Here is a 50,228-nt window from a genome sequence, read left to right as displayed (position 1 = left end):
CGACGACGAGCGCGTGAACGCCTGGGGCGGCGCCATTGCGCTGGGCCACCCGCTGGGTGCCAGCGGTGCGCGCCTGGCCACCACGGCGGTCAACCGCCTGCACGCCACCGGCGGGCGCTACGCCTTGTGCACCATGTGCATCGGCGTGGGGCAGGGCATTGCGCTGATCATCGAGCGGGTTTAAGCGGTGTATAGGAGCGAATAAAAATGGCCATCGATCAAGAAACCTTCAATATTGTGCAAAGCACGGTGCATCGGTTCGTGATGGACCGACTGGTGCCGTCCGAAGATCAGGTTGAAGAGACGGATGAGGTTCCTGCTGACAATCGTTCAAGATATGAAAGCTGTTGGGTTGTTTGGGTTCTTCGTCATTCCGTGTGGAATTTGACAAACAAGGTGGAGAGGTTTTATCGAGAGGTTCGCTGGCTTCGGCTGTACAAGGGAACCCGTCAGATACAGCAGCGCTTGATCGGCCGGCAACTCATGAAAGACTGACTCATGACAGGGAACGCAGTCAAAACCAGAAAAATACACAGAATGCCCTACGGATTTGGGCCAACCCCTGGGCCCCGGCAAGGGCCGAACGGGGACGCTGTTGATGGGGCCCATACAGCTCAGAAGTTCACCGTTGCAACGGGTTTTCTGACAAAGGCGGAGCATCTTGCTCGTTTACTGCCCCCCGGATTTGTGCTGGCAGGAGAGCCTGTCGTCACCGTCGAGTTTCATGTCCTTTCTGGGCTGAACTGGCTTGCTGGACGTGGTTATTCCATGCTGCAAGTTCGCTTCCCCGCGAAGTTCCAAGGCGTCGCTGACGAGGTGACCGGCAGCTTTCTCCCAGTGCTTTGGGAAAACCTGGCGGATCCCATCTTGAGCGGTCGAGAAGAGTTGGGTTTTGCCAAGCTTTGGTGCGATTTGCCACCACCGCGGATTTACCAGAATCGAATCTCATGCATCGCTTCGTGGCTCTCCCATCAGTTTTTTGAGCTGGAAGTATGCGACCTCCAGGACGCTGACAACGAGGTCCCTGTGTACCCCGGGCTTGGAGTGGGCAAGAGTCAGGGTACTTTGCATTACAAATACATTCCGGACACCCAGAACTGGGGCTCTGCAGCTCTTGCCCACGCCTGTCTTTCCCCTTCGGGTACCCAGGTTCATGTTGAGCGCCTGCGGCTTGGGCATGGTCGCGTTCGTTTCCTTGAAACGAATTGGGAGCAAATGCCTACCCAGTTCCATATCGTTTCTGCGCTGGCCGCGTTGCCTCAGCTGGAGCGACGAGGGGCCTGGGTGCTGGAAACCAGCGGTGGGTCCGATCTTGCTGAGCAAAGAAAATTGAGTTGAACCTAGCAGCCTGTCGGACCTGTAGCGCACCCGCCCACAAGGTGGGCTTGCTTGTGGGCAAAATTCTCAGCATGCTTTCATCCCCCGGGCCGCCCGTCCCGCGTGTTCACCGCCGCGGGCGCTTGCGGCTCGGTCAGCAGCTTCACGGTAAAGGCCGCGCCGGGGCCGTCGCTGCGGTTGCTGGCTTCTAACCGGCCGCCGTAGCGCTCCAGCAGGCCTTGGCTGATCCACAGGCCCAGGCCGTTGCCGTCGTTTTTGGTGGTGAAAAACGGGCGGAACAGGCGCTCTTGCACGCCAGGGGCCAGGCCGGTGCCGCTGTCGAGCACGCAGAGCAGGGCGCCGGGCTTGGGCGTGTCGTCTTCCGAAAACACCCAGTCGCGCGTTTCCAGCCGCAACACCCCGCCTTGCGGCATGGCCTGCAAAGCGTTGATCAGCAGGTTGATGATGACCTGCTGCAGTTCCTGGCGGTTGAAGCCCACGCGCTGGGTCGCTTGCAGGCATCGCTGCACCTCAATGCGGGTTTGCGCCAGCAGGTGCGCCACCAGCACCAGGCAGTCGTCCACGGTGCGGTTCAGGTCCAGCGTTTCCACGTAGCCCGCGTATTCGGTGGGGCGGGCGTATTGCAGCAGTTGCGTGACGATCAGGCGCATGCGCTCCACTTGTTCGTCCAGCAGCCGCAGTTCGGCGCGCACCGGTTGGCTGTGCTCGCCCAGCGTTTCGCGGATCAGGTCCAGGTTGCCTTGCATCACGGCAATCGGGTTGTTGATTTCGTGGGCGATGCTGGCGGTGAGCTGACCGATGGCCGCGAGTTTTTCGCTTTTCACCAATTGCTGTTGCGCCAGTTGCAACGAGGCGTTGCTGGCTTCGAGTTCGCGGGTGCGTTCGGCCACTTTGTGGTCCAACTCCTCGCCCCAGCGTTGCAGGGTGCGGGTTTTGTCGTCGATCACGTCGAGCAACTGGTCCAGATGGGCGGCGAGCGCGCCGAGTTCGTCGCGGGCGGGCAGGGCGCCCACGCGGGCGTTGGACTGGCCGTCTTCCACCCGCTGCATGGTGCCGTTCATGCGTTCCACCGGCTGGAAAATGCTGCGCGCCCAACGCACCGAGAACCAGGCCGAGAGCGCCATGACGGCCAGGAATATGAGGCCCATGACGCCGATCATGGCCAACCGCACCAGCCGAAACGGCGACTCCAGATAGCCCACATACAGCATGCCAATGCGCTGTCCGGCGGCGTCCAGCAGCGGGTCGTAGGCCGACACGTACCAATCGTTCAACACAAAGGCGCGGTCCAGCCAGGTCTGGCCTTGCTCCAGCACGCGTTCGCGCACGGTTTGCGAGACGCGCGTGCCGATGGCGCGCTGGTCCTGGAACAGGCGCACGTTGGTGGTGATGCGCACATCGTCCAGAAACAGCGTGGCCGTGCCTTCGCTGCCAAAGGGCAGCGAGCCTTCGGGGTAGACGATGCGGTTGATGTGGTCAATAAAGTCCAGGTTCTGGTTCAGCAGCAGTCCCCCAGCCAGCAGAGCCACCACCTGCCCGGAGGCGTCGCGCACGGCTTGCATCGACACCACCACCATGGCCCGGTCTTCCTGGCGGCGGGTGTCGGGTGCCGCGTTGCGGGTGGACACCAGGGGAATGCGCAGGCGCGGCAGCAGCTGGGGCGCCATGCCGGCGATGCTGGCAGCGTCCAGCCGCATGAGCCGCGCGGCGCGCGCGGCACCGGCTTGCGTGGCTTCGGGGACCAGACCGCGCAGGTCGGCGGGCAGGGCGGCGTGTGGTGGAACACCGTCGGCGCTGGCCAGCACCCGGCCGTCGGTGCCGTAAATCAGCAAGAAGTCCAGCCGCAGTTCCTGGCGCGCTTCGTCCAGCCGCTGGCGCAGGGTGTCTTGCGCCGGGGTGGCTGGTGCGTTGCGGCCTGCCGTGGGCAGGGCGCCCAGCAAGCGCTGCGAGCCGGCCACCCCTCGGGTGCCGCTGCCCACTTCAATCAGCACCTGGTCAAAGTAGCCGCGCGCCACCGCCAGGTCGCTGCGCACTTTGGTGATGAGCAGCCGGTCGTAGGTGATGTGGCTCCACACCGCCATGGCCAGCACCAGCAGCGGAAACACCACCAGCAGCGGCAGCAGCGCCATGGCCAGCAGCTTGTTGCGCACCGACGCGGCCAGCCAGCGGGGCGTGTAGCGTTTCATGCCGTTGACCAACAACCGCCACCGGCTTGGCCGGGGCCCCCTTGGCAGGGTTGCGTACAGCGCGGCGGCGGTGTCACAGCCCAGCCCATTCGGCCACGCGGCGCTCCAGCGTGCGCCGTGACACGCCCAGCAGCAGCGCGGCCCGGGTTTTGTCACCCTGCACCGATTCCAGCACCGACAAAATGTGCTGCTTTTCCAGTGTGTGCAGGTCGGTGGGTTTGGTGTTCGCCTGGGGGCTGCGCTGTGCACCGCCGCCGGGGTAGAGCGCCGACACGTTGACGGCGCCCAGAATCAGCGAGCGTTCAATCAGGTTGCGCAGCTCGCGCACATTGCCCGGCCAGTCGTATTGCTGCAAGTAGTCCATCTCTGGTGCGCTGATCTGCAGCGGTTCGACGCCCAGCGAGGGAGCCAGCTGGGCCATGAAGTGCGCCACCAGTTCGGCAATGTCTTCTTTGTGCTCGCGCAACGGCGGCAGGCTCAGGTCCACCACCTGCAGGCGAAAGTACAGGTCTTTGCGGAAGCGGCCCGCGCTCACCTCGTCGGCCAGGCGGCGGTTGGTGGCGGCCATGATGCGCAGGTTCACCGGCATCAGTTGCTCACTGCCGACCGGGCGGATTTTCAGGTCTTCAATGGCGCGCAGCAGCGTGGCCTGAATGGGCAGCGGCAGCTCGGCGATTTCGTCCAGAAACAGCGTGCCGCCTTGCGCGTAATGGAACAGGCCATCGCGCGCCCGCGTGGCGCCGGTGAAGGCGCCTTTGGCGTGGCCAAACAACTCGCTTTCAATCAGCTCGGGCGACACCGCTGCGCAGTTCACCGGCACAAACGGGCCGGTGGCGCGGGCGCTCTGGGCGTGCAGTTCGCGCGCGACCAGTTCTTTGCCGGTGCCCGACTCGCCCTGCAGCAGCACCGTGCTGTTGACCAGTGCGACCCGCCCGATGGACCCGCGCAGCTGCTGCATGACCGGCGACGAACCCACCAGCGACAGGCCGCGCCCCACCGGGCAGGCCGCGGCGCGGCGCAGCACAAAGTTTTCTCGCCTCAGGCGCGAGCGTTCAAAGCAGTGTTTGATGGCGTTCAGAATCTGCGGCACCCGAAACGGCTTCAGGATGAAGTCGGAGGCGCCCGCGCGCAGCGCCTCGATGGCGGTATCGAGGTCGGCAAACGCGGTGATCAGAATCACCTCGCCACTGAACCCCTGCTCGCGCAGTTCTTTGAGCCAGGCCACGCCGTTTTTGCCGGGCAGCGAAATGTCCAGGATCACCAGGTCCACATGGTGCGTCCGCAGCCATTGCGCCCCTTCTTCGGCACTGGCCGCGCTCATCACGAATTGGCAGCGCGGCGCCAGCGTTTTCACCAGAAAGTTGAGCATGCCTTGCTCATCGTCCACGATCAGGATCGACCAGTCGGGCCAGCCTTCGAGGGGTTTTTCGGGGGAAGAGGGAGAAAAGGTGGGTTCCACCCGGCGGCATTCTACGGACGAAGCCTACAAAATCACTTGGGTATTGCCGCAATTCCGACACGTTCGGCGGTTTTTGCCGGGTGCGACAAACCGCGCAGGTTGCGACAAGTTGTCGCAACCTGGGCGCCCGGATGGGGCTGAACCACGGGGGGTCGAGCGCCAGTGCCAGGCTTGTCCCGCAACACCATCGGCATGCACACGGGGCTGTGCCCCTGCCCGTGGGTGAGTGCACGATTTTGGTGCTTCGATCATGGTCTGAGTTGCATAAGTCGGTGCTTATGGCACGCTTCTGGCTATGAAAAACGCAGCGCGCCCAGCCGCGCCGCCGCCAGCGCGCTGCGCAGGCGGGCCATTGGTACAAACCCCCATCCCTGCCGCCCGGCACGCCTTGCACTGAGTCGGTGCGGCGGTTAGATTTGCCGTATGCAAAAAGCCCATAGGCGCCGCCGTTTGGCGCGCGAAGGGTGTTTGTTCAACCAGGAGACACGCATGCGCAAGCCCCTTTCCGAGCCGACCGAAGGCCGCACCCGCCTGAGCCGCCGCACCTTGTTTGCCGGTGCCAGCACCGTGGGCGCACTGGCCGCCGCCGCCGTTCTCATCCCCCGTGCGACAACCGAAGAAGCGGCCGCTGTGGCGCCGCGCCCGAAGCCCGAAAAAGGCGGTGGCTACAGCCTGTCGGACCACGTCAAGCAGTACTACAAAACCACCCTGATCTGAGCAGGCAGGAGACCCCCATGTTGCTGACCAAAAAAACGTCTGGCACCGGCGCCACCAGCGCCCGCGCCCACACCTCCTTTGTCCACAGCCTGCAGCGCGGCCTGTCTGCGGCCCTGCCCACCATGGACCGCCGCGGCTTTCTGCGCCGCTCGGGTCTGGGTGTGGGCGTTGGCCTGGCCGCCACCCAGTTGACGCTGGTGAAAAAAGCCAAGGCCGCCACCGGTGGTTCCATCGACGGCACCGGCAAGATCGAAGTCAAGCGCACCGTGTGCACCCACTGCTCGGTGGGCTGTGCCACCGACGCCATCGTCGAAAACGGCGTCTGGGTGCGCCAGGAGCCGGTGTTCGACTCGCCCATCAACCTGGGTGCGCATTGCGCCAAGGGTGCTGCCCTGCGCGAACACGGCCACGGTGAATACCGCCTGCGCTACCCCATGAAGCTGGTCAACGGCAAGTACCAGCGCATCAGCTGGGACACCGCGCTGACCGAGATCACCGCCAAAATGAAGGAGCTGCGCGAGGCCAGCGGCCCCGATTCGGTGTACTTCGTCGGCTCCTCCAAGCACAACAACGAGCAGGCCTACCTGCTGCGCAAGTTCGTGAGCTTCTGGGGCACCAACAACTGCGACCACCAGGCGCGCATCTGCCACTCCACCACGGTGGCCGGCGTGGCGAACACCTGGGGTTACGGGGCAATGACCAACTCGTACAACGACATGCAGAACAGCAAGTGCGCGTTGTACATCGGCTCGAACGCGGCAGAAGCACACCCGGTGTCCATGCTGCACATGCTGCACGCCAAGGAAAACGGCTGCAAGATGATCGTGGTCGATCCGCGCTTCACGCGCACGGCCGCCAAGGCCGACGAATACGTGCGCATCCGCTCCGGCACCGACATCCCCTTCCTGTTTGGTCTGCTGCACCACATCTTCAAGAACGGCTGGGATGACAAGCAGTACGTGAACGACCGTGTTTACGGCATGGACAAGGTGCGTGAAGACGTGCTGGCCAAGTGGACGCCCGACAAGGTGGAAGAAGCCTGCGGCGTGCCCGAAGCGCAAATGTTCAAAGTGGCGAAGATGCTGGCCGAAGCCAAGCCCGCCACCATCGTGTGGTGCATGGGCCAGACGCAGCACACCATTGGCAACGCCATGGTGCGCGCCTCGTGCATCTTGCAGCTGGCGCTGGGCAACATCGGCAAGAGCGGTGGTGGCACCAACATCTTCCGCGGCCACGACAACGTGCAGGGCGCCACCGACGTGGGCCCCAACCCCGACTCGCTGCCCGGTTACTACGGCCTGGCCGCCGGTTCGTGGAAGCACTTTGCCAAGGTCTGGGGCGTGGAATACGACTGGATCAAGGCCCAGTACGCCGACGGCATGATGGAAAAGCCCGGCATCACCGTGTCGCGCTGGATCGACGGTGTGCTGGAGAACAACGAACTCATCGACCAGGATCCGAACCTGCGCGGCGTGTTCTTCTGGGGCCACGCGCCCAACTCGCAGACCCGCGGTCTGGAGATGAAGCGGGCCATGGACAAGCTCGACCTGCTGGTGGTGGTGGACCCGTACCCCTCGGCCACCGCGTCGATGGCGGCCATGCCCGGCAAGCCGGAAGACCAGAACCCCAACCGCGCGGTGTACCTGCTGCCGGCGGCCACGCAGTTTGAAACCAGTGGTTCCTGCACCGCGTCGAACCGCTCCATTCAGTGGCGCGAGAAGGTCATCGAGCCGCTGTGGGAGAGCCGCAGCGACCACATGATCATGCACCAGTTCGCCGAAAAACTGGGCTTTGCGGCCGAGCTGTCGAAGAACTACAAGATGCAGAAGGTCAAGGGCCTGGACGAGCCCGTGCCCGAGGACATCCTGCGCGAAATCAACGCCTCGGTCTGGACCATTGGTTACACCGGCCAGACGCCTGAGCGCCTGAAGGCCCACATGCGCAACATGGACGCCTTTGATGTGAAGACGCTCAAGTGCAAGGGCAAGGTGGTGGACAAGGACACCGGCTACGACATGAGCGGTGACTATTTTGGCCTGCCCTGGCCGTGCTACGGCACCGCCGCCATCAAGCACCCTGGCTCGCCCAACCTGTACGACACCTCCAAGCACGTCATGGAAGGCGGCGGCAACTTCCGCGCCAACTTCGGCGTGGAGCGCGAGGGTGCCACCCTGTTGGCCGAAGACGGCTCGCACTCGGTGGGCGCCGAAATCACCACCGGTTACCCCGAGTTTGATCACGTGTTGTTGAAGAAACTCGGCTGGTGGGACGACCTCACCGACGCCGAGAAAACCGCCGCCGAGGGCAAGAACTGGAAGACCGACCTGTCGGGCGGCATTCAGCGCGTGACCATGGCGCACGGTTGCCACCCGTTTGGCAACGCCAAGGCCCGCGCCGTGGTGTGGAACTTCCCCGACGCGATTCCGCAGCACCGCGAGCCGATTTACGGCACGCGCCCCGATCTGGTGGCCAAGTACCCCAGCCACGACGACCAGAAGACCCGCTGGCGCCTGCCGGTGCTCTACAAGTCGCTGCAGCAGAAGAACGTGGACGACAAGGTCTACGAGAAATTCCCGCTGATCATGACCTCTGGCCGTCTGGTGGAGTACGAGGGCGGCGGCGAGGAAACCCGCTCCAACCCTTGGCTGGCCGAGTTGCAGCAAGAGATGTTTGTCGAGCTCAACCCGAAAGCAGCGGCCGAGCGCGGCATTCGCAACGGCGAGCGCGTGTGGGTGAGCAGCCCCACCGGCGCACGCATCAACGTGCAGGCCCTGGTGACCGAGCGCGTGGCGCCCGACACCGTGTTCCTGCCGTTCCACTTCTCGGGCCGCTGGCAAGGGGAAGACATGAAGCCCTACTACCCGGACGGCGCCATGCCGGTGGTGCGTGGCGAGGCGGTCAACACCGCCACCACCTATGGTTACGACATCGTGACCATGATGCAGGAAACCAAGACCACGGTCTGTAACGTAGAACGCGCTTGAGGAGCGGACACATGGCACGAATGAAATTTATCTGCGACGCTGAGCGTTGCATCGAATGCAACGGCTGCGTCACCGCTTGCAAAAACGAACACGAAGTCCCGTGGGGCGTGAATCGCCGGCGCGTGGTCACCCTCAACGACGGCGTGCCGGGCGAAAAATCCATCTCGGTGGCCTGCATGCACTGCAGCGATGCACCCTGCATGGCGGTCTGCCCGGTCAACTGCTTCTACCGCACCGACGAGGGCGTGGTGCTGCACGACAAGGATGTCTGCATCGGTTGCGGCTACTGCTCGTACGCCTGCCCGTTTGGAGCGCCGCAGTTCCCGTCGCAAGGCACCTTCGGCGTGCGCGGCAAGATGGACAAGTGCACCTTCTGCGCCGGTGGCCCCGAGGCCCACGGCAGCCAGGACGAGTTCGAGAAATACGGCCGCAACCGCCTGGCCGAGGGCAAGCTGCCCGCTTGCGCCGAAATGTGCTCGACCAAGGCCCTGCTCGCTGGCGACGGCGACGTGGTGGCCGACATTTTCCGCAGCCGCGTGCTGCGCCGCGGCAAAGGTGCCGAAGTCTGGGGCTGGGGCACCGCCTACGGCACGGCACAAGGAGCGAAATCATGATCCAGCGCACCCTGACCATCGCTGCCCTGGCGGCAGCTGCCATGACGCTGTCGGCCTGCGGCGACCAGCCGCAGGAACTCAGCGGCTCGGGCGTCAAGCAGGACGGCGCGCCCTACACCGGCGTGGGCTCCAGCCAGTACGCCCAGGGCGGCTGGAAAGCGGGCGATCGCAACAGCTGGGAGCAGCAGTTGAAGACCCGTGCCCAGTACGGTCAAAACGACTACACCCGCATGACCAACCAATAAAGGGAGCGCCTCATGCAATGGTTCCCGAATTCCATGATCGGCCGTCTCACGGCCCTGCGCACGTGGGCACCCGTGTTGCTGGCACTCAGCAGCACCTGGGCCAGCGCACAAGCCCTCAAGGTGGAGTCTGTGCCCGACGACCCGGCACCGCCTGCGGCGGTGGCCGCGCCGGCCGAGACGGGCGGTATTCGCAGTGCCAACATCTTTGAGATTGCACCCGACGCCAGCACCGACCCGAATTACGCCAGCCAGACCAACGCCGAACGCAAGCAGGTGCAGCCCGGCAACAACGCGCCCCTGTGGCGCGATGTGGGCAAAGGCGTGACCGGCTACAGCAGCTTGCCGTACGCTGAATCGGGCAACCTGATTCAGGGTTTTGTGCAGTACCCCGGCTCGCGCCTGACCAACGCCGGTGAAGCCTGGCGGCAGGTGCGCAATCACTGGCTGATCCCCTATGGCGGATCGTTGCTGATCATCGTCGCGGTGGCCATTGGCCTGTTTTACAAGGCCAAGGGCACCATCCCGCTGCACGGCAAGGAAACCGGCCGCGTGATCGAGCGTTTCACCTATGTGGAGCGCGCCGCCCACTGGGTCAACGCCATTGCCTTCGTGGTGCTGGCCGTGTCCGGCATCGTCATGGCGTTCGGCAAGTTCTTTTTGCTGCCCGTCATCGGCACCACGCTGTTTGGCTGGCTCGCCTACGCGCTCAAGAACGCGCACAACTTCGTCGGGCCGCTGTTTGCCGTGTCGCTGGTGGTGGTCATCATCACCTTTGCCCGGGACAACCTGCCGAGCAAGGAAGACATCACCTGGCTGCTCAAGGGTGGTGGTCTGTTCGGCGGACACGAGGTGCCTTCGCACCGCTTCAACGCCGGTGAAAAGGTGCTGTTCTGGACCGGCGTGTTCCTGTTTGGTCTGCTGGTGGTGGGGTCGGGCGTGTTCCTGGACAAGATCGTTCCAGCGGTCGAGTACACCCGCGCCAACATGCAGGTGGCGCACATGATCCATGCCGCTTCAGCGGTGTTGATGATGGCCATGTTCATGGGCCACATCTACATGGGCACCCTGGGCATGGACGGCGCCTACAAGGCCATGAAGACCGGTTATGTGGACGAAACCTGGGCCAAGGAACACCACGAGCTGTGGTACGACGACATCAAGGCCGGCAAGATTCCTGCCCAGCGCAGCGCCAACAACCCGGCCAGTTCCGTCGCCAACCAGCCCGTCAAGGTCTGAACGCCACCCTTCGCCAAGGACGATCATGAAACGCCTGCTTATTTGTACCTCTCTGTTGCTGGCTTTTGCCGCCCACGCCAAGCTGCCCGCGCCCGTGTTGACCGACGAAGCCAAGGCCAAGGCCGCAGAAGCCAAAGCGAAAACCGCCTGGGCCGGCAAGGTGGACAGCTACAAGCTGTGTCTTTCCATGGACCGTGCAGCGGGCCACTACTTCAAGACCGCAGCTGCCACGGGCAAGTCGGTGAAGCCTGCTTTGGCGGGTGCTCCGGCCTGCGCCGATCCGGGACCCTTCACCTACGTGGCCCCCGTGGAGACCGCGGCCAAGTGATCCGCGTGAAGCGTTGACTTTGACGCGTGCAGGTCAGAAAGGGCCGCGCCTTCGGGTGCCGGCCCTTTGACTTTGAATGTCCAGCCTTCGATTTTTTTGTAACCGTCCTTATGCCATTGCCCCAACTCACCCAGGCCCGCGCGCCGCTGACCCGCGAAGTGGAGGTCATGAACCAGCTGGGTGAACGCGAGTCGATCTCGATCCCCGCCGAGCGCGACCTCACCGTGTACGTGGACAAGCGCGAGCTGGTGACGTTGATGACCCTGGGCGCCCAGCCTGAGTGGCTGGTGTTGGGCTACTTGCTGAACCAGCGACTGATTGCCTCGGTGGACGACATCGAGTCCATCACCGTGGACTGGGACGTGGGTGCGGCTTCGGTCAAGACGCGCCACGGCATTGACCGCATCGAAGAACGCACCGCCAAGCGCGTGGTCACCACCGGCTGTGGTCAGGGCAGCGTGTTTGGCAACCTGATGGACGAGGTGGACAGCATCCGCTTGCCCGACGCGGCGGTGCTGCGGCAGTCGCAGCTGTACGGCATGTTGCATGCGATCCGTCTGAAGGAAAGCACCTACAAATCGGCCGGTTCGGTGCACGCCTGCGCCTTGTTTCGCGGCGATGCCTTGCTGCTGTTTGTGGAAGACGTGGGCCGCCACAACGCGGTGGACACCATTGCCGGCTGGATGGCGCTGCAGCAGCGGCCCGTGGCTGAGCGGGTGGACCATGTTTTCTACACCACCGGGCGGCTCACCAGCGAGATGGTGATCAAGTCGGCGCAAATGGGTGTGGCGGTGGTCGTGTCGCGCAGCGGCATCACGCAGATGGGGCTCGAAGTGGCCCAGCGCGTGGGCTTGTGCGCCGTGGGCCGGGCCACCAACAAGCGCTTTCTGTGTTACTCGCATGCCCAGCGTTTGGTGCTCGATGCCGTGCCGTCCGCCACACCGGCCGCCGCTGCACTGGACCACAGCGCGGCTTGAGCGCGCCTGCTGCGGGTGGGGTGCCGCACCCAGCGCCGCTGGGTGGCGAGTTGGCCCGGGTTCGGGCATAAACTTCACACGACCTCCTTTTGAGCGCCAACCGTGCACGGGCTGTGCCTGCCGGTGGCGTTTGTCCTACCGTTTCTTGAAAGCCACCCATGAGCCGAGAACTGCATGTCATCAACCATCCGCTGGTGCAACACAAGCTGACGCTGATGCGCCGCAAAGACACCAGCACCAAGGGCTTTCGCGAGCTGGCGCACGAAATCAGCATCTTGCTGGCCTATGAGCTGACGCGCGACATGCCGATGCAGGAGATTGAGATTGAGACGCCGCTGGAAAAGATGAGCTCGCGCATCATCGACGGCAAAAAGGTGGTGCTGGCGTCCATTTTGCGGGCGGGCAACGGTTTTCTGGACGGCATGCTGCAGGTGCTGCCCGCCGCGCGCGTGGGCCACATTGGCCTGTACCGCGACCCGGTCACGCTCAAGGCGGTGGAGTACTACTTCAAGATGCCCAGCGGCATGGAAGAGCGCGACGTGATCGTGCTCGACCCGATGCTGGCCACCGGCAACTCGGCGGTGGCGGCGGTGGACCGGCTCAAGCAGACGAACCCGCGCTCGATCCGCTTTGTGTGTCTGGTGTCGTGCCCCGAGGGCATCCAGAACTTCCACGACCACCACCCCGATGTGCCGATCTACACCCCGGCGGTGGACCGTGGCCTGAACGAGCACGGCTACATCGTGCCGGGGCTGGGCGACGCGGGCGACCGGATTTTTGGAACCAAATGAGCCCACCCCCGTCGCTGGCTCACTGCGTGTAGCCAGCTCCGCCCCTCAAGGGGCAACGCGTGCGGATCGGCGGAGCCGAACCCGCCGCGTTCTGGGTTTTGAGGCATCTCGCGCCGGATGTGTAGCCGGGCTACCAAGTCAAGCTGAGAACCGTTGGCCGAGCGGGCCTGGGCTGCATTTTCAGGTCGCTTGCTGCGGGAATGTTCGCCAGCGCTGATGGCGCTGCCGCCGATGCGTTAAGGTTGCCGCATGGACCATTCACCCCCTTCCTTTGTTCAATTGGGCTGGCGCTCGCTGTGGCGCGACTGGCGCGCGGGCGAGCTGCGGCTGTTGGTGCTGGCGGTGACGCTGGCGGTGGCGGCTTTGACGGCGGTGGGGTTTTTCGCCGACCGGCTGCAAAACGGTCTGGCGCGGGACGCCCGGGCGCTGATCGGTGGCGATGCCGTCATCAGCAGCGACAACCTGCCGCCCGCCAGCATCGAGCAGCAGGCGCTGGCGCTGGGCTTGCAAACCATCCAGACGCTGGGTTTCCCCACCATGGGCCGAGCGCCCGACGAAGCCGGTGGCGCTGCGCGGCTGGTGGCCTTGAAGGCGGTGGGCGAGGGCTATCCGCTGCGCGGCACGCTGCGGGTGGCGCCCACGCCGCAAGCCGCCGACGAGGCCACGCGCGACATTCCGGCACCCGGCACCGCCTGGGTGGACGCCGCCTTGCTGGTGGCGCTGGACCTGCAAATGGGCCAGCCGCTGCTGCTGGGGGACGCGTCATTCACCTTGGCGCGTGTGATCGTGGTCGAGCCCGACCGGGGCGCCGGTTTCATGAGCTTTGCGCCGCGCGTCATGATCAACAGCGCCGACCTGCCGGCCACCGGCCTGGTGCAACCGGCCAGCCGCCTGACCTACCGGCTGGCGGTGGCGGGGCCGGACGCGGCGGTGAAGCGCTTTGTGCAGTGGGCCGAAGCCGAGGTTGAAAAACCCGGCGTGCGTGGGCTGCGGCTGGAGTCGCTGGAGGGCGGACGCCCCGAAATGCAGCAAACCCTGGCCCGGGCCGAGAAATTCCTGAACCTGGTGGCCCTGCTGGCCGCCCTCTTGTGTGCGGTGGCTGTGGCCATTGCCGCGCGTGGTTTTGCCCAGCGGCATCTGGACGACTGCGCCATGCTGCGCGTGCTGGGCCTGTCGCAAGCCACCATGGCGCGCGCCTACACGCTGGAGTTTGCGCTGGTGGGGTTGATGGCCAGCGCGGTCGGCGTGGCGCTGGGTTACGGCGTGCACCATGCGTTCGTGCTGTTGCTGGCGGGGCTGGTCGATGCGGCCTTGCCCGCGCCCAGCCTGAACCCGGTGTTTCTGGGCCTGGGCATGGGTCTCACGCTGATGATGGCCTTTGGCCTGCCGCCGGTGTTGCAGCTGGCGCAGGTGCCGCCGCTGCGCGTGATCCGGCGCGACGTGGGCCAGCTCAAGCCCGCCACGCTGGCGGTGCTGGGGCTGGGCGTGGCCGGTTTTGCGCTGCTGTTGCTGGCGGCCAGCCGCGACCTGCTGCTCGGCGGCATTGCGGTGGGCGGCTTTGCGGCGGCGGTGCTGCTGTTTGCGGCGGTCAGTTACGCGGCGGTGCGCCTGCTGCGCGCCAGCGTGAACGAAGCCACTGCGCCCCGCGCACTGGTCATGGCCACGCGCCAACTGTCGGCCCGGCCCGCGTTTGCGGTGGTGCAAATCAGTGCGCTGGCGGTGGGCCTGCTGGCGCTGGTGCTGCTGGTGCTGCTGCGCACCGACCTGATTGCCAGCTGGCGCAACGCCACGCCGCCCGACGCGCCCAACCGCTTCGTCATCAACGTCCAGCCCGAGCAGGGCGAAGCCTTTCAGCAGGCGCTGCGCCAGGCCGGGGTGGCGCGTTACGACTGGTACCCCATGATCCGCGGCCGCCTGGTGCGCATCAACGGCGAGCCGGTGAACCCCGAGAGCTTTGTGGGCGACCGCGCCCAGCGGCTGGTGGACCGCGAGTTCAACCTCTCCAACACCGCCACGCTGCCACCCCACAACCCGGTGGTGGCCGGGCGCTGGACCGACAACGAAGCCGACGGCCTGAGCGTGGAAGAGGGTCTGGCCGAAACGCTGGGCCTCAAACTCGGCGACCGGCTGGGTTTTGACATCGCCGGGCAGGTGAGCGAGGGCACCATCACCAGCCTGCGCAAGGTGGACTGGGGTTCCATGCGGGTCAATTTCTTCGTCGTGTTTCCCGTGGCCGAGGTGCCCAATGTGCCCGTGACCTACATCAGCGCCTACCAAGCGCCCACGGACAACGTGCAATTTGACAACGCGCTGGTGCGGCAGTTTCCCAACATCACCAACGTGGACATGAGCCAGACCATTGCCCAGGTGCAGCGCGTGCTGGGGCAGGTGATTGGCGCGGTGGAATTTTTGTTTGCCTTCACCCTGGCCGCCGGGCTGGTGGTGCTGGTGGCGGCCATCACCGCCACGCGCGGCGAGCGCGAACGCGAGTTCGCCATTCTGCGGGCGGTGGGCGCGGGCTCGGCCCTGCTGCGCCAGGTGCAGCGCATCGAACTGCTGGGCGTGGGCCTGCTGGCCGGTTTTCTGGCTTCGGTGGTGGCGGTGATCGTGGGCTGGGCCTTGGCCCGCTTCGTGTTTGAGTTCGCCTGGACCGCCTCGCTCTGGGTGCCTGTGGCCGGCAGCCTGGCGGGCGCGCTGCTGGCGCTGGCGGCGGGCTGGTGGGGTTTGCGCAGCGTGTTGCGCACGCCGGTGGTGGAAACGCTGCGCAAGGCGTCGGCCTGAAGCCAACCGCACCGCGCGACAATACCGCCATGCCCACGCCCCCCACCGAATCAACCCCCGCACCCGCCGCGCCAGCCACCCCGTTTGAATGGATCGGCGGCGAAGCGCGCGTTCGCGCGCTGGTGGACCGCTTTTACGACCTGATGGACATCGAAACCGGTTACCGCGAGCTGCGTGTGGCCCACGGCAACACGCTGGACGATGCGCGGCAAAAACTGTTCTGGTTTTTGTGCGGCTGGCTGGGCGGCCCCCAGCACTACACCGAGCGTTTTGGCCACCCGCGCTTGCGCATGCGCCACATGCCGTTTTCCATCGGCATTCTGGAGCGCGACCAGTGGCTGGCCTGCATGCACCAGGCCATGGCTGAAACCGGGGTGGACCCGGTGCTGCGCGAGCGCCTGAACACCAGCTTTTTCCAGACCGCTGACTGGATGCGCAACACGCCTTGAGGGGGCTCCGTCTGGCCGCTGATGGGCCTTTTTTAGCCTTGGGTCTTGCACCCACTGTCACACCGCTTTTTATGATCATCCTGCTCCCTGGCATTCTGGCCATGGCCGCCATCGTGCTGGCCTCCAACATCTTGGTGCAGTTCCTGTTCGGCTCCTGGCTGACCTGGGGCGCCTTCACCTACCCGCTGGCTTTTTTGGTGACCGACTTGGTCAACCACGCCCACGGCCCCAAGGCGGCGCGCACCGTGGTGCTGATCGGTTTTGTCGTGGGCCTGCTGTGCTCCTTGGTGGGCAGCCAAATCGTGGGCGAGGCCGGTCCGCTGGTCACGCTGCGCATTGCGCTGGCCTCGGGCGTGGCGTTCCTGGTGGCGCAGTTGCTCGATGTGTCGATTTTTCACCGCCTGCGCGCAGGCAGTTGGTGGCGTGCGCCACTGGTGTCCACGCTGGTGGGCGCTTCGGTGGACACGGCGCTGTTCTTCTCGCTGGCGTTTTCGTCTGCCTGGCTGTGGCTGGAGCCCAGCAACGACGTGGCCTGGGCCAACGAAGTCTTGCCCATGTTGGGCCTGGGGCCGTTGGCACCGCTGTGGGTGTCGCTGGCCGCTGCCGACTGGATGGTCAAGCTCTCGCTGGCGCTGCTGGCGCTGGTGCCGTTTCGTCTGCTGGCGCAGCGCCTGCGCGTTCAAGTGGGTTGACAGCCGCCGCTCCGGCCACACGCGGTGGCAGGTGTGCTTGGCGCACCGGCTGCAGCAACACCACCAGCGCCCCGGCGCCGCCCTCGGCCGGGCGGGCTTGCACAAACGCCATCACCTCCGACTTTTGCACCAGCCAGCGCAGCACGCGGCCCTTGAGCACCGGCGCGCGTCCCGGCGAACCCAGCCCCTTGCCGTGTACCACGCGCACGCAGCGCACACCCAACTGGTGCGACTCGCGCACAAAGCCGCCCAGCGCCTCGCGTGCTTCGTCGATGCGCAGGCCGTGCAGGTCGATCTGGCGCTGAATGCTCCAGCGGCCTTCGCGCAGCTTGCGCACCACGTCCGCGCCCAGACCGGGCCGGCGGTAGCTCAGCAGGTCGTCGGTGTGCAGCAGGGTTTCCACGTCAAAGTCGTCGGACAGCGCTTCGCGCATCACCGACGCCTCGTCGCGCAGACGCTGCACCGGCAGCGGCGCCACCGGCACGGGGCGTGGCGCAATGCGCCCGCTGCAGGCAAGGGGTTGCACCGGCCCCACCGCCAGTTCAAACAAGCGGTGTTCGCGCTCCCGCTGCAACTGGGCCGCACGCGCTGCCTCGCGCTCGGCCGCTTCCTGGGCGGCGCGCGCAGCCATCGCACGCTGCAGCGTTTTGAGGTCGGCCAAGGCATGCACTTTCATGCGCGGCATTGTCGCGCAGCCCAGCGTTCCAAGCTCAGATCAGGCCCATTTCGGCCATCGACGCGGCCTGCTCCCGGGTCACGATGAAGTGGTCCAGCACCCGCACGTCCACCAGCGACAGCGCCGCCTTCAGGGTCTGGGTCAGGGCCTCATCGGCGCGCGACGGCTGGGCCGTGCCGCTGGGGTGGTTGTGCGCCAGCACCACGGCCGCGGCGTGGTGGTGCAGGGCGCGCAACACCACCTCGCGCGGGTACACGCTGGTCTGCGTCAGCGTGCCGCGAAACAGCTCTTCCAGCTCAATCAGCCGGTTCTGGCTGTCCAGAAACATCACCGCAAACACCTCGTGCGCCCGGGCCCCCAGCTGCAGTTGCAGGTACTCGCGCACCGCCTTGGGGCTGTCAAACAGCGGTTTGAGTTTCAGTTCTTGCGCCAGCGCACGCCGCGCCAGTTCCAGCACCGCCACCACCTCGGCGCGTTTGGCCGGCCCCAGGCCTTTGATGATCTTCAGGGCTTCAGCCCCGGTGTGCAGCAGGCCGCCCACGCCACCAAAGCGGTCCAGCAGTTCCTGCGCCAGTTGCACCACGTGTTTGCCCGGTATGCCGGTGCGCAGCAGCAGCGCCAGCAATTCGGCGTCGCTGAGCGCGCCGGGGCCTCGAATCAGCAGTTTTTCGCGCGGACGCGCGTCGCTGGGCAGGCTCTTCAGCCCGGTCGTCGAAAGGCCATTCATCGTTTTTTCTCCCTGAATCAGCCTGCTTTTTACAATAGGGGCCGATTTCTGTCGCGCTTTATCGGTGCCCTGGGTGGCGCTGGAGCGGCGATGCCCTGAATCCTCCACATTGGTTCCCCATGTCCCACGTCCAAGAAGGCTCTTTTCTCACCCTGCACTACCGCATGTCGGGGCCCGGAGGGCAGGTCATCATCGACACGTTTGATGGCCAGCCCGCCACGCTCAGCCTGGGCTCCGGGCAGCTCTCGCCCGCCATCGAGCAGCGCCTGATCGGCCTGGAAGAGGGCAGCCGGCATGAGATTGAGCTTGAGGACGGCGAAGCCTTTGGCGAGCGCCAGCCCGAGATGGTGCAGTGGGTGGCACGCCGGCTGCTCAACGAACTGGGCGACCCGCACGAACAGTACGTGGCGGGCGACGTGGTGCAGTTCCCCACGCCCGACGGCCTGGGCAGCTACGCCGGCTCCGTGGTGGAGGTGCGCGAAGACGGCGCGGTGCTGTTCGACTTCAACCACCCGCTGGCCGGCCAGCCGGTGCGGTTTGAAGTGCAACTGATCGGGGTGCTGTGATGAGCGATGTACCCAACGCCGTGTCGGGCGAAACCCTGGGCGTCGAAATTGTGCTGGCCGAGCCACGCGGTTTTTGTGCCGGTGTCGATCGGGCCATTGAAATCGTCGAACGCGCGCTGGCCAAGTTTGGCCGGCCCATTTATGTGCGCCACGAAATCGTGCACAACACCTACGTGGTCAACGACCTGAAGGCCAAGGGTGCCATCTTCATCGAGGAACTGTCGGATGTACCGCCCGGTGCCACCCTGGTGTTTTCGGCCCACGGCGTGAGCAAAGCGGTGCAGCAAGAAGCGCAGCAGCGCGGGTTTCACGTGTTCGATGCCACCTGCCCACTGGTCACCAAGGTGCATGTGGAAGTGGCCAAGCTGCACCGCGAAGGCTTTGAATTCATCATGATCGGCCACAAGGGCCACCCCGAGGTGGAGGGCACCATGGGCCAGCTCGACAGCGGCATCCACCTGGTGGAAGACGCGGCCGATGTGGCGCGTGTGGTGCCCGCGCAAGAGGCCAAGCTGGCGGTGGTCACGCAGACCACGCTGTCGGTGGACGACGCGGCGGTGATTCTGGCGGCGGTGAAAGCGCGTTTTCCGCAGGTGCGCGAGCCCAAGCAGCAAGACATTTGCTACGCCACACAAAACCGGCAAGACGCCGTCAAGCTGCTCAGCCCGCAGGTGGACATCGTCGTCGTGGTCGGCAGCCCCACCAGCTCCAACAGCAACCGCCTGCGCGAAGTGGCCATCAAACTCGGCACCCCCAGCCACATGGTGGACAGCGCCGACGAGTTGCGCCCCGAATGGTTTGAGGGCAAAACCCGCGTCGGCCTGACCGCCGGCGCCTCGGCCCCTGAAATTCTGGTGCGCCAGGTGATCGACCGCATCAAGGCGCTGGGGGCCATTTCGGTGCGCACCATGGACGGACTGACCGAGACCGTCAAGTTCCCGCTGCCCAAGGGCCTCAAGATCGACGGCGAAGAGGGTGCCGCGCTCGAACACCTGCGTTAGACGCCTCCCCCCGCGCCGCTTGCGCGGCATCCTGGGGTGGAGGCGGGGATGCACCACCCCCAAAACTACAATGCCACCATGCTAGACATCGTTCAACTCAGAAAAGACCTCGACGCCGTGATTGCCCGGCTTGAGACCCGCAAACAACCCCAGGCCTTTCTGGATGTGACCGCCTTTCGCGCGCTGGAGGCCGAGCGCAAAACGCTGCAGACCCGCACCGAAGCGCTGCAAAGCCAGCGCAACAGCCTGTCCAAGCAGATCGGCATGTTCAAAGGCAAGGGCCAACACGCCGAGGCCGACGCGGTGATGGCCCAGGTGGGCGAGATCAAAACCGAGCTGGAAACGTCGGCTGCGCGCTTGGACGTGCTGCAAGCCGAGTTGCAAAGCCTGTTGCTGGCCGTGCCCAACCTGCCGCACGAAAGCGTGCCCGTGGGCGCGGGCGAAGAGGGCAACGTGGAAGTGCGCCGCTGGGGCAGCCCGCGCGCCTTTGACTTTCCGGTGCGCGACCATGTGGACTTGGGTGAAACATTGGGCCTGGACTTCGACACCGGCGCCAAACTGGCCGGTTCGCGTTTCACCTTCATGCGCGGCCCCATTGCCCGCCTGCACCGTGCGCTGGCCCAGTTCATGCTGGACGTGCAAACCCAGGAGCACGGCTACACCGAGTGCTACACGCCCTACATCGTCAACGCCGACACCCTGCGCGGCACCGGGCAACTGCCCAAATTTGAGGCCGACCTGTTCGCCGTCAAAAAAGGCGGGCAAGACGGCGAAGCCGTGCCCGACACCCAGGCGCTGTATTTGATTCCCACGTCCGAAGTCACCCTGACCAACGTGGTGCGCGACACGGTGCTGGCCGAGGCCGACCTGCCCATCCAGATGACCGCGCACACCCCGTGCTTCCGCTCCGAAGCCGGCAGCGCGGGGCGCGACACGCGCGGCATGATCCGCCAGCACCAGTTCGACAAGGTGGAAATGGTGCAGATCGTGCACCCGGACACCAGTTACGAAGCGCTGGAAGCCATGACCGGCCACGCCGAAGCGGTGCTGCAAAAACTCGGCCTGCCCTACCGGGTGATGAGCCTGTGCACCGGCGACATGGGTTTTGGCGCCAGCAAAACCTACGACCTGGAAGTCTGGGTGCCCGCCCAGGGCACCTACCGCGAGATCAGCTCGGTGTCCAACTGCGAAGCCTTTCAGGCCCGCCGCCTGCAGGCCCGCTTCAAAAACGCCCAGGGCAAAAACGAGCTGGTGCACACCCTCAACGGCTCGGGCCTGGCGGTGGGCCGCGCCCTCGTGGCGGTGCTGGAAAACCACCAGAACGCCGACGGCAGCATCACCGTGCCCGAAGCGCTGCGGCCCTACATGGGCGGGCTGGAGCGCCTGACACCGGCCGCCTGATCCGCCTGGCCTGTACCGGCCACGCACCCCAGCAAAAAGCCCCGCATTGCGGGGCTTTTTGCTGGGCAAAACATACCTGGGCCCGAAGTTCGTCCGTTTCGACGATGCCAAGCCGTGCCACCCTGCGCACCATCGATGCCATCGTGCACCGATGTGTGCACCGCAAGGAGCACACCATGTCGGGGCCGTTGAAGGGATTGCGCGTTGTTGAAATGGCCGGTATCGGACCCGGTCCGTTTTGTGCCATGGTGCTGGCCGATCTCGGCGCCGAGGTGGTTCGGGTGGCGCGTCCGGGGGCGGTCCCCGACCCGCACGATGTGCTCGCGCGCAGCCGCACCGTGCTGCCGCTCGACCTGCGCGACCCGGTTTCGGTGCAGCAGGTGCTGGACCTGGTGGCGCACGCCGACGCCCTGATCGAGGGTTACCGGCCGGGCGTCATGGAGCGCCTGGGCCTGGGGCCCGATGTGTGCCTGGCGCGCCAGCCCAAGCTCATTTATGGCCGCATGACCGGCTGGGGCCAGCACGGGCCGCTGTCGCACGCGGCGGGTCACGACATCAACTACATCGCCATCAGCGGCGCGCTGCACGCCATCGGGCGCTCGGGTGCGGCACCCGTGCCGCCGCTGAACTACGTGGGCGACTTCGGCGGTGGCGCCATGCTGCTGGCGGTGGGTGTGCTCAGCGCCTTGTTCGAGGCGGGGCGCTCCGGCCGTGGCCAGGTGGTGGACGCCGCCATGACCGACGGTGCCGCGCTCATGTCGGCCATGATGTACGGCATGAAGGCCGCCGGGCAGTGGAGCAACCAGCGCGGCGAGAACCTGCTCGACGGTGGCGCGTTTTTCTACGACACCTACGCCTGCGCCGACGGCCGCTTTGTGGCCGTGGGCGCGATCGAACCCCAGTTCTACGCGCTGCTGCGCGAGCGCTGCGGCATTGCCGACGACCCGGCCTTCAATGCCCAACGGGACCGCGCCGCCTGGCCGCTGCTCAAGCTGCGACTGGCCGAGGTGTTCCGCACCCGCACGCGCGATGCGTGGTGCGCGCTGCTGGAAGGCAGCGACGCCTGCTTTGCCCCGGTGCTCGACTGGGACGAAGCCCCCGGGCACGCGCACAACCAGGCGCGCCAGACGTTTTGCACGCTCGACGGCGTGGTGCAGCCCGCGCCCGCGCCGCGTTTTGCACGCACACCCGCAGCGGCGCCCATTCGCAGCACCACCGCCACCGCCGACGAGGTGCTGGCGCGCTGGGCCCCAGCCGCGTCGAAGGCCGCCACGGCCTGAGCTTTCCCCCACCCTTTCACACAGAGAAGCCCCATGGCCCTGACATTTCGCCGCTCCTGGAGCGATCCCGACCTGGACCAGTACCGCGACACCGTGGTGCGTTTCATCGAAGAACACATGTTGCCCGGCGACGAGGCCGCGCGCCACCGCGGCCATGTGGGCCACGACCTGTGGCGCCAGGCGGGCCAGACCGGTTTGCTGTGCACCGACATCCCCGAACCATGGGGCGGCGCCGGTGGCGACTTCCGCCACGAGGCGGTGTTCTACGAAGAAATGGCGCGGCGCAGCCTCACCGGCCTGAATGCGTCGGTGCACACCATCGTGGCGCACTACCTGCTCAACCACGGCACCGACGCGCAGCGCCAGCGCTACCTGCCGCGCCTGGCCAGCGGCGAATGCGTGGGCGCAATCGCCATGACCGAGCCCGGCACCGGCTCCGACCTGCAGGGCATCCGCACCCGCGCCGAGCGTTCGGGCGCGGGCTACGTCATCCACGGCTCCAAGACCTTCATTTCCAACGGTTTTCTGGCGGGCCTGGTGCTGGTGGTGGCCAAGACCGACCCGACCCAAGGCGCGCGTGGCCTCTCCATCTTCATCGTGGACACCGCCGATTGCCCCGGCTACCACGTGGGCCGCGTGCTCGACAAGATGGGCCTGAAGGCGCAGGACACCTCCGAGCTGTTTTTTGACGGCGTGGCCGTGGGCCCCGAGCAGTTGCTGGGCGGGCGCGAAGGGCAGGGCTTCTTTCAGCTCATGGCCGACCTGCCCTACGAGCGCCTGATCATCGGCGTGACCGCGCTCGCCGCCATGGAAGGCGCCTACCAGGCCACGCTGGACTACGTGCGCGAGCGCAAGGCCTTTGGTCAGCCGATTGCCGACTTCCAGAACACCCGCTTCAAGTTGGCCGAAATCGCCACCGAGATCACGGTGGGCCGCGCCTTCATCGACCGCTGCGTGGAGGACCTGGTGGCCGGCCGGCTCGACACCGCCACCGCCTCCATGGCCAAGCTCTGGGGCTCGGAAGCGCAGGGCCGGGTGGTGGACGCCTGCGTGCAGCTGTTCGGCGGCTACGGCTACATGAACGAATACCTGGTGGCCCGCATGTACACCGACGCGCGCATCCAGCGCATCTACGGCGGCACCAGCGAGATCATGAAAGAAGTGATTGCGCGCGCCCTCTGAGTTCAGCCCACGGAGACACCATGTCAGAAGACAACATCTTGCAGATTGAGGAAGCCGGCGGCATCGCGCGCGTCACGCTCAACCGCCCGCACCGGCTCAACGCCCTCAACCCCGCGCTGGCCACCGCGCTGCGAACCTATTTCCAGGGTCTGCAGCGCCGGCTGGCCGTGCGCGTGGTGATTCTGCAGGCCGCGGGTGCGCAGTTCTGCGCCGGGCTCGACCTGAAGGAGCAGGAACCCGGCGAAGACATCGGCACTGAAGCCATGATGGCCGTGCAGCACAGCATCCGCGACATCATGATCGCCATGCGGCGCTGCCCGCAGCCGGTCATCGGTGTCATCCAGGGCGCGGCCAGCGGCGGCGGTTTTGCGCTGGCGCTGGCCTGCGACGTGCGCCTGGCCACGCCCGACGCGCGCCTGAACGCCAGCTTCATCCGCATCGGTCTGACCGGTTGCGACATGGGCGTGAGCTACTTTCTGCCGCGCATGGTGGGCAGCTCGGTGGCGGCCGAATACCTGCTCACTGGGCGCTTCATGAACGCGCAGCGTGCGCTCGCCCTGGGCCTGTTCAGCCAGGTCGCACCGCTGGCCGATCTGCAACGGGAAGCGCAGTCGCTGGCCGACGACATGCTGCGCAACACGCCGCTGGGCCTGCGCCTGACCAAGGAAGGCCTGGGCCACGCCATCGACGCCGGCAGCCTGGACGCCGTGATCGCCCTGGAAGACCGCCAGCAGGTGCTGTGCAGCCAGAGCGGCGACTTCCGCGAAGGCCTGGCCGCCTTTCTGGAGAAGCGCACACCCCAGTACCGCAACACCTGACCACCACACGAAGGAGACACCCCATGACGCTCGACGACCTGATCTACAAACCCGGCCTGCTGCGCGGCGGCCGCATCCTCGTCACCGGGGGTGGCACCGGCCTGGGCCGCGTCATGAGCGAAGCCCTGCTCATGCTCGGCGCCACGGTCTACATCTGCGGGCGCCGCGGTCCGGTGGTGGAGCAGACCGCCGAGGAGCTGATGACCGCGCACGCACAGCACGGTGGCCGGGTGGTGCCGCTGGTGTGCGACATCCGCAACGACGCGTCCATCACGGCCATGCTCGACGCCATCTGGGCCGACGGCGGCGCGCTCACCGGGCTCATCAACAACGCCGCGGGCAACTTCGTGAGCCGCACCGAAGACCTGTCGCCGCGCGCCTTCGACGCCATCGCCAACACCGTGTTCCGCGGCAGCTTCTACACCACGCTGGAGTGCGGCAAGCGCTGGCTGGCCGAGGGGCGCAAGGCCTCGGTGGTGTCCATCCTCACCACCTGGGTCTGGAACGGCTCGCCCTACACCGTGCCCTCGGCCATGTCCAAAGCGGGCTTGCACGCCATGACGCAGTCGCTCGCGGTGGAGTGGGGCGGGCGCGGCATCCGCTTCAACGCCATCGCACCCGGCCTGTTTCCCACCGAGGGCATGAGCGCGCGGCTCAACCCGCAAGGCGGCGAACACAAGGTGGAGGGCAATCCCATGGGCCGCAACGGCCGGATGCCCGAGCTGGCCAACCTGGCGGTGTTTCTCATGGGGCCGGGCTCCGAATACCTCACCGGCCAGACGATAGCCATCGATGGCGCCCAGTTCCAGGCCACCGGTGGCAACTTCGCCAACCTGGCCCGCATGACCGACGCCGACTGGCAGGCCGCACGCGCCCACATCCAACGCACCAACGCGGCCGACAAGCAGCAACGCGGTGCGTGATCAGGCCACCAGGCCCAGGCGGCGCGCAATCGCCACCGCCTGGGTGCGGCTGTGCGCGCCCAGCTTCATGTTGATGTTGCGCAGGTGGGTGCGCACCGTGCTGTCTGAGACGTAGAGCTTTTCGGCCATCGCGCTGTTGGAATAGCCCTCCACCAGCAATTGCAGCACGCGCATTTCCTTGCGTGTGAGCGGCTCCAGCGCGCCGCCGGGCAGGTCGCCCACGGCTTCGGCTTCTGAGGGCAGGGGGCCAAAAGCCTGCAGCAGCCGCTGCAGGTAGTCGCTCATGAGCGGGTCGCGCACCTGGCCGCTGTCGTGCAGGGCCTGGTAGCGCTGCACCAGCGCGCCCAGGGCCGGTCCTTCGTCGAGCACCAGCCGCATGAAGCCCTCCTGGCTGGCAAATTGCAGCGCGCTGCCCACCTGCACCACGGCCGCGGGCGTGTCCCCGGTGCGCTGCAAGGCCAGTGCGCGCAACAGGCGCAGCGTGAGCAGGCGGCGCTGGCGCGCCGCGCTGGCGGTGGTCTGGATGTGCGCCTCCAGGGTGGGCAGGCAGGCGGCGGCATCGCCAAACGCGATGTCCCAGCGAAACCGGGCCAGCGCCATGTACTCGATGTCGTGCGCCAGCATGCGCAGTTGCTGTTCGCGCGCCCACAGCGTGGGGTCGTTGGCGCGCACCAGTTCGTCGTGCGCCGCTGCGCTGTGGCCTTGCAGCAGCAACAGCCGCGCGCGCTCCAGCTTGGCCGCCGCCACCACGCGCGGCAGCTTGCGCTGGTGGCCCAGGTACTCCAGCTCGGCCAGCGCCAGCGAGGCGGCGTCCACATCGCCGTTGATGAACGCGATGCGCGCGCGCATGGCGTGGCTCAGGATCATGTGGTCGGGCAGGCCCACGTCGCGCGCCAGCGGCAGGTAGACGTTGAGCAGGTGGTCGGCCTGTGCGATCTGGTTGGCCTCGTAGACCACGCTGGTGTAGAGCACGCCGGCCCAGGCGTTGCCGTGCGTGTGGTGGTAGTTGACCGCGTGGGTCGCGTCCACCGCCAGCCGAAAGCGCGCCGTGGCCTGGCGCAGGCGCCCTTGCTGCAGGTCCAGCAGACCCTCGGTGGACTCGGTGTACATGCGGTTGAAGGTGCTGTCGCCGCTGTGCTCGCGCCGCGCCGCGTCCAGCAGGTGCTGGGCCTCGCGCGGTTCGCCGGCCACCGAGGTGATGTGCGCCATGGCGTTGAGCAAGGTGCTGTCGGCGAAATGGTTGCCGCTGGGCAGGCGCTGCAGCGACACGCGGCCCACCGCCAGCGCCTCCTCGTTCTGGTCCTGCATGGCCAGCAGCAGCGGGCGCAAGCTGGCGGCGTGGGCGCGCAGGTAGGCGTCGTCGCTGGTGTTCGCGCCGCTGCGCTCCAGCATGTCCATGGCTTCCCAGGGGCCGCGGGTGAAGCACGCGGCCCACACGGCGCTCATCTGCAGCCGGGGGTGCTCGCGCAGCGGGGCCGCTGCCAGCGTGGTGAACCAGCGCCACAGCAGGCGCATGCGCCCCTGCTCCAGAAAGGCCTCGGCGTGGGTTTCCAGCAGCCCCATGGCGTGTGGGAAGTCGCCGCCTTCAATGGCGTGGTCGATCGCTGGCACCGGCCGGCCTTGCGACTCGTACCAGCCCGAGGCCGCCAGGTGCAGCCGCGCCACCTCGTCGGGGCGCTCGCGTTCGAGCTGCGCGCGCAGGTAGTCGGCAAACAGGCTGTGGTAGCGCCAAGTGCGCTGCTCGCCCGCCACCGGCGTCAGAAACAGGTGCTCGGCGTCCAGCTGTTCGAGCAGCGTGGCGCAGTCCAGGCGCGGGTTGAGCGCGGCGCAGACCGAGGCGTCGAGCTGGCGCAGCAGGCTGGTGCGCAGCAAAAACTGGCGAACGGGCGGCGGCTGGCGCGCCAGCACCTCCTCGGCCAGGTAGTCGGCCACGGCGCGGTTCGAGCCCGAGAACCGTTCCACAAAATCGGCCGCGTCCACATCGCGGTTCAAGGCCATCGAAGCCAGCCACAGCGCGGCGATCCAGCCCTCGGTTTTCTGGTGCAGGCGAAACAGCTGGTCGGCGCTGAGCACCTGCGCGCGGCGCTGGTCAAAGAAAGTGGTGGCGTCGGCCAGCGTGAAGCGCAGCCGGTCGGCGTCGATCTCGGTCAGTTGGCCGCGCACGCGCAGCCGCGCCAGCCCCAGCGGCGGCAGGCTGCGCGAACCCACCACCAGCCGGCCCCGGCGCGGCAGGTGTTCGGCAATTTCGCGCACCAGGCCCAGCACCGCGGCTTCGTGCACCGTTTCAAATTCGTCGAGAAACAGCGCAAACGGGATGTCGGCCTGCGCGAGCGACTGCACCGCGTCGCGACCGCTGCGTTCCGGGCTCTCCAGTCCCATGCGGGTCACGGCCTCGTCAAGGCCGCTCAGAAAACGCGAGGCGTCGTTGTCGGCGCGGTCCAGCGTCAGCCACACCGTGGCCACACCCTCGCGCTCCAGCCGCTCCCGCGCCTGCACCATGGCCGTGGTCTTGCCAAAGCCGGCCGGCGCACGCACCAGCACCAGCTGGCCCGCGCTGTTGCAAATGGCGTCGCACAGGCGCTCGCGCAGCACCTGCGAGGCCACCGGCGCGGGTGCCTGGAACTTGGTTTCCAGGGCCACGGCGCTGCGCGCACGGGGCGGTGCGGTGGGGTCGGGCGGCGTGGGCGGGTCGGCTTGGAACATGGGTGGCTGCGGCGGGCGGGCGGGGGTGGCGGTCGCAGGCTGCAATGTGCCACCGAACGCGCCACCCGAACCCGTCCATTCGGACGATTCGGAGCTGCATTCTGCTCCGTACACTGCCCCAGCCCTGTGTCACCGCCCGCCCAGCTGTCGCCCCCTTGTCAGCCGTCCCTGTCCTGTTTTTGTACCTGCACACCATGAACCCTGAACCCGACGCCCTCCACCTTGACCGCCGGGCCGCCCTGGCCGTACTCGTGGCGCACCTGCGCCTGGAGCGCCTGGAGCACAACCTGTTTCGCGGTGGCCATGTGGACATTGGCAGCCCGTCGGTGTTCGGCGGTCAGGTGCTGGGGCAGGCCCTGATGGCCGCCGCGCGCACCGTGCCCGAGCACAGCGTGCATTCGCTGCACGGCTACTTTTTGCGCGCCGGCGACAAGGCGGTGCCCATCGTCTACGAGGTGGACCGCGTGCGCGATGGCGCCAGCTTCACCATGCGCCGGGTGGTGGCCGTGCAGCACGGCCAGCCGATCTTTCACCTCTCGGCCTCGTTTCACCGGCACGAACCCGGCGTGACGCACCAGCGCGCCATGCCCGAGGCGCCGCCGCCCGAAGGCCTGCGCGACGAGAGCGAGGGCCGGCGCGCGCTGCGCCAGCACCTGCCCGCCGCCGCCCTGGCCGTGGTGGACCAGGCGCGTGCCGTGGACATCCGCCCGGTGGACCCGCAGCACCTGCTGCACCCCACCATCACGCCGCCGTATGCGCAAACCTGGCTGCGCGCGCCCGAGCGCCTGCCCGACGACCCGCTCATCCACCAGGCGCTGCTGGCCTATGCGTCCGACTTCAGCCTGCTCGGTGTGGCCATGCGTCCGCACGGGCTGAACTTCATGCAGCCCCAGGTGCAGGGCGTGAGCCTGGACCACGCCCTGTGGTTTCACCGCCCCTTTCGTTTCGACGACTGGCTGCTCTACGAAACCGATTCGCCCTCGGCGGCGGGTGCGCGGGGTTTTTGCCGGGGCAGCGTGTTCACCCGCGACGGGGCGCTGGTGGCCTCGGTGGCGCAAGAGGGCTTGATCCGCGTCAAGCCGTGACACCGCCCCGCGCAGCGCCTGGGCCGGGCGGTTTTCGTCGCTTCGGACGATGCGCCCGCCCGGTGCCCTGCCTAGACTGAACCCCGATTCGGCGCGGTGCCGAAGTGTGGGAGTTTCTCTGTGTACCAAGGCCAAAGTGTGTGGGTGCGTGCGCTGGACGACGCCGGCGTGTGCGAGCTGTGTTTCGACCGGCAAGGCGATGCGATCAACAAGTTCGACGACCGCACCGTCGATGAACTGCGCCAGGCGGTGGCCGTGCTGGCCGGGCACGCGGGGCTGCGCGGTGTGCTCATCAGCAGCGCCAAAGAGGTGTTCATCGTCGGTGCCGACATCACCGAATTCGGCGCCAAGTTCAGCCAGCCGGCCGAGCTGATCGCCGCCGGCGTGGCGCAGAGCAACACCGTGTTCGTGGCCCTGGAAGACCTGCCCGTGCCCACGGTGGTGGCCATCAACGGTTTTGCGCTGGGCGGCGGGCTCGAACTGGCGCTGGCGGGCAGCTTGCGCGCCATGTCCCACACCGCGCAGGTCGGCGTGCCCGAGGTCAAGCTCGGCCTGTTCCCCGGCTTTGGCGGCACGGTGCGGCTCTCGCGCCTGGCGGGGCCGGCCGTGGCCTGCGACTGGGTCACCACCGGGCAGCCCCAGTCGGCCGACGCCGCGCTGGCCGCCGGTGTGGTCCACGCCGTGGTGGCGCCCGACGCCTTGCGCGGCGCGGCCCTGGACCTGCTGCACCAGGCCATGAACGGCGCGGTGGACTGGGCCGCGCAACAGCAGCGCAAACGCGACCCGGTGCCGCTGTCGGCCGCCGAGCGGGCCGCAGTTTTTGACGCCGCGCTGGCCCAGACCGCGCCGCTGAGCGCACGCCAGCAACCTGCCGCCCAGCGCGCCGTGCAGATGATGGCCGAAGCCGCCGGCCTGGACCGCAGCGGCGCCCTGGCGCTGGAAGCGCAGGTGTTTGGCGAAGTGGCCAGCACCCAGGCGGCGCGCTCGCTGGTGCAAGCGTTTTTGAACGAACAGGCCATCAAACGGCTGTCCCGGCGCCACGCCCAGGCCGGTGCACCGGTGCGCAGCGCGGCCGTGCTCGGCGCCGGCATCATGGGCGGCGGCATTGCCTACACCAGCGCGCTGCGCGGCGTGCCGGTGCGCATGAAAGACATCGCCCAGCCCGCGCTGGACCTGGGCATGGGCGAGGCCGCCAAGCAGCTCGCGCGGCGCGTGAAAACCGGCAGGCTCGCGCAAGCGCGCGCCAACGGCGTGCTGGCCGCCATCACGCCGCAGACCGACCACAGCGGCTTTGACGCGGTGGACTGCGTGATCGAAGCCATCGTGGAAAACCTCGGCATCAAACAACAGGTGCTGGCCGACCTGGAAAACCGCGTCGCGCCGGGCACGCTGATCGCGTCCAACACCTCAAGCCTGCGCATCGACGACCTGGCACCCGCGCTGCAGCGCCCCGAAAATTTTGTGGGCATGCACTTCTTCAACCCGGTGCACATGATGCCGCTGGTGGAGGTGGTGCGCGGCAGCCGCAGCAGCGACGCGGCCGTGTCCACCGCCGTGGGGTACGCCGTGGCCATGGGCAAAACCCCCATCGTGGTGCGCGACTGCCCCGGCTTCCTGGTCAACCGCGTGCTCACCGCCTACATGCGCGGCTTCCTGCTGCTGGTGGCCGACGGTGCCGACTTTGTGCAGGTGGACCGCACCATGGAAGCCTTTGGCTGGCCCATGGGCCCGGCCTACCTGGAAGACGTGGTGGGCATGGACACCGGCAGCCACGTGAGCGACGTGATCTCGGCCGGCTACCCCGAGCGCATGCCGCGCATCGAACACGACGCGCTGCGCCTGATGGCCCGCGAAGGCCGCTATGGCCAGAAAAACGGCATCGGCTTCTACCGCTACGAGACCGACGCCCAGGGCAAACCGCGCCGCTCGCCCGCGCCCGACACGCCCGCGCTGCTGGCGCGCCTGCAGCCGCACGGCCCGCGCGCCTTCACCGACGCCGAGATCGTGGACCGCATGATGCTGCCCATGGTCGTGGAGGCCGCCCACGCGCTGGAAGAGGGCGTGGTCGGCACCGCCGCCGAACTGGACACCGCCCTGCAACTCGGCCTGGGCTTCCCGGCCTACGCCGGCGGCCCGCTCCAGTACGCCGACTGGCTCGGCCTGGCCGAGGTGGTGGCCCGCTGCGACCGCCTGGCCCCCACGCTGGGCGCAGCCCTGCAGCCCACCGCCCGCATGCGCGCCATGGCCGCACGCGGCGAACGTTTTCACACCGCCTAAGCCACACCGACCGGAGCCCCCACCATGCAACTCAATTCCACCGTCGCCGCCGTCATCACCGGAGGCGCCTCCGGCCTGGGCGCCGCCACCGCCCGCCGCCTCGCCGCCCACGGCGTCAAGGTCGCCTTGTTCGACCTCAACGCCGAACAGGGCGAGGCCCTGGCCCGAGAACTCGGCGGCGTTTTTTGCCCAGTGGACGTGACCAGCGAAGCGCAGGTGGACGCCGGTTTCGCCCAGGCCCGCGCCGCGCACGGGCAGGAGCGCATCCTGGTCAACTGCGCCGGCACCGGCAATGCGGTGAAGACCGCCAGCCGCGACAAAACCACCGGCGAGATCAAGCACTACCCCACCGCCAATTTCGACCGCATCATCCAGATCAACCTGGTGGGCACCTTCCGCTGCATCGCCAAGTCCGCCGCCGGCATGCTCACGCTGGAGCCGCTCCAGGACGGCGAGCGCGGCGCCATCGTCAACACCGCGTCCGTGGCCGCGCAAGACGGCCAGATGGGCCAGGCCAGCTACGCCGCCAGCAAGGCCGCCATCGTCGGCATGACGCTGCCGATTGCCCGCGACCTCATGGGCGAAGGCATCCGCGTCAACACCATCCTGCCCGGCATCTTCAACACCCCGCTGCTGCAAGGCGCGCCCGACCATGTGAAAGCCGCACTCGCCGCCTCGGTGCCGTTCCCCAAGCGCCTGGGCGAGCCCGACGAATACGCCCACGTGGTCGAAACCATGCTCACCAACGGCTATTTCAACGGCGAGAGCGTGCGGCTGGACGGGGCGATCCGGATGGCGCCGCGTTGAGCGGGCGTGAATCGTGCCCGTCTCAGCCTCTCAGGCGTGGCGCCTCAAGCGGCCTCGCTCATCACCGGTTGCGCGTGCGTGCGCTCGTGTTCCTGCGCCTTGAGCAGGTCCAGCGCCACGTCCACGATCATGTCTTCCTGCCCGCCGACCATGCGGCGTCGCCCCAGCTCGACCAGGATGTCCACCGCCTTCAGGCCGTACTTCTTCGCCGCCACTTCCGAGTGGCGCAGAAAGCTGCTGTAGACGCCGGCATAGCCCAGCGCCAGCGTCTCGCGGTCCACGCGCACCGGCCGGTCCTGCAGCGGGCGCACGATGTCGTCGGCCGCGTCCATCAGCTGGTACAGGTCGCAGCCGTGGTTCCAGCCCAGGCGTGCCGCGGCGGCGATGAACACCTCCAGCGGCGCGTTGCCCGCGCCCGCGCCCATGCCGGCCAGGCTGGCGTCCACGCGGTCGCAACCTTCCTCCACCGCCACGATGCTGTTGGCCACACCCAGGCTCAGGTTGTGGTGCGCGTGCATGCCGGTTTGTGTTTCGGGCTTGAGCACGTCCTTGAAGGCGCGGAAGCGGTCGCGCACATCGTTCATGCTGAGCGCGCCGCCGGAGTCCACCACATAGCAGCAGGTGGCCCCATAGCTCTCCATCAGCTGGGCCTGCTGGGCCAGGCCTTCAGGCGTCTGCATGTGGCTCATCATCAAAAAGCCCACGGCTTCCATGCCGAGATGGCGCGCGTATTCGATGTGCTGGCGCGAGATGTCGGCCTCGGTGCAGTGCGTGGCCACGCGCACGATGCGGGCGCCCGCATCAAAGGCGGCCTTGAGGTCGTGCACGGTACCGATGCCCGGCAGCAGCAGCGTGGCGATCTTGGCGTGTTTGACCACGCTGGCCACGGCCTCGATCCACTCCACATCGGTGTGCGCGCCAAAGCCGTAGTTGAAGCTGCCGCCCTGCAGGCCGTCGCCGTGCGCCACTTCGATGGAGTCGACCTTGGCGTCGTCGAGTGCCTGGGCAATCTGCATGGCCTGCGCCACGCTGTACTGGTGGCGGATGGCGTGGCTGCCGTCGCGCAGCGTGACGTCGGAGATGTAAATCTTCTTGCTGGTCATGTGTTGTTCCTTCAGGCGGCCACGGCGGCGGCCAGCATGCGCGCGGCCATGTGTTCGGCGGTGCGCAGCGCGGCGCTGGTCATGATGTCGAGGTTGCCGGCGTAGGCCGGCAGGTAGTGGGCCGCACCTTCGACCTCCAGGAACACCGAGGTCTTCAGGCCGTTCAGGTGCTTGCCGACGCCCGGGATGTTCAGGCCTTCGATGCGGTCGAACTGCACTTTCTGCTTGAGGCGGTAGCCCGGCACATAGGCCTGAACGTCGGCGGCCATGCGCTGAATCGAATCGGCAATGGCCGCTTCATCGGCGAAGTCGCTCAGCGTGTAGACCGTGTCGCGCATGATCAGCGGCGGCTCGGCCGGGTTCAGCACGATGATGGCCTTGCCCTTGGCGGCACCGCCCACCACCTCGATGGCCTTGGACGTGGTCTCGGTGAACTCGTCGATGTTGGCGCGGGTGCCGGGGCCGGCGCTCTTGCTGGAGATGCTGGCGACGATCTCGCCGTAGTGCACCTTGGCCACGCGCGAGACGGCGGCGACCATGGGGATGGTGGCCTGGCCGCCGCAGGTGACCATGTTTACATTGAGCGCGTCGAGGTGGTCCTCGCCGTTGACCACCGGGATGCAATACGGGCCGATGGCCGCGGGCGTCAGGTCGATCAGGCGGATGCCGGGCTTCAGGCTGCGCAGGAAGGCGTCGTTCTGGACATGGGCGCTGGCGCTGGTGGCGTCGAACACGATGTCGATGTTGGCGAATTCGGGCATGCGGGTCAGGCCGGCCACGCCGTCGTGCGTGGTGGCCACGCCCAGGCGGGCGGCGCGGGCCAGGCCGTCGGACGCGGCGTCGATGCCGACCATGGCACCCATTTCGATGTGCTGGCCGTGGCGCAGGATCTTGATCATCAGGTCCGTGCCGATGTTGCCGCTGCCGATGATGGCGGCTTTGAGTTTTCGGGTCATAAGAATTCTGGGTAAAGAGAGTCAGACCATGCGGCAGCTCACGCTGCCCAGCGCACCGATCTGGGCGTGGATGTGGTCGCCTGCAGCGACGGGCACCATGGGGCCAAGTGCGCCGGAGAGAATCACCTGGCCGGCCTTGAGCCCTTGACCACGCGCAGCCATGGTGCAGGCCAGCCAATACGCCGCACGCAGCGGATGCCCCAGGCAGGCGGAGCCGGTTCCGACGGACGCCGTTGTGCCATTTTTGGTCAAGCACATGCCCAGGTCGCCCAGCGAGAGCTCTCCCAGCAACACCGGTTGGTTGCCCAACACGTACACCCCACAGGAGGCGTTGTCTGCCACCGTGTCGACCAGGCGGATCTTCCAGTCGGCGATGGCGCTGTCGACGATTTCCAGCGCGGGCAGCGCATAGACAAGGCAGGCCAGGAATTCGGCGTAGCTTGGCGTGGTGCCGGCCAGATCGCTCCCGACGACGAAGGCGATTTCGGCCTCGATCTTGGGCTGCATGAGCCGGTTGGTGGGCACGTCTTGGCCACTGAGGTATTCCATGTCGTCGAACAGCACGCCGAAATCGGGCTGATCGACCCCCAGTTGCTCTTGCACGGCCTTGGAGGTCAACCCGACCTTGAGCCCGACGATGCGCTGCCCTTCGGCCAGACGCGCCTGGGTGTTGAGGTCGGCCACGGCATAGGCGGCCTCCAGGCCCTCGATGCCGTGCGTCGAAGAAACCGGGGCAACGGGCGTGCGCGCCGCCCGGGCTGTTCGCAAGACCGCTGCCACCACCGCATGGGAATCTGCATCCATAGGGATCACTTTCACGTTAAGAAAAAAAGAAAAGGGTTCATGCCGATGCGCTTGTCAATGCGCCCCCGACGGCACGGCCACGTCCCCAGGCTGGAACAGCTTGAACACACGCGCGTCGTCCGGGATCGGGGGCAGGCTGGCGTTCCAGGCTTGCCAGGCGTCGCGCAGCTCCGCGAGTTTTTCCGGGTATCGCCGGGCGACGTTGGCCCGCTCGCGCGCGTCTGCCGCGAGGTTGAACAGAAAGTCGTGCCCGTCCTGGTGGAGGTACTTCCAGTCGCCCCGGATCAGGGCGCGCTGGCTTCGGTGCTTCATGCGCCAGCACAGGTCGCCCGGGCGGGTCCACGAAGCGTCGGCAAACAGCGGCAACAGGTCCACGCCGTCGAGCGGGTGGTCCGCATCGGCTGCGACGCCAGCGGCCGCCAGCAGGGTCGCGGTCCAGTCCATCGTCAGGTTGGGGCAGTCGCTCACCAGACCGGCCGGAATCCGCTCGGGCCAGCGCGCCAGCAGCGGCACACGGATGCCGCCCTCCAGCAGGTCCATCTTCTCGCCACACAGCGGCCAGTTGTTGGAGAAGCGCTCGCCGCCGTTGTCGCTGGTGAAGACGACCAGCGTGTTCTGCGCCAGCCCTTTCTTCTCCAACGCGTCCAGCAGCCAGCCGATGCCTTCGTCCATGTGGTGGATCATCTTTTGGTAAACCTCCACCGAACCGCCGTCCGGGTGCCAGCCCAGTTCCCGCGTGTGCCGGCTCTCCTCGGCGTCGTCGCGCGTCAGCCAGGGCCAGTGCGGCGCGCTGTAGTGCAGGCTCAACAGAAAGGGCTGGTCGGGCGTCTGCGCCTCCACGAATTCGACGGCCTGGCGGCTGAGCAGATCGGTGAGGTAGCCCTCGCGTTCGATGGGCGTCTCGTTCTCCCACAGGTCGGCCCCGCCGCGCGGGCCGGTGTGCGCGAAGTAGTCCACGCCGCCACCGTGGTAGCCGAAGTAGGTCTGGTAGCCCGACTGGCGGGGACCGAAGTGTGGGGGGTAGCCCAGGTGCCACTTGCCCATCAGGGCGGTGCGATAGCCGGCCGCCCCCAGCAGCGAGGGCAGCGTCGGATGGCTGGGCGGGAGCCCGAGAACCTTGTCACCGTAGGCCGGGCCCAGCGGCTCCTCGGCCGCGCCGCGCAGCCGGTACTGCCAGCGCCCGGTGATGAGGGCGAAACGGGTCGGGGAACAGACGGCGGAATTGGCGTAGCCGCGCGTGAAGCGCATGCCTTGCGCCGCCATGCGATCCAGGTTGGGGGACACGTCGGTCGGCCGGCTGTAGGCATCTCTCGCGCCGCAACAGCCCAGGTCCGCGTAACCCAGGTCGTCCGCCAGGATGTAGATGAAATTCGGTTGTCCCATGGTCAGTCCAGCTTCAGGTGGATGCGCTGGACGACAGATGCCCAGCGAGCGGACGTCTCGTTCAGCAACTGACGGGCTTGCGCTGGGGTGGTGGACTCGGGCTGGGTGTCAGAGGCCAGCATGGCCGCCTGAACGGGCTCGCTGCGCACCGTCTCGGCCAATGCCTGGTGGAATTTCCGCGTGATGTCCGGGTCCACGCCGGTGGGTCCAAAGATGCCCAGCCAGAAGGTTGCGTTGACGTCGCGGTAGCCGGCATCGGAGAGGTTGGGCAGGTCGCCGAGCGAGGCCGAGGGTTTCGTCCCCGATCCGGCCAGCCCCACCAACCGCTTGTTCTTGACGTATTCCGCCACGATGGACGCCACGAGGAAGCCGCAATCGACGTGGCCACCGAGCAAATCCTGAACAGCCGGCATGGGTCCCCGGTAGGGAATGTGGACCATATCGATCTTGGCCGCCGAGGTGAACATCTCCATGGCCAGATGCCCCGGTGAACCGGGTCCGCTGCTGGCGTAGCGGATGCTGCCGGGCTTGGCCTTCGCCTTCTCCACCAGTTCGGCCACCGACCGCACACCGACCGCCGGATGGCACGTCAGCACGTTCACGAAACTGCCGAACAATGCCACTGGAACCAACTTGTCGGGCTCGTAGCCGAGGCGCTTGAAGATGTGCGGGTTGACGGTGACGATCGACTCCTGTGCCAGCAGCCACGTGTACCCGTCAGCGGCCGAGCGGGCCGTTTCGGCCGCGCCGATGTTGCCCGAGGCACCGGGCTTGTAGTCCACCACGACCGGCTGCCCGAGTCTTTGACCCAGCCCCTCCGCGACGGCGCGAATGGTGCGTTCGGGACCACCCCCCGCCGGGAACGGAATCACCAGACGAATGGGCTTGGCAGGCCAGTCGGCAGACTGCGCGTTCGCCGCCGATGCGGTGAGCCACGTCGCCACGGCCAGGGCCGCGGCCCTCAGCGCCGGATGGGCCGTACGGATCTTCGTATTCATGGTCTTGTCTCCTGTTGTGGATTTCGTGCGGGCGTGGTGAGGCCGGCTTAAGGGGTGCCGGCCTCGGGCAGGGCCATGCCAGAACGGTCGGCCGCCGCCACGAACCGGTCCGGGCGCACCGCCATGACCCGGGTGCCGTGGCGGCGCATCCAGGCCAGCAGGGTCCCGTCGAGATCGACCATGTCGTCGCTGCCATGGCCCTGTTGCTCGGGCGCCAACACGCAGAGGTGGCGCGCACCCAGGGCGTCCCAGGCGGCCTGTTCTTCGGCCGTGAGTTCGGTGCGCGGGTTCACCCCGTCACCCAGCAACACAAAGCCGTCGCCCAGCAGCTCGTCGAGCCAGCACAGCCTGCCGCGTGCGTCGGCCACGCGGGGCTGCGGGATCATCTTGCCGACCGCGCTGTCCGGCGCCGTGGTGCCGCGGAACCAGCCCGCGTCGTACCAGGGGTTCCACAGCAAGGGCGGCTCCGGTGGCGGCTCGCCCGGCTTGGGCGCCATGGCCGCCATTTCTTCGTCGCTGAGCTGCTGCTGGATGATGCGGCCCAGCTGAATCGCCACGCCGGTGTAGAAGGCCACGTTCGGCTCGCGCTCGGCCTGGTAGGTGTCGAGCAGCGTTTCGGGCAGCCGGCCGCGCAGCACCTCGCGCAGTTTCCAAGCGATGTTGAACGCGTCGCGCACGCCGGACTGCATGCCCGACCCGGCCCACGGCGGCATCAGGTGGCCGGCGTCACCCACCAGGAACACGCGCCCTTCGCGCCAGCGCTCGGCATGGCGGATGTGGTGGCGGTAGAACGCGTGCTGGTGGATCTCGACGTCGTCCTGCGTCACGCCCAGCGAGCTCAGCAGCTTCCACAACTGCTCGTGCGTCTTGAAGTCGTCTTCCGACTCGTGCGGCGCCAGCGGGAACTCCCAGCGGTGGTTGCCCTGCGCCAGCGCAATGTCCACCACCGGCCGCTGCTTGTCAGACCAGAAGGTCAGGATGTGCCGATCGGGCCACCAGCGTTTCACCCGCGCGTCGATCACCACCCACTTCACCTCGCGCGTCTCACCGATGAGCTGGATGCCCAGCCGCTCGCGCGTGGTGCTGCCGCCGCCGTCGCAGGCCAGCACGTAGCGTGCGCGCACCGTCCGGGTTGCGCCGGTGCCGAGGTCGCGCGATGTCACCGTCACGCCCTCGCTGTCCTGCACCACGTCGGTCACTTCCACGCCGTAGCGCACGTCAACGTGCTCGGCATGGCGCTCGTTCGCGCGGCGCAACACCTCCTCCATCGCGGGCTGGTAGATGGCGTAGGACGTGGGGTGCCGCCCCAACCGCGAAGGCGGAAAGTCCATGCGCGTGATCTGGTGCCCCTCGTGGGTGATCCAGCGCAGCGCCACGGTCGGGTCCATGGTGCGCGCCAGTTCTTCGTCCAGTCCCAGCGACTGGAAACAGCGCATCGTCCAGTCGTTCACCGTGACCGCGCGGGCGCGGGGATAGATCGCCTGGTCGCGCTCCAGCGCGATGGTGCGGATGCCGTAGTGGCCCAGGCACAGGGCGGCGGCCAGACCGCTGGGGCCATAGCCGATGATGGCCACGTCGGCGTCAAAGTGCTGTGTGGTGTTCATGTGGGTGCTCATGTCAGGCCACCTCCACCGCAGCGGCCGGCATGGCCGGGCCTTCACCGGGCATGGCGCCATACGGGCGGTGCCCCCAGTTGCTCACGCGGTCGTAGGCCTCGGCCTTCCACGTCGCGTCGTCCACCTTCACGCCGCCCCAGCCGAACTCGAACAGAAAGCCCGACGGTGAGTGGGCGTAGAACGAGATCATCTGGTCGTTCGGGTGCTGGCCGATGTCCATCACCACCGGCAGGCCGAAGGCCAGGCAGCGGTCGCGGGCCCGCCCCACGTCGGCCACCTGTGCCGCCTCGACCATGAAATGGTGGATGCGCTTTTTCGGCCCGGGCATGGGAGCGCGCGGGGCAACGGCCACCGAATGGTGCCGCTCGTTGGCGTGGAAGAACGACACCTCGATCTTCACACCCGGCGCTGGCTCCAGGTAGATGTGGTCGCTGAGCTTGACCCCCAGCACGTTGCGGGCGAACGCTATCGTGTCCGGGTAGTGGTCGGCCTCGAACACCACGTGACCCGCGCCACCGGCGCCCGTGACGAAGCCGGACGCCACCACGTCGGAGCGGAAGGCCGCGTCCTGCGACGGCGCCGCGGCGTAGACCTCGTGGCGGTTGCCCTCGGGGTCGGTGAAGTGCAGCATGCGCTCGGCATGGCGAACGTCCAGCTCGTCGGCGGTGCCCAGGGTGCTTTTCAGGCCCTGGCTGTCCAGGTGGCGCGCAAAGGCATCCACCTCGGCGGCGGAGCCCACTTTCCAGCCGGCAAACGCCAGGTCATCGGCAGGGCCTTCGCTCAGGATGAAGCGTGCGGGCGCCGCGTCCATGCGCAGGCGCCGGGTGTTCTGCGGGCCGCTGCTCACGCCCAGGCCCAGGACCTCGGCGGCGAAGCGCTCCCAGCGCGGCAGGTTGGACACCTCGAAGCCGAGGTAGCCCAGTTCTTGGATGGTGGGGGTCATATTTGTCTCCTGTTGGGGTAAAGGAAGCCCCACACCGGGTCCGCAAAGACTCGGTGCAAGGACGGGGGGGGGGAAGTTGGTGGACGGCTTCGAGGCCGTCCCTGCGTCAGTCGTCGTGCAGCAGGAAGCTGGTCACCACGTCGTTGAAGCGCTGCGGGTGTTCCCACTGCGCCCAGTGGCCGCAGTTGGTCAACAGCAGGTGGTCGGCGTTGGGCATCACCTTGAACGGCTCCAGCCCGGCCACCGGGTTCACCCGGTCCTGCAGGCCCCAGATGAACAGCGCGCGGTGCATCGTCGAGGCCAGGCGCGGGTCCAGGCTGATGAAGGTTTCCTGGCCCGGGCCGCCGGGCGGCGGCACCAGCGGCGGGTTGGCCCGAATCTCGGGGTCGTTGCTGGCCTCGAACCGCTGGCGGATCAGCTCGGGCGTGAGCAGGCGCTGGTCGTGCACCAGGTTGCCGATGAAGGCCTGCAGCTTGCCGAGCGAGGGGCCGTCGCCCAGGTAGTAGGTCAGCAACTGTTTGATGCCCTCGGTCGGACCGGTGGCGCCGGCCACCACGCCACCGCCCGGCCCCATCAGCACCAGCTTGCCCACCCGGTCGGGCGCGTCCATGGCCAGGCACAGCGCCGACGAGCCGCCAAATGAATTGCCCACCAGGTGCGCCCGCGGAATGCCCACCGCGTCCATGAAGGCCAGCACCGCCCGGCCGCCGTTGTGAAACGGGCCGAGCCCGCCGAAGGCATCCAGATTCTTGGAGCTGCTGCCCCAGCCCGGGAAGTCGATCACCCAGCAGCGGAAGTGTCGCGACAGGGCGTCGATGTTCTTGCTGTAGTTGCTCGCGCCGGTGGCGCCCGGTCCGCCGCCGTGCAGCAGCACCACGTCTTCACCCGCGCCGGACACCCGGTAACCGATGCGCCACGCCGCGCCGGTGCGGGTGGTCCCCTCAACAAACTGGGCTTGCGCCATCTTCACTTCCTGGTTGCCTCGCCGCGCCCGTGGGCCGTACCCGGTGTACATGGAACAGGGCCCCAAGCCGGGCACCGTTTCAGCGACGATGGCGGAAGTTTATTTACATTGACACATTCGTCAATGACAAAAACGTCAATATAGGTGTAAACACCTGCTAGGGATTACCCGGGGGTGTGGGGGGTGGCAAGGGCACCTGCATGGCCTGATCGATCAGCCCGGGGTTTGCGCCCAGGGCGTTGAGAATGGCGCGAACCACCTCGCGGGCCCGCTCCGGCCCGCCGGTCTCCACGTTGGAGGAGCGCAGGGCAAACACCATCAGCCCGATGGAGATCGCCTCGGCCAGCTCGATGTCCTTCACCTTGATCAGGTCCTTTGCAATCGCTTCCTCCAGGTCGACGTGCATGCGCGTGACGGCCAGATGCCCCACCCCGGACACCGAGCCCAGGAACGCGCGGAACACCGGGTCGAGCCGTGCCTTTCTGTAAAACAGCCGGGCCGCCGTCGCCAGTCGGATCACCGGGTTGGTTTCGTCGGCCACCGCCGGGATGATGGTCTCGATCAGGTCGTTGGAGATTTGCTCCATCGCCGCGTCCAGCAGGTCGCGCGTGGTCTGGAAGTAGTTGTAGAAGGTGCCGCGCGACACCCCGGCGGCCTTCACGAAATCGTCGATCACCGGAATGTCTGGCCCATGGTGGGCAAACACCGGAATGGCCGCCCGAACGATCGCAGCGCGCGTCCGGGTCTTCTGGGCTTGCCCGCTGGTTGTTCTCGGGTGAATCTCCCGGGAGGGTTTGGGCTTGGGCTGGTAAGGCATGTGTGGAGAGGGGCTGCTGGCCAAGAAAATGGTGTTTTTGCCAGCTTAGCGCATTCAATGCACCACCAGATACCACGTGGGATGGGCTGTGTCTGGTGGTTATGCCACCTTCGAAAACCCCCAAGGCTGTCAAGTTCCGCTTGTTTATAAACCGGCGGAACTTGGCATTTAGCAAACCCTTCAGACCTTCACGCCGCCGAAAGTTGCTTTTCTGGAAACGTCTATGTAGCATGTGCAACAGTGGAATTGCTGTTGCGCTGAAGCAACTGCTCAGTATGCCCCGCTCCAAGGCGGCTGATCGCCCAAAGCTCAATCTACCAGTATTCTCATGAAATCGAATTTCCAACTATTTTGTTTTTCTGTTTTCTTTCTTGGATGTCAATTAAGTCATGCTCAAACAGCTGAAGAAACTCTATTTGCCATTCGAGAAATTTACAGTAACCAATCTGGCTGCTCTCTGGTGGATACACCAGATTTATATGCCACGGGATTTAAGTTTTTACACTCATATACCAAGGATGATGCAGCATTAGAGTTTGTATATTCCACTGGAATCCGGGGAAAGTACGGTTCGGGGCCAGATGAGTTTTCTATCGATTTCGATATAAGGAAAATTGCTTCGATTCAGCCACTTGATAAAGATGATGATTGGCCGAAACTTGTATTTGAATGCAAAAATGGAGAAGGCTGTATTTTTTTTAGTGGATGGGGCCAAAAATACTCACGAATGTTTACAGTATTTTGCAGCAAGGAAGCCCGTGCCCGAGTGACCAACGCATTACTTCATCTTCAAAAGATTACAACCCCCTTGCCAAGCTTAAAGTTTTGACATAAAAATGGATCGGTTGCTGTAAGTCACTTTTATGAAGTTTTCCACTTCATCTGCGTACCGCTCTCACTCTACAGAATTCACACAGCGAGCCTGAATGTGATGAAAATCTTTTGCAGGGTGACTTATCAATGTCGCCATCGCAGTTGTCGATGCTGCCGGAGTGCGTCGACTGGCGCATAAGTCATAAAAAGAAGTTTCCCAAGTCATCTGCTTACGTTTTTCCCTCTGCAGTGAGCCTTGCATGGCGCCACATATGGCACGGGAAACTTTTGACGGATGACTTACCAGTGCGCATCCATGAGCTTGATCTGGTCGTCTCACTCTGGGGCGAGTATTGGATGAACTCGGCTCGGTAATGCCCACTATGCCGCGTGCTTGCAGCGCTGAGTCTTGAAAAAGAAATCGTACAATAAACGATGCGGGTTGATTAATCCTGCTGTTGCCTCGTAGGAGCACAAGTGAGCAAACATCGTCTTCGTCTTTGGTGGGTTGCGTCGCTGCTGGTGTTGAGTAGCGCGGGTTATGCGCAGACCTCGTTGAAGAACCCCTGTGACTCACTACAAGGACATGCCGGAATTGAGTGCCGGGTGAATCGAATCAGTGAGGCTAACCGCAACCTTGGAAAATCGCAGGGCGGTGGCAATGAGTGCTTGGCCTGTCCTGAAGCCTGTGAGACGGTTTGCAGTTCGAACGATCCCAGCCTCGCGAAGTGCCAGGCCAACTTGCGCGACTACAGAAAGAAGATGTTTGCGGCTTGCCGAGCCCAAGGTAGGCTTTGACAGTGCGCCGACTATCTTGCTCGACCCCACCCAGGCAATCATTGGTGGCTGGAGCAAGCTCGCGGAACTTGGCGAGGTGGCTTAGCGTTCTGCTTCTGCTGCCCCAATGGGCAGGCGCGGGCACGTATCTAACCAATAAACAAACGATAAGAGACGTGCAACAGCGATTCGCTGCCCAGACGTATGCCGAATCCAAAGCAGCGGAGTTCAAAGCTCGGTGGCCGATGGGCTATAACCCTTTTGCATCCGTCGTGTCTAGACCGTACACACCGATTGCACCCACATCGCTGGCCGAGTGCAATCGGTACCGCGATGCTTACGAGGAGATCATCAGGGACGTGACAGACCATCACTGGGCCTGCATTGCCTCCACGAAGCCAAGGAGCGAGCCGTATTCGTTGGAGCACGTCAGTGCCGGCTTTAGGAGCTTCGGCAGAAACAAGCCCAGCGTCTGTTCTAACCCGGACTGCGAAACCCTTCATAGAGCCATGATCGATATGACGGATTCCGCCAACGCCGGCAACGAGAAATGCATGGACGCCTTTCACCGTTACAAAAAAGCGGAGGCCGACAAGGCGGAGAGATGGAAATCGAAGCGGGAGTGATGCGCAGGTCGAATGTGATCACTGCCTTACGCCATCTCGTCCTTCTTTGTGGTGCCAGTGCGGTGCCAGACAGGCTGTTCTAGGCGCTGAGTAAGGCCGGCACCGGTTCAAGCCTGCTTTCGGCTGACGCGATCTGGCGGGGAGTTCCTGAACCATGAAGCAAACCGATATGAGGCTGTACTTGACGACGAAGGGGCCTGCAAGTACTACCCTTTCCAAGGTGCTCCATGTCAAAGCGGTTGCCTCGAACAGATCGTTAGACGGTGTTTCTGGTCTATGTGATCGCCAGAATCACCCGCACCTTTACCTCCTTGGGTGCAACAAAATCACCTGGCAACTGGGACCTAACTGCCGTTTCTAGGTTGAAAAACTCTCAGCCTGCTCAGGCAGCGTGCGTACCCAGCGCGATCCGCAGGCGTCGCAGACTGTCTTCAGCGTGCGCCCTGAGCAGATGGCTGGCAAGGTGGGTGTCTTGGTTTTGAACGGCTTGATAGATGGCCGTGTGCTCGGCCAGCGAGGCGAGGATGGTATCTGGCACGTGCTTGAACGTGTGGGTCCGGAACAGCTTGAGCTGGATCACCAGGCGCCGGTACGTCTCGTGCAGGGCTGCGTTGCCCGTCAAGCGCGCCAAAGCGTCGTGAAATTCCAGGTTGAGGCCGGCGTAGGCATCCACGTTTTGCTGTTTCACCAACCGTTCCATCTGCTCCATGATGGGCGTGAGTACCTGACCCGATTCGGCAGGCGTGCGTTGCGCAACCAGCTCACCGATCAGGCCTTCCAAGGGAATTCGTACCTGGTAAATCTGCGCGGCCTGTTGTCCATCCAGTTTGCGCACTTGCACGCCACAGTTCTTGGCGAAATCCACGAGCCCACGGGCCTCCAGCATCCGGATGGCCTCGCGGACCGGCCCCCTTGAGATGCCCATCGACAAGGCGATGGCACCTTCGCGTAAAGGGTCACCCGGCTTGAGGTCTCCCGCCACGATCTGTTGCTCCAGGGCCTCCTGAACCAGCCCGGTCAAGGACTGTGTACGAAGCAGCGCGATGGAGTCAGGTGCGTTCATGGCAGGGTGTCGGATGGCGAAATAAGACAAGGATCGTAGCAAAAATCAAAATATCCCATATTGTCAACAATATGCCATAAACGATCTCTAAGCTTGGCACATCTTCAACCCATGAACAGGAGTTTGACCATGTTCCGAAAGATCCTTGGCGCCAGTCTGCTGGCCGTTTCAGCCCTCTCCACATCGCTCGCCGTTCAAGCGCAGACCATCAAAATGGCTGTCACGGATTTGGTGGGGATGGAAGAGCTTCAGCGGGAGTTCGGCCCTTTCAAGAAGGAGCTGGAGCGCGCCACGGGCACGACCATCGACTTCCTTCCCGTGACCAACCGCACCGCGGGTCTGGAGGCCTTGCGCTTCAAGAAAGTGGACTTCGTGCTGGCCGGTCCGGCCGAGTATGTGGTGATGCACAAGCGCGCCAACGCGGGCGTGGTGGTCGGCCTGTACCGCCCCAACTACTACTCGCAGGTGGTGGTCAAGGCCGACAGCCCGTACTTCACGATCAAGGATCTGCAGGGCAAGCGGGTGGGCCTCGGTTCCGTCGGGTCGACCTCGCGCCATTTGGGCCCGATCCAACTGTTCGCCGATGCTGGTCTCGACCCCCTCAAAGACACCAAGATCACCCACACCAACATCCGCGTGGCCTGGGAGGCGCTGAAGAAGGGCGATCTGGACGCCGTCGGCATGGGGCGCTCGGACCTCGAAGGTTTCCTGGCCAAGGAGCCGGAGAACCAGCAGAACGCTTTCCGGATCATCGCCCGCGGGGGGGACCTGCCCAACGATCTGCTCATGGCTGGTGAACATGTGCCTGCAGTCACGGTGGACAAATTCCGCAAGGCTTTCGCCGACAACTCGGATGCGCTGATTGCCAGCGTGCTGCAGGGCGCCGACCACGTCAAGCGTTACAAGGGCATGCGTTTCCTGACCCAGGTGGCCAACAAGGACTATGACGTGGTTCGCTCCATGTACAAGACGGCAGGCTACCCCGAGTACGCCAGCTTCATCGGGGACTGACATGTGCGCCACGCCCACAGCGTCCAGCGACGAAGCTCCGGCACTGAAGGTCCAGGGCCTGAGCAAGCGGTTCAACGGCGCAGCCTCACCTGTGTGGTCGGACATCAGTTTTGAAGTCCCGCATGGGCAGAGGCTGGCCATCATCGGTGGCAATGGCGCCGGCAAGAGCACGCTGCTGCGATGCTGCATGCGTTTGATTGATGCGGAGGAGGGCGACATCCACTTCAGCGGATGTTGCGTGAGCACCCTCAAGGGCCGCGCGCTCTCCAAGGCCCGGTCCCGCGTCGGCTTCGTGTTCCAGAAGCACAACCTGGTGCCCCGTCTGTCGGTGCTCACCAACGTGCTGCACGGGGGCATGGCCCATTGCAACAACCCGCAACTGTGGTACCAGGGCTGGGCCAGTCAGCGGCAGCGCGAGGATGCGCTGGCCTGCCTGGACCAGGTGGGACTGGCACACCTGGCACGGCAGCGCACCGACGAGCTGTCCGGAGGTCAGTCGCAGCGGGTGGCCATCGCGCGGGCCCTGATGCAGCAACCCGAGATGATCTTTGCAGACGAGCCGGTTGCCAGTCTGGACCCACAGGCGGGCGAGGACGTGATGCAAGTGTTCTCAGACCTCGCACAGCACAAGGGCCTGACCTTTGTGTTCGTGACCCACCACCTGGAACACGCGGTGCACTATGCCGACCGGGTGATCGGCCTGCAGGCAGGGAAACTGGCGCTTGATGAGCCAGCCAGTGCACTGGATGTGCAGCAACTCAGGAGCATGTATGGCTGATCTCACCCAACTGCCGCCCCGATTCGATCGCCCCGAACCGGTCTCCATTCTGCTGTTCCTGGCGTTCGTGGGCTTCTTTGCCTGGTCACTGGCGGCTGCAGGCATCTCGCTGCCCGAACTCATCGAGGGTCTGCCCAATATGGGCCGGATCGCCTCGGAAATGGTCCCGCCGGCCACGGACCGCTTCATGCCCATGCTGCAGTCGGTGCTGGTGACCTTCCAGATGGCCCTGGTGGGTACGGTGATCGGCATCGTGCTGAGCCTGCCGCTGGCGATCCTGGCGTCGCGCAACCACACGCCGCACCCCCTCGTCAGGACGGCGGTCCGCAACGTGGTGAGCTTCATCCGGACCGTGCCCGACCTGGCCTGGGCCCTGTTCTTCGTTGCCTCGGTCGGGCTCGGCCCGTTCGCTGGCACGCTGACCCTGATCATGGACACCGTGGGTTTCTGCGCCCGGTTCTTTGCCGAAGCCATTGAGGAAGTCGACGAAGGACCCACCGAAGCACTGGCCGCCATCGGCGCGCCGCCCTCGGCGGTGATCGCTTGCGCCACGCTCCCGATGGCCATGCCCAGCTTGATCAACACCAGCCTGTTCGCGCTGGAGAAAGCCGTGCGGTCGTCGGTGGTGCTGGGTCTGGTCGGTGCCGGTGGCATCGGCGCCGAACTGGCCACCTCCATGGAAATGTTCCGCTACGACCAAGCCGCGACCATCGTCCTGATGATCTTCGCGCTGGTGGTGGTGGTCGAGATGCTGTCCTCTCGCGCTCGCCACCGCCTGATTAAAAAACGCCAATGAAACCCAACCTGAACCGAGAACAACAATGACCCCATTTGTGAATGTGAACGGAACCGACTACCGCTGGCCAACCCGCCCCGTGGTGGTGGTCTGCATCGACGGCGGCGACCCCCGCTACCTTGAGCAGCTCCTGCAAGAAGATGCCATACCGAACATGCGCGCCTTCATTGAGCAGGGCTTTGGATCGGTGGCCGATGGCTCGATGCCCTCGTTCACCTGCCCCAACAACATGTCGATCATCACTGGAACGCCCACCTCGCGTCACGGGATTTCGGGCAACTACTACCTGGACACAAAGACCTGGCAACCGGTGGTGATGACAGGGCCGGAGCTGCTGCGTGGCGACACCATCCTGGCGCGGTTCGCTCAGGAGGGGGCCAAGGTCGTGTCCATCACAGCCAAGGACAAACTTCGCCGCCAGCTGGGCAAGGGGCTGGACGTCAGCCAGGGGCATGTCTCGTTCTCGTCCGAGTTCGCCGATCGGTGCACCCTGGTCGAAAACGGCATTGAGAACGTGTTGGCCTATGTCGGTATGCCACAGCCCGACATGTATTCCATGGAGCTCTCCCTGTTCGTGCTGGAGGCGGGTATCAAGCTGCTCAAAGACCACCGGCCAGACCTGATGTATCTCTCGCTCACCGACTTCGTGCAGCACAAATGGTCACCCACCGAGCTCGATGCACGCCGGTTCTACGAGCGTCTGGACGACGCGTTCGGGCGACTTGCTCAGGAAGATGTGGTCCTGGCCCTGACGGCGGACCATGGCATGAGCGACAAGAGCAACGCCGCTGGTGAACCCAATGTGATCTGGCTGCAGGACCGGCTGGACGAGCGCTTTGGGAGAGATGAAATGACCGTCGTGTGCCCCATCACAGATGCGTTCGTGGCACACCATGGCGCACTCGGAGGCTTTGTCCGGGTGTGGAGCAAAGGGCGGGTCGATGCCGACAGCATCATGGCATTCATCCAGGGCATGGATGGCATTGAACTGGCCTTGAACAAAACCACCGCTTGCCGGATGTTCGACATGCCAGAGGATCGCGAGGCCGACGTCGTGGTGATCTCGCGGGAGGACGTCTGCATTGGAGCCTCAGCCGCCAGCCACCATCTCGACGGTCTCAAGGGACATCGACTGCGCACCCATGGCGGCATCTCAGAAGCCAAAGTTCCGGTGATCCTGAACCGGCCACTCAACGCTCGCTACCGTCAGAAAGTCACTTGGAAGCCACTCAAGAGTCACGACATCTTTGAGCTTGCCTTGAACGGCACGGATTGAGAAAAGCGTCCTGAAGGTGAAGGTCTATGTGAACGGACCAACTTTGAGAATGACCGGTTGATGAAGTTGCGATCATTCACACTGAAAGCGTAATGTCCGGACCCAGCCGTGGGGTGACCCTCGCGGTCAAGGTGCCGCTTCGAAGCGATTGCTGCCAGTCACGTTCGTCGCGTCTCCATGGTCACCTAGACATCACCGAACCTACACGTTGGACGATGCCACGGCCACGATGCTTTCAGCATCAACCTTGAAGAAGGATCGCAACGCTGCGCGCGTATCACTGCGCCCAAAGCCGTCGGTGCCCAGCGTGGTGTAGCGCCGGCCCTCGGGTACGAAGGCACGCACGCTCTCTGGCACGGAGCGCACGTAGTCGGTGGCAGCAACGATGGGACCCGTGCTGCCAGCCAGCAACCGCGTTACATAGGCCTCGCTTGCCGCCTGCGCCACCCCATCCCGCGCCAACTCACTCCAACTGGTAATACTGAACACATCCACCCCCACACCCTGCTCAGCCAGTTGCAGCGCCGCCTTCACCACCTCAGTGAAGATCGCCCCCGAGCCCAGCAACGCAACGCGCTGTCCACCCTGCGGTCCATAGCTCCCAAAGTGGTAACCACCCTTCAGCACGCCCTCAGCCGCGCCCTCAGGCAGATCCGGGTTGGCGTAGTTCTCGTTCATGAGCGTGACGTAATAAAACACGTCGCGTTGCTCCACCAGCATCTCGCGCATGCCAGCGTCGATGATCACCGCCAGCTCACCCGCATACGCCGGGTCATAAGCCTTGCAGTTGGGAATGGTGGCGGCCACCAGGTGGCTGCTGCCGTCCTGGTGTTGCAGGCCTTCACCGCCCAGCGTGGTGCGGCCTGACGTGGCACCCAGCAGGAAGCCGCGCGAACGCTGGTCTGCCGCAGCCCAGATGGCGTCGCCCACGCGCTGGAAGCCGAACATCGAGTAGTAGATGTAGAACGGCAACATGGCCAGGCCGTGCACGCTGTAGCTGGTTGCCGCCGCCGTCCAGCTCGCCAGCGCGCCGGCCTCGCTGATGCCTTCTTCCAGAATCTGCCCTTCCAGCGCTTCACGGTAGCTCAGCACCGAGCCAATGTCTTCTGGCGCGTAGCGCTGGCCCACGCTGCTGTAGATACCCACCTGCTTGAACAGGTTGGCCATACCAAAGGTGCGCGCCTCGTCGGCCACGATGGGCACGATGCGCGGCCCCAGCGCCGGGTCTTTCAGCAGCGTGCCCAGCATGCGCACAAAAGCC

The 50,228-nt window shown here is 65.7% G+C and carries 42 protein-coding genes and 3 pseudogenes; 29 read left to right on the top strand and 16 right to left on the bottom strand.

Annotation, left to right across the window (positions count from 1 at the left end; genetic code table 11):
* From Q7J58_RS21380 to Q7J58_RS21370, 3 genes and pseudogenes are all read left to right on the top strand, one after another.
* Positions 1–184 (top strand): annotated as a pseudogene (locus tag Q7J58_RS21380) (3-oxoadipyl-CoA thiolase); the annotation flags it as partial.
* Between the two features lie 23 nt (positions 185–207).
* The gene (locus Q7J58_RS21375) at positions 208–495 is read left to right on the top strand and encodes an acyl-CoA dehydrogenase family protein (RefSeq protein WP_304831925.1); all 288 of its coding nucleotides are present in this window, start codon (positions 208–210) and stop codon (positions 493–495) included.
* Between the two features lie 42 nt (positions 496–537).
* On the top strand, positions 538–1,338 hold the full coding sequence (locus tag Q7J58_RS21370) for an acetoacetate decarboxylase family protein (RefSeq protein WP_304831923.1): 801 nt from the start codon (positions 538–540) through the stop codon (positions 1,336–1,338).
* Positions 1,339–1,415: 77 nt separating this feature from the next.
* Here Q7J58_RS21370 and Q7J58_RS21365 read toward each other — a convergent pair whose 3' ends face one another.
* Together Q7J58_RS21365 and Q7J58_RS21360 are read right to left on the bottom strand one after the other, a co-directional pair.
* Positions 1,416–3,524 carry a cache domain-containing protein gene (locus Q7J58_RS21365; RefSeq protein WP_304831921.1) on the bottom strand — a complete coding sequence of 703 codons (2,109 nt, stop codon included), beginning with the start codon at positions 3,522–3,524 and terminating at the stop codon, positions 1,416–1,418.
* Positions 3,525–3,597: 73 nt separating this feature from the next.
* Positions 3,598–4,983: a sigma-54 dependent transcriptional regulator gene (locus Q7J58_RS21360; protein WP_304831920.1), complete on the bottom strand. Its 1,386-nt coding sequence runs from the start codon at positions 4,981–4,983 to the stop codon at positions 3,598–3,600.
* A gap of 489 nt (positions 4,984–5,472) precedes the next feature.
* Here Q7J58_RS21360 and Q7J58_RS21355 point away from each other — a divergent pair, with 489 nt between their 5' ends.
* The 11 genes from Q7J58_RS21355 (at position 5,473) to Q7J58_RS21305 (ending at position 16,797) form a co-directional block, all read left to right on the top strand.
* Entirely contained in the window at positions 5,473–5,700 is a 228-nt protein-coding gene (locus tag Q7J58_RS21355; protein WP_304831918.1) for a formate dehydrogenase, read from the top strand.
* Positions 5,701–5,717: 17 nt separating this feature from the next.
* A complete protein-coding gene (locus Q7J58_RS21350) occupies positions 5,718–8,684 on the top strand; it encodes a formate dehydrogenase subunit alpha (protein WP_304831916.1) in 2,967 nt (988 codons plus the stop codon).
* An 11-nt stretch (positions 8,685–8,695) separates the two neighbouring features.
* Complete coding sequence (fdh3B, locus tag Q7J58_RS21345; protein ID WP_304831914.1) at positions 8,696–9,298, top strand: formate dehydrogenase FDH3 subunit beta; 603 nt, start codon at positions 8,696–8,698, stop codon at positions 9,296–9,298.
* Complete coding sequence (locus Q7J58_RS21340; RefSeq protein ID WP_304831912.1) at positions 9,295–9,543, top strand: hypothetical protein; 249 nt, start codon at positions 9,295–9,297, stop codon at positions 9,541–9,543. The genes fdh3B and Q7J58_RS21340 overlap by 4 nt, the downstream gene beginning before the upstream one ends.
* Before the next feature lie 12 nt (positions 9,544–9,555).
* Positions 9,556–10,779 (top strand): formate dehydrogenase subunit gamma, encoded by a 1,224-nt coding sequence (locus tag Q7J58_RS21335; RefSeq protein WP_304831911.1) that lies wholly within the window; start codon positions 9,556–9,558, stop codon positions 10,777–10,779.
* A gap of 25 nt (positions 10,780–10,804) precedes the next feature.
* Positions 10,805–11,107: a hypothetical protein gene (locus tag Q7J58_RS21330; protein WP_304831910.1), complete on the top strand. Its 303-nt coding sequence runs from the start codon at positions 10,805–10,807 to the stop codon at positions 11,105–11,107.
* A 110-nt stretch (positions 11,108–11,217) separates the two neighbouring features.
* Positions 11,218–12,084 carry a formate dehydrogenase accessory sulfurtransferase FdhD gene (locus tag Q7J58_RS21325; protein WP_304831909.1) on the top strand — a complete coding sequence of 289 codons (867 nt, stop codon included), beginning with the start codon at positions 11,218–11,220 and terminating at the stop codon, positions 12,082–12,084.
* A gap of 158 nt (positions 12,085–12,242) precedes the next feature.
* On the top strand, positions 12,243–12,875 hold the full coding sequence (gene upp, locus Q7J58_RS21320) for a uracil phosphoribosyltransferase (protein WP_304831907.1): 633 nt from the start codon (positions 12,243–12,245) through the stop codon (positions 12,873–12,875).
* Positions 12,876–13,124: 249 nt separating this feature from the next.
* The gene (locus tag Q7J58_RS21315) at positions 13,125–15,656 is read left to right on the top strand and encodes an FtsX-like permease family protein (protein ID WP_304831906.1); all 2,532 of its coding nucleotides are present in this window, start codon (positions 13,125–13,127) and stop codon (positions 15,654–15,656) included.
* Positions 15,657–15,685: 29 nt separating this feature from the next.
* A complete protein-coding gene (locus Q7J58_RS21310) occupies positions 15,686–16,105 on the top strand; it encodes a group II truncated hemoglobin (RefSeq protein ID WP_304831904.1) in 420 nt (139 codons plus the stop codon).
* A gap of 71 nt (positions 16,106–16,176) precedes the next feature.
* Positions 16,177–16,797, top strand: a complete 621-nt coding sequence (locus Q7J58_RS21305; RefSeq protein WP_304831902.1) for a queuosine precursor transporter — start codon at positions 16,177–16,179, stop codon at positions 16,795–16,797.
* Positions 16,798–16,834: 37 nt separating this feature from the next.
* Here the strand turns inward: Q7J58_RS21305 and Q7J58_RS21300 are convergent.
* Both Q7J58_RS21300 and radC read right to left on the bottom strand, forming a co-directional pair.
* A pseudogene (locus Q7J58_RS21300) lies at positions 16,835–17,482 on the bottom strand (Smr/MutS family protein); the annotation flags it as partial.
* Positions 17,483–17,507: 25 nt separating this feature from the next.
* Positions 17,508–18,200 (bottom strand): DNA repair protein RadC, encoded by a 693-nt coding sequence (gene radC / locus Q7J58_RS21295; protein ID WP_304831900.1) that lies wholly within the window; start codon positions 18,198–18,200, stop codon positions 17,508–17,510.
* A gap of 119 nt (positions 18,201–18,319) precedes the next feature.
* Here radC and Q7J58_RS21290 point away from each other — a divergent pair, with 119 nt between their 5' ends.
* From Q7J58_RS21290 to Q7J58_RS21260, 7 genes are all read left to right on the top strand, one after another.
* Positions 18,320–18,766 carry an FKBP-type peptidyl-prolyl cis-trans isomerase gene (locus tag Q7J58_RS21290; RefSeq protein ID WP_304831899.1) on the top strand — a complete coding sequence of 149 codons (447 nt, stop codon included), beginning with the start codon at positions 18,320–18,322 and terminating at the stop codon, positions 18,764–18,766.
* Positions 18,766–19,767 (top strand): 4-hydroxy-3-methylbut-2-enyl diphosphate reductase, encoded by a 1,002-nt coding sequence (ispH, locus tag Q7J58_RS21285; RefSeq protein ID WP_304831898.1) that lies wholly within the window; start codon positions 18,766–18,768, stop codon positions 19,765–19,767. The genes Q7J58_RS21290 and ispH overlap by 1 nt, the downstream gene beginning before the upstream one ends.
* 78 nt (positions 19,768–19,845) lie before the next feature.
* Positions 19,846–21,168, top strand: a complete 1,323-nt coding sequence (gene serS / locus Q7J58_RS21280) for a serine--tRNA ligase (RefSeq protein WP_304831896.1) — start codon at positions 19,846–19,848, stop codon at positions 21,166–21,168.
* Positions 21,169–21,344: 176 nt separating this feature from the next.
* Positions 21,345–22,448 carry a CaiB/BaiF CoA-transferase family protein gene (locus Q7J58_RS21275; RefSeq protein WP_304831894.1) on the top strand — a complete coding sequence of 368 codons (1,104 nt, stop codon included), beginning with the start codon at positions 21,345–21,347 and terminating at the stop codon, positions 22,446–22,448.
* A gap of 33 nt (positions 22,449–22,481) precedes the next feature.
* The gene (locus tag Q7J58_RS21270) at positions 22,482–23,630 is read left to right on the top strand and encodes an acyl-CoA dehydrogenase family protein (RefSeq protein WP_304831892.1); all 1,149 of its coding nucleotides are present in this window, start codon (positions 22,482–22,484) and stop codon (positions 23,628–23,630) included.
* Between the two features lie 20 nt (positions 23,631–23,650).
* Positions 23,651–24,448, top strand: a complete 798-nt coding sequence (locus Q7J58_RS21265; RefSeq protein WP_304831890.1) for an enoyl-CoA hydratase-related protein — start codon at positions 23,651–23,653, stop codon at positions 24,446–24,448.
* A 23-nt stretch (positions 24,449–24,471) separates the two neighbouring features.
* Positions 24,472–25,371, top strand: a complete 900-nt coding sequence (locus tag Q7J58_RS21260; RefSeq protein WP_304831888.1) for an SDR family oxidoreductase — start codon at positions 24,472–24,474, stop codon at positions 25,369–25,371.
* Here Q7J58_RS21260 and Q7J58_RS21255 read toward each other — a convergent pair whose 3' ends face one another.
* On the bottom strand, positions 25,372–28,074 hold the full coding sequence (locus Q7J58_RS21255) for a LuxR C-terminal-related transcriptional regulator (RefSeq protein WP_304831886.1): 2,703 nt from the start codon (positions 28,072–28,074) through the stop codon (positions 25,372–25,374).
* A gap of 194 nt (positions 28,075–28,268) precedes the next feature.
* Here Q7J58_RS21255 and tesB point away from each other — a divergent pair, with 194 nt between their 5' ends.
* From tesB to Q7J58_RS21240, 3 genes are all read left to right on the top strand, one after another.
* Positions 28,269–29,159 (top strand): acyl-CoA thioesterase II, encoded by an 891-nt coding sequence (tesB, locus tag Q7J58_RS21250; RefSeq protein WP_304831884.1) that lies wholly within the window; start codon positions 28,269–28,271, stop codon positions 29,157–29,159.
* Positions 29,160–29,279: 120 nt separating this feature from the next.
* A complete protein-coding gene (fadB, locus tag Q7J58_RS21245; protein ID WP_304831882.1) occupies positions 29,280–31,436 on the top strand; it encodes a fatty acid oxidation complex subunit alpha FadB in 2,157 nt (718 codons plus the stop codon).
* A gap of 24 nt (positions 31,437–31,460) precedes the next feature.
* Positions 31,461–32,243 (top strand): SDR family NAD(P)-dependent oxidoreductase, encoded by a 783-nt coding sequence (locus Q7J58_RS21240; protein ID WP_304831880.1) that lies wholly within the window; start codon positions 31,461–31,463, stop codon positions 32,241–32,243.
* 44 nt (positions 32,244–32,287) lie between these two features.
* On the opposite strand, the gene dmpG is transcribed toward Q7J58_RS21240, so the two are convergent.
* The 9 genes from dmpG to Q7J58_RS21195 form a co-directional block, all read right to left on the bottom strand.
* Entirely contained in the window at positions 32,288–33,346 is a 1,059-nt protein-coding gene (gene dmpG / locus Q7J58_RS21235; protein WP_304831878.1) for a 4-hydroxy-2-oxovalerate aldolase, read from the bottom strand.
* 11 nt (positions 33,347–33,357) lie between these two features.
* Positions 33,358–34,302 carry an acetaldehyde dehydrogenase (acetylating) gene (locus tag Q7J58_RS21230; RefSeq protein ID WP_304831876.1) on the bottom strand — a complete coding sequence of 315 codons (945 nt, stop codon included), beginning with the start codon at positions 34,300–34,302 and terminating at the stop codon, positions 33,358–33,360.
* Between the two features lie 21 nt (positions 34,303–34,323).
* Positions 34,324–35,106, bottom strand: a complete 783-nt coding sequence (locus Q7J58_RS21225; RefSeq protein WP_304831874.1) for a fumarylacetoacetate hydrolase family protein — start codon at positions 35,104–35,106, stop codon at positions 34,324–34,326.
* A gap of 54 nt (positions 35,107–35,160) precedes the next feature.
* Positions 35,161–36,495 (bottom strand): sulfatase-like hydrolase/transferase, encoded by a 1,335-nt coding sequence (locus Q7J58_RS21220; RefSeq protein WP_304831927.1) that lies wholly within the window; start codon positions 36,493–36,495, stop codon positions 35,161–35,163.
* On the bottom strand, positions 36,492–37,487 hold the full coding sequence (locus tag Q7J58_RS21215) for a tripartite tricarboxylate transporter substrate binding protein (protein ID WP_304831872.1): 996 nt from the start codon (positions 37,485–37,487) through the stop codon (positions 36,492–36,494). Before Q7J58_RS21215 ends, Q7J58_RS21220 begins: the two co-directional genes overlap by 4 nt.
* Before the next feature lie 47 nt (positions 37,488–37,534).
* Positions 37,535–39,091 (bottom strand): bifunctional 3-(3-hydroxy-phenyl)propionate/3-hydroxycinnamic acid hydroxylase, encoded by a 1,557-nt coding sequence (locus Q7J58_RS21210; RefSeq protein WP_304831870.1) that lies wholly within the window; start codon positions 39,089–39,091, stop codon positions 37,535–37,537.
* A gap of 13 nt (positions 39,092–39,104) precedes the next feature.
* Complete coding sequence (locus tag Q7J58_RS21205) at positions 39,105–40,046, bottom strand: VOC family protein (RefSeq protein ID WP_304831868.1); 942 nt, start codon at positions 40,044–40,046, stop codon at positions 39,105–39,107.
* A 106-nt stretch (positions 40,047–40,152) separates the two neighbouring features.
* Positions 40,153–41,061 carry an alpha/beta fold hydrolase gene (locus Q7J58_RS21200; RefSeq protein ID WP_304831866.1) on the bottom strand — a complete coding sequence of 303 codons (909 nt, stop codon included), beginning with the start codon at positions 41,059–41,061 and terminating at the stop codon, positions 40,153–40,155.
* A gap of 106 nt (positions 41,062–41,167) precedes the next feature.
* Positions 41,168–41,827, bottom strand: coding sequence for a TetR/AcrR family transcriptional regulator (locus Q7J58_RS21195; protein ID WP_304831864.1), 660 nt, complete (start codon positions 41,825–41,827; stop codon positions 41,168–41,170).
* Positions 41,828–42,155: 328 nt separating this feature from the next.
* Between Q7J58_RS21195 and Q7J58_RS21190 the strand changes: the two genes are divergently transcribed.
* Positions 42,156–42,656: a hypothetical protein gene (locus tag Q7J58_RS21190; RefSeq protein WP_304831862.1), complete on the top strand. Its 501-nt coding sequence runs from the start codon at positions 42,156–42,158 to the stop codon at positions 42,654–42,656.
* 1,769 nt (positions 42,657–44,425) lie between these two features.
* Here the strand turns inward: Q7J58_RS21190 and Q7J58_RS21185 are convergent.
* Complete coding sequence (locus tag Q7J58_RS21185) at positions 44,426–45,106, bottom strand: FCD domain-containing protein (RefSeq protein WP_304831860.1); 681 nt, start codon at positions 45,104–45,106, stop codon at positions 44,426–44,428.
* Positions 45,107–45,235: 129 nt separating this feature from the next.
* Here Q7J58_RS21185 and Q7J58_RS21180 point away from each other — a divergent pair, with 129 nt between their 5' ends.
* From Q7J58_RS21180 to phnA, 4 genes are read left to right on the top strand one after another with little or no spacing between them, the layout of a single operon-like run.
* Positions 45,236–46,117: a phosphate/phosphite/phosphonate ABC transporter substrate-binding protein gene (locus Q7J58_RS21180; RefSeq protein ID WP_304831857.1), complete on the top strand. Its 882-nt coding sequence runs from the start codon at positions 45,236–45,238 to the stop codon at positions 46,115–46,117.
* Between the two features lies 1 nt (position 46,118).
* Positions 46,119–46,895 carry a phosphonate ABC transporter ATP-binding protein gene (locus Q7J58_RS21175; RefSeq protein ID WP_304831856.1) on the top strand — a complete coding sequence of 259 codons (777 nt, stop codon included), beginning with the start codon at positions 46,119–46,121 and terminating at the stop codon, positions 46,893–46,895.
* The gene (phnE, locus tag Q7J58_RS21170) at positions 46,888–47,691 is read left to right on the top strand and encodes a phosphonate ABC transporter, permease protein PhnE (RefSeq protein WP_304831854.1); all 804 of its coding nucleotides are present in this window, start codon (positions 46,888–46,890) and stop codon (positions 47,689–47,691) included. The genes Q7J58_RS21175 and phnE overlap by 8 nt, the downstream gene beginning before the upstream one ends.
* A 43-nt stretch (positions 47,692–47,734) precedes the next feature.
* On the top strand, positions 47,735–48,967 hold the full coding sequence (phnA, locus tag Q7J58_RS21165) for a phosphonoacetate hydrolase (RefSeq protein WP_304831852.1): 1,233 nt from the start codon (positions 47,735–47,737) through the stop codon (positions 48,965–48,967).
* A gap of 201 nt (positions 48,968–49,168) precedes the next feature.
* Here the strand turns inward: phnA and Q7J58_RS21160 are convergent.
* Positions 49,169–50,228, bottom strand: a pseudogene (locus Q7J58_RS21160) (pyruvate dehydrogenase (acetyl-transferring), homodimeric type); the annotation flags it as partial.

This window comes from Hydrogenophaga sp. (assembly GCF_030656115.1).
Lineage (GTDB): Bacteria > Pseudomonadota > Gammaproteobacteria > Burkholderiales > Burkholderiaceae_C > Hydrogenophaga.
Note: the sequence above shows the minus strand (reverse complement) of the source record. Positions and strands in the feature narration are given on the sequence as shown.

Coding starts and splice junctions, on each gene's coding strand:
- Q7J58_RS21375 (WP_304831925.1), top strand. CDS start 208: ATGGCCATCGATCAAGAAACCTTCAATATTGTGCAAAGCACGGTGCAT.
- Q7J58_RS21370 (WP_304831923.1), top strand. CDS start 538: ATGCCCTACGGATTTGGGCCAACCCCTGGGCCCCGGCAAGGGCCGAAC.
- Q7J58_RS21365 (WP_304831921.1), bottom strand. CDS start 3,524: ATGAAACGCTACACGCCCCGCTGGCTGGCCGCGTCGGTGCGCAACAAG.
- Q7J58_RS21355 (WP_304831918.1), top strand. CDS start 5,473: ATGCGCAAGCCCCTTTCCGAGCCGACCGAAGGCCGCACCCGCCTGAGC.
- Q7J58_RS21350 (WP_304831916.1), top strand. CDS start 5,718: ATGTTGCTGACCAAAAAAACGTCTGGCACCGGCGCCACCAGCGCCCGC.
- fdh3B (WP_304831914.1), top strand. CDS start 8,696: ATGGCACGAATGAAATTTATCTGCGACGCTGAGCGTTGCATCGAATGC.
- Q7J58_RS21340 (WP_304831912.1), top strand. CDS start 9,295: ATGATCCAGCGCACCCTGACCATCGCTGCCCTGGCGGCAGCTGCCATG.
- Q7J58_RS21335 (WP_304831911.1), top strand. CDS start 9,556: ATGCAATGGTTCCCGAATTCCATGATCGGCCGTCTCACGGCCCTGCGC.
- Q7J58_RS21330 (WP_304831910.1), top strand. CDS start 10,805: ATGAAACGCCTGCTTATTTGTACCTCTCTGTTGCTGGCTTTTGCCGCC.
- Q7J58_RS21325 (WP_304831909.1), top strand. CDS start 11,218: ATGCCATTGCCCCAACTCACCCAGGCCCGCGCGCCGCTGACCCGCGAA.
- upp (WP_304831907.1), top strand. CDS start 12,243: ATGAGCCGAGAACTGCATGTCATCAACCATCCGCTGGTGCAACACAAG.
- Q7J58_RS21315 (WP_304831906.1), top strand. CDS start 13,125: ATGGACCATTCACCCCCTTCCTTTGTTCAATTGGGCTGGCGCTCGCTG.
- Q7J58_RS21310 (WP_304831904.1), top strand. CDS start 15,686: ATGCCCACGCCCCCCACCGAATCAACCCCCGCACCCGCCGCGCCAGCC.
- Q7J58_RS21305 (WP_304831902.1), top strand. CDS start 16,177: ATGATCATCCTGCTCCCTGGCATTCTGGCCATGGCCGCCATCGTGCTG.
- radC (WP_304831900.1), bottom strand. CDS start 18,200: ATGAATGGCCTTTCGACGACCGGGCTGAAGAGCCTGCCCAGCGACGCG.
- Q7J58_RS21290 (WP_304831899.1), top strand. CDS start 18,320: ATGTCCCACGTCCAAGAAGGCTCTTTTCTCACCCTGCACTACCGCATG.
- ispH (WP_304831898.1), top strand. CDS start 18,766: ATGAGCGATGTACCCAACGCCGTGTCGGGCGAAACCCTGGGCGTCGAA.
- serS (WP_304831896.1), top strand. CDS start 19,846: ATGCTAGACATCGTTCAACTCAGAAAAGACCTCGACGCCGTGATTGCC.
- Q7J58_RS21275 (WP_304831894.1), top strand. CDS start 21,345: ATGTCGGGGCCGTTGAAGGGATTGCGCGTTGTTGAAATGGCCGGTATC.
- Q7J58_RS21270 (WP_304831892.1), top strand. CDS start 22,482: ATGGCCCTGACATTTCGCCGCTCCTGGAGCGATCCCGACCTGGACCAG.
- Q7J58_RS21265 (WP_304831890.1), top strand. CDS start 23,651: ATGTCAGAAGACAACATCTTGCAGATTGAGGAAGCCGGCGGCATCGCG.
- Q7J58_RS21260 (WP_304831888.1), top strand. CDS start 24,472: ATGACGCTCGACGACCTGATCTACAAACCCGGCCTGCTGCGCGGCGGC.
- Q7J58_RS21255 (WP_304831886.1), bottom strand. CDS start 28,074: ATGTTCCAAGCCGACCCGCCCACGCCGCCCGACCCCACCGCACCGCCC.
- tesB (WP_304831884.1), top strand. CDS start 28,269: ATGAACCCTGAACCCGACGCCCTCCACCTTGACCGCCGGGCCGCCCTG.
- Q7J58_RS21240 (WP_304831880.1), top strand. CDS start 31,461: ATGCAACTCAATTCCACCGTCGCCGCCGTCATCACCGGAGGCGCCTCC.
- dmpG (WP_304831878.1), bottom strand. CDS start 33,346: ATGACCAGCAAGAAGATTTACATCTCCGACGTCACGCTGCGCGACGGC.
- Q7J58_RS21230 (WP_304831876.1), bottom strand. CDS start 34,302: ATGACCCGAAAACTCAAAGCCGCCATCATCGGCAGCGGCAACATCGGC.
- Q7J58_RS21225 (WP_304831874.1), bottom strand. CDS start 35,106: ATGGATGCAGATTCCCATGCGGTGGTGGCAGCGGTCTTGCGAACAGCC.
- Q7J58_RS21215 (WP_304831872.1), bottom strand. CDS start 37,487: ATGAATACGAAGATCCGTACGGCCCATCCGGCGCTGAGGGCCGCGGCC.
- Q7J58_RS21210 (WP_304831870.1), bottom strand. CDS start 39,091: ATGAACACCACACAGCACTTTGACGCCGACGTGGCCATCATCGGCTAT.
- Q7J58_RS21205 (WP_304831868.1), bottom strand. CDS start 40,046: ATGACCCCCACCATCCAAGAACTGGGCTACCTCGGCTTCGAGGTGTCC.
- Q7J58_RS21200 (WP_304831866.1), bottom strand. CDS start 41,061: ATGTACACCGGGTACGGCCCACGGGCGCGGCGAGGCAACCAGGAAGTG.
- Q7J58_RS21195 (WP_304831864.1), bottom strand. CDS start 41,827: ATGCCTTACCAGCCCAAGCCCAAACCCTCCCGGGAGATTCACCCGAGA.
- Q7J58_RS21190 (WP_304831862.1), top strand. CDS start 42,156: ATGAAATCGAATTTCCAACTATTTTGTTTTTCTGTTTTCTTTCTTGGA.
- Q7J58_RS21185 (WP_304831860.1), bottom strand. CDS start 45,106: ATGAACGCACCTGACTCCATCGCGCTGCTTCGTACACAGTCCTTGACC.
- Q7J58_RS21180 (WP_304831857.1), top strand. CDS start 45,236: ATGTTCCGAAAGATCCTTGGCGCCAGTCTGCTGGCCGTTTCAGCCCTC.
- Q7J58_RS21175 (WP_304831856.1), top strand. CDS start 46,119: ATGTGCGCCACGCCCACAGCGTCCAGCGACGAAGCTCCGGCACTGAAG.
- phnE (WP_304831854.1), top strand. CDS start 46,888: ATGGCTGATCTCACCCAACTGCCGCCCCGATTCGATCGCCCCGAACCG.